General features: G+C 56.4%; 60 protein-coding genes (2 of these 60 only partly in view). 31 read left to right on the top strand and 29 right to left on the bottom strand.

Annotated features, from left to right (window positions below):
* A protein-coding gene (locus tag ACZ5AM_RS04295; RefSeq protein WP_464915639.1) for an ABC transporter ATP-binding protein crosses the window boundary here: on the top strand, positions 1–360 show its 3' end. It extends 1377 nt beyond the left edge of the window; 360 of the gene's 1737 nt are visible here — the last part of the coding sequence; its start codon lies off the left edge, out of view; it ends in the stop codon at positions 358–360.
* A complete protein-coding gene (locus ACZ5AM_RS04290; protein WP_464915638.1) occupies positions 353–2095 on the top strand; it encodes an ABC transporter ATP-binding protein in 1743 nt (580 codons plus the stop codon). Before ACZ5AM_RS04295 ends, ACZ5AM_RS04290 begins: the two co-directional genes overlap by 8 nt.
* A 38-nt stretch (positions 2096–2133) precedes the next feature.
* On the opposite strand, the gene ACZ5AM_RS04285 is transcribed toward ACZ5AM_RS04290, so the two are convergent.
* The 5 genes from ACZ5AM_RS04285 to ACZ5AM_RS04265 all read right to left on the bottom strand — a co-directional run bounded on the left by ACZ5AM_RS04285 (position 2134) and on the right by ACZ5AM_RS04265 (position 6291).
* Complete coding sequence (locus ACZ5AM_RS04285; protein WP_464915637.1) at positions 2134–3108, bottom strand: hypothetical protein; 975 nt, start codon at positions 3106–3108, stop codon at positions 2134–2136.
* 163 nt (positions 3109–3271) lie between these two features.
* Positions 3272–4435, bottom strand: a complete 1164-nt coding sequence (locus tag ACZ5AM_RS04280) for an MFS transporter (protein ID WP_464915636.1) — start codon at positions 4433–4435, stop codon at positions 3272–3274.
* Positions 4436–4566: 131 nt separating this feature from the next.
* Positions 4567–5094: a hypothetical protein gene (locus tag ACZ5AM_RS04275; protein ID WP_464915635.1), complete on the bottom strand. Its 528-nt coding sequence runs from the start codon at positions 5092–5094 to the stop codon at positions 4567–4569.
* Entirely contained in the window at positions 5091–5567 is a 477-nt protein-coding gene (locus tag ACZ5AM_RS04270; RefSeq protein ID WP_464915634.1) for a hypothetical protein, read from the bottom strand. The genes ACZ5AM_RS04275 and ACZ5AM_RS04270 overlap by 4 nt, the downstream gene beginning before the upstream one ends.
* Before the next feature lies 1 nt (position 5568).
* Positions 5569–6291 (bottom strand): class I SAM-dependent methyltransferase, encoded by a 723-nt coding sequence (locus ACZ5AM_RS04265; RefSeq protein ID WP_464915960.1) that lies wholly within the window; start codon positions 6289–6291, stop codon positions 5569–5571.
* A gap of 65 nt (positions 6292–6356) precedes the next feature.
* On the opposite strand from ACZ5AM_RS04265, the gene ACZ5AM_RS04260 reads away from it, so the two are divergent.
* Genes ACZ5AM_RS04260 through ACZ5AM_RS04240 form a run of 5 tightly spaced genes read left to right on the top strand, consistent with a single transcriptional unit; the run spans position 6357 to position 10095 of the window.
* Positions 6357–6668, top strand: coding sequence for a PmbA/TldA family metallopeptidase (locus tag ACZ5AM_RS04260; RefSeq protein ID WP_464915633.1), 312 nt, complete (start codon positions 6357–6359; stop codon positions 6666–6668).
* Positions 6665–7699 (top strand): metallopeptidase TldD-related protein, encoded by a 1035-nt coding sequence (locus ACZ5AM_RS04255; RefSeq protein WP_464915632.1) that lies wholly within the window; start codon positions 6665–6667, stop codon positions 7697–7699. Before ACZ5AM_RS04260 ends, ACZ5AM_RS04255 begins: the two co-directional genes overlap by 4 nt.
* Positions 7696–8925, top strand: coding sequence for a metallopeptidase TldD-related protein (locus ACZ5AM_RS04250; protein ID WP_464915631.1), 1230 nt, complete (start codon positions 7696–7698; stop codon positions 8923–8925). The genes ACZ5AM_RS04255 and ACZ5AM_RS04250 overlap by 4 nt, the downstream gene beginning before the upstream one ends.
* 15 nt (positions 8926–8940) lie before the next feature.
* Positions 8941–9609 (top strand): carbon-nitrogen hydrolase family protein, encoded by a 669-nt coding sequence (locus ACZ5AM_RS04245; RefSeq protein WP_464915630.1) that lies wholly within the window; start codon positions 8941–8943, stop codon positions 9607–9609.
* Between the two features lie 33 nt (positions 9610–9642).
* Complete coding sequence (locus tag ACZ5AM_RS04240) at positions 9643–10095, top strand: protein-tyrosine phosphatase family protein (RefSeq protein WP_464915959.1); 453 nt, start codon at positions 9643–9645, stop codon at positions 10093–10095.
* Here ACZ5AM_RS04240 and ACZ5AM_RS04235 read toward each other — a convergent pair.
* Positions 10082–10645 (bottom strand): nitroreductase family protein, encoded by a 564-nt coding sequence (locus tag ACZ5AM_RS04235; protein WP_464915629.1) that lies wholly within the window; start codon positions 10643–10645, stop codon positions 10082–10084. The genes ACZ5AM_RS04240 and ACZ5AM_RS04235 overlap by 14 nt on opposite strands.
* Positions 10646–10711: 66 nt before the next feature.
* On the opposite strand from ACZ5AM_RS04235, the gene ACZ5AM_RS04230 reads away from it, so the two are divergent.
* Positions 10712–11569 (top strand): hypothetical protein, encoded by an 858-nt coding sequence (locus ACZ5AM_RS04230; protein WP_464915628.1) that lies wholly within the window; start codon positions 10712–10714, stop codon positions 11567–11569.
* Between the two features lie 25 nt (positions 11570–11594).
* The gene (locus tag ACZ5AM_RS04225; RefSeq protein ID WP_464915627.1) at positions 11595–12965 is read left to right on the top strand and encodes an ATP-binding protein; all 1371 of its coding nucleotides are present in this window, start codon (positions 11595–11597) and stop codon (positions 12963–12965) included.
* On the opposite strand, the gene ACZ5AM_RS04220 is transcribed toward ACZ5AM_RS04225, so the two are convergent.
* A complete protein-coding gene (locus tag ACZ5AM_RS04220; RefSeq protein WP_464915958.1) occupies positions 12956–13705 on the bottom strand; it encodes an MBL fold metallo-hydrolase in 750 nt (249 codons plus the stop codon). The two genes, ACZ5AM_RS04225 and ACZ5AM_RS04220, sit on opposite strands and share 10 nt — an antisense overlap.
* A 64-nt stretch (positions 13706–13769) precedes the next feature.
* Between ACZ5AM_RS04220 and ACZ5AM_RS04215 the strand changes: the two genes are divergently transcribed.
* Positions 13770–14234, top strand: coding sequence for a Mut7-C RNAse domain-containing protein (locus ACZ5AM_RS04215; protein ID WP_464915626.1), 465 nt, complete (start codon positions 13770–13772; stop codon positions 14232–14234).
* Positions 14231–14944, top strand: coding sequence for a 6-hydroxymethylpterin diphosphokinase MptE-like protein (locus ACZ5AM_RS04210; protein WP_464915625.1), 714 nt, complete (start codon positions 14231–14233; stop codon positions 14942–14944). Before ACZ5AM_RS04215 ends, ACZ5AM_RS04210 begins: the two co-directional genes overlap by 4 nt.
* On the opposite strand, the gene ACZ5AM_RS04205 is transcribed toward ACZ5AM_RS04210, so the two are convergent.
* On the bottom strand, positions 14930–15208 hold the full coding sequence (locus ACZ5AM_RS04205; RefSeq protein ID WP_464915624.1) for a hypothetical protein: 279 nt from the start codon (positions 15206–15208) through the stop codon (positions 14930–14932). The two genes, ACZ5AM_RS04210 and ACZ5AM_RS04205, sit on opposite strands and share 15 nt — an antisense overlap.
* Positions 15209–15340: 132 nt before the next feature.
* Here ACZ5AM_RS04205 and ACZ5AM_RS04200 point away from each other — a divergent pair, with 132 nt between their 5' ends.
* On the top strand, positions 15341–17332 hold the full coding sequence (locus tag ACZ5AM_RS04200) for a 1,4-alpha-glucan branching protein (RefSeq protein ID WP_464915957.1): 1992 nt from the start codon (positions 15341–15343) through the stop codon (positions 17330–17332).
* Positions 17333–17382: 50 nt separating this feature from the next.
* The gene (locus ACZ5AM_RS04195; RefSeq protein WP_464915623.1) at positions 17383–17700 is read left to right on the top strand and encodes a P-II family nitrogen regulator; all 318 of its coding nucleotides are present in this window, start codon (positions 17383–17385) and stop codon (positions 17698–17700) included.
* Between the two features lie 23 nt (positions 17701–17723).
* Here the strand turns inward: ACZ5AM_RS04195 and ACZ5AM_RS04190 are convergent, their stop codons facing one another.
* Both ACZ5AM_RS04190 and ACZ5AM_RS04185 read right to left on the bottom strand, forming a co-directional pair.
* Positions 17724–18452 carry an alpha-glucosidase gene (locus ACZ5AM_RS04190; protein WP_464915622.1) on the bottom strand — a complete coding sequence of 243 codons (729 nt, stop codon included), beginning with the start codon at positions 18450–18452 and terminating at the stop codon, positions 17724–17726.
* Between the two features lie 158 nt (positions 18453–18610).
* Positions 18611–20215 (bottom strand): sodium:neurotransmitter symporter family protein, encoded by a 1605-nt coding sequence (locus tag ACZ5AM_RS04185; RefSeq protein ID WP_464915621.1) that lies wholly within the window; start codon positions 20213–20215, stop codon positions 18611–18613.
* Positions 20216–20527: 312 nt separating this feature from the next.
* Here ACZ5AM_RS04185 and ACZ5AM_RS04180 point away from each other — a divergent pair, with 312 nt between their 5' ends.
* Positions 20528–21673: a thiamine ABC transporter substrate-binding protein gene (locus ACZ5AM_RS04180; RefSeq protein WP_464915620.1), complete on the top strand. Its 1146-nt coding sequence runs from the start codon at positions 20528–20530 to the stop codon at positions 21671–21673.
* Here ACZ5AM_RS04180 and ACZ5AM_RS04175 read toward each other — a convergent pair.
* Together ACZ5AM_RS04175 and ACZ5AM_RS04170 are read right to left on the bottom strand one after the other, a co-directional pair.
* Positions 21659–22660, bottom strand: coding sequence for an ABC transporter ATP-binding protein (locus tag ACZ5AM_RS04175; protein ID WP_464915619.1), 1002 nt, complete (start codon positions 22658–22660; stop codon positions 21659–21661). The two genes, ACZ5AM_RS04180 and ACZ5AM_RS04175, sit on opposite strands and share 15 nt — an antisense overlap.
* Positions 22654–24273 carry an ABC transporter permease gene (locus tag ACZ5AM_RS04170; RefSeq protein WP_464915618.1) on the bottom strand — a complete coding sequence of 540 codons (1620 nt, stop codon included), beginning with the start codon at positions 24271–24273 and terminating at the stop codon, positions 22654–22656. The genes ACZ5AM_RS04175 and ACZ5AM_RS04170 overlap by 7 nt, the downstream gene beginning before the upstream one ends.
* A 105-nt stretch (positions 24274–24378) precedes the next feature.
* On the opposite strand from ACZ5AM_RS04170, the gene ACZ5AM_RS04165 reads away from it, so the two are divergent.
* Complete coding sequence (locus tag ACZ5AM_RS04165) at positions 24379–24663, top strand: hypothetical protein (RefSeq protein WP_464915617.1); 285 nt, start codon at positions 24379–24381, stop codon at positions 24661–24663.
* On the opposite strand, the gene ACZ5AM_RS04160 is transcribed toward ACZ5AM_RS04165, so the two are convergent.
* Complete coding sequence (locus tag ACZ5AM_RS04160; RefSeq protein ID WP_464915616.1) at positions 24655–25332, bottom strand: HAD family hydrolase; 678 nt, start codon at positions 25330–25332, stop codon at positions 24655–24657. The genes ACZ5AM_RS04165 and ACZ5AM_RS04160 overlap by 9 nt on opposite strands.
* Positions 25333–25532: 200 nt before the next feature.
* Here ACZ5AM_RS04160 and gcvPA point away from each other — a divergent pair, with 200 nt between their 5' ends.
* The 4 genes from gcvPA to gcvPB are packed head-to-tail and all read left to right on the top strand — an operon-like array spanning position 25533 to position 29034.
* Complete coding sequence (gcvPA, locus tag ACZ5AM_RS04155; RefSeq protein WP_464915615.1) at positions 25533–26873, top strand: aminomethyl-transferring glycine dehydrogenase subunit GcvPA; 1341 nt, start codon at positions 25533–25535, stop codon at positions 26871–26873.
* A complete protein-coding gene (locus ACZ5AM_RS04150) occupies positions 26873–27073 on the top strand; it encodes an antitoxin family protein (RefSeq protein WP_464915614.1) in 201 nt (66 codons plus the stop codon). The genes gcvPA and ACZ5AM_RS04150 overlap by 1 nt, the downstream gene beginning before the upstream one ends.
* Positions 27039–27524, top strand: coding sequence for a type II toxin-antitoxin system VapC family toxin (locus ACZ5AM_RS04145; protein ID WP_464915613.1), 486 nt, complete (start codon positions 27039–27041; stop codon positions 27522–27524). Before ACZ5AM_RS04150 ends, ACZ5AM_RS04145 begins: the two co-directional genes overlap by 35 nt.
* Position 27525: 1 nt before the next feature.
* On the top strand, positions 27526–29034 hold the full coding sequence (gcvPB, locus tag ACZ5AM_RS04140) for an aminomethyl-transferring glycine dehydrogenase subunit GcvPB (RefSeq protein WP_464915612.1): 1509 nt from the start codon (positions 27526–27528) through the stop codon (positions 29032–29034).
* A gap of 249 nt (positions 29035–29283) precedes the next feature.
* Here gcvPB and ACZ5AM_RS04135 read toward each other — a convergent pair whose 3' ends face one another.
* From ACZ5AM_RS04135 to ACZ5AM_RS04125, 3 genes are all read right to left on the bottom strand, one after another.
* Positions 29284–30147, bottom strand: coding sequence for an alpha/beta hydrolase (locus ACZ5AM_RS04135; protein ID WP_464915611.1), 864 nt, complete (start codon positions 30145–30147; stop codon positions 29284–29286).
* Positions 30148–30162: 15 nt separating this feature from the next.
* Positions 30163–31491 (bottom strand): MFS transporter, encoded by a 1329-nt coding sequence (locus ACZ5AM_RS04130; protein ID WP_464915610.1) that lies wholly within the window; start codon positions 31489–31491, stop codon positions 30163–30165.
* A gap of 80 nt (positions 31492–31571) precedes the next feature.
* The gene (locus ACZ5AM_RS04125; protein ID WP_464915609.1) at positions 31572–32933 is read right to left on the bottom strand and encodes an SLC45 family MFS transporter; all 1362 of its coding nucleotides are present in this window, start codon (positions 32931–32933) and stop codon (positions 31572–31574) included.
* A gap of 91 nt (positions 32934–33024) precedes the next feature.
* Between ACZ5AM_RS04125 and ACZ5AM_RS04120 the strand changes: the two genes are divergently transcribed.
* From ACZ5AM_RS04120 to ACZ5AM_RS04095, 6 genes are all read left to right on the top strand, one after another.
* A complete protein-coding gene (locus ACZ5AM_RS04120) occupies positions 33025–33792 on the top strand; it encodes a glycerophosphodiester phosphodiesterase family protein (RefSeq protein ID WP_464915608.1) in 768 nt (255 codons plus the stop codon).
* Complete coding sequence (locus tag ACZ5AM_RS04115; protein ID WP_464915607.1) at positions 33770–34522, top strand: glycerophosphodiester phosphodiesterase family protein; 753 nt, start codon at positions 33770–33772, stop codon at positions 34520–34522. The genes ACZ5AM_RS04120 and ACZ5AM_RS04115 overlap by 23 nt, the downstream gene beginning before the upstream one ends.
* A 51-nt stretch (positions 34523–34573) precedes the next feature.
* Complete coding sequence (gene glpK, locus ACZ5AM_RS04110) at positions 34574–36055, top strand: glycerol kinase GlpK (protein WP_464915606.1); 1482 nt, start codon at positions 34574–34576, stop codon at positions 36053–36055.
* 165 nt (positions 36056–36220) lie between these two features.
* Entirely contained in the window at positions 36221–37711 is a 1491-nt protein-coding gene (locus tag ACZ5AM_RS04105) for an FAD-dependent oxidoreductase (RefSeq protein ID WP_464915605.1), read from the top strand.
* Positions 37711–38976, top strand: coding sequence for an NAD(P)/FAD-dependent oxidoreductase (locus tag ACZ5AM_RS04100; RefSeq protein WP_464915604.1), 1266 nt, complete (start codon positions 37711–37713; stop codon positions 38974–38976). Before ACZ5AM_RS04105 ends, ACZ5AM_RS04100 begins: the two co-directional genes overlap by 1 nt.
* Positions 38973–39320, top strand: coding sequence for a DUF1667 domain-containing protein (locus ACZ5AM_RS04095; RefSeq protein ID WP_464915603.1), 348 nt, complete (start codon positions 38973–38975; stop codon positions 39318–39320). Before ACZ5AM_RS04100 ends, ACZ5AM_RS04095 begins: the two co-directional genes overlap by 4 nt.
* A 5-nt stretch (positions 39321–39325) precedes the next feature.
* Here ACZ5AM_RS04095 and ACZ5AM_RS04090 read toward each other — a convergent pair whose 3' ends face one another.
* The 4 genes from ACZ5AM_RS04090 to ACZ5AM_RS04075 all read right to left on the bottom strand — a co-directional run bounded on the left by ACZ5AM_RS04090 (position 39326) and on the right by ACZ5AM_RS04075 (position 42020).
* The gene (locus ACZ5AM_RS04090; protein WP_464915602.1) at positions 39326–40132 is read right to left on the bottom strand and encodes a hypothetical protein; all 807 of its coding nucleotides are present in this window, start codon (positions 40130–40132) and stop codon (positions 39326–39328) included.
* A 107-nt stretch (positions 40133–40239) separates the two neighbouring features.
* Complete coding sequence (locus ACZ5AM_RS04085; protein ID WP_464915601.1) at positions 40240–41034, bottom strand: hypothetical protein; 795 nt, start codon at positions 41032–41034, stop codon at positions 40240–40242.
* Between the two features lie 55 nt (positions 41035–41089).
* A complete protein-coding gene (locus ACZ5AM_RS04080; protein WP_464915600.1) occupies positions 41090–41308 on the bottom strand; it encodes a hypothetical protein in 219 nt (72 codons plus the stop codon).
* Positions 41309–41312: 4 nt separating this feature from the next.
* Positions 41313–42020, bottom strand: coding sequence for a PrsW family intramembrane metalloprotease (locus tag ACZ5AM_RS04075; RefSeq protein ID WP_464915599.1), 708 nt, complete (start codon positions 42018–42020; stop codon positions 41313–41315).
* 127 nt (positions 42021–42147) lie between these two features.
* Here ACZ5AM_RS04075 and ACZ5AM_RS04070 point away from each other — a divergent pair, with 127 nt between their 5' ends.
* On the top strand, positions 42148–42717 hold the full coding sequence (locus ACZ5AM_RS04070; protein ID WP_464915598.1) for a hypothetical protein: 570 nt from the start codon (positions 42148–42150) through the stop codon (positions 42715–42717).
* 130 nt (positions 42718–42847) lie between these two features.
* The gene (locus ACZ5AM_RS04065) at positions 42848–43432 is read left to right on the top strand and encodes a 50S ribosomal protein L15e (RefSeq protein WP_464915597.1); all 585 of its coding nucleotides are present in this window, start codon (positions 42848–42850) and stop codon (positions 43430–43432) included.
* A 35-nt stretch (positions 43433–43467) separates the two neighbouring features.
* Here the strand turns inward: ACZ5AM_RS04065 and ACZ5AM_RS04060 are convergent, their stop codons facing one another.
* From ACZ5AM_RS04060 to ACZ5AM_RS04050, 3 genes are read right to left on the bottom strand one after another with little or no spacing between them, the layout of a single operon-like run.
* Positions 43468–44058, bottom strand: coding sequence for an energy-coupling factor transporter transmembrane component T family protein (locus ACZ5AM_RS04060; RefSeq protein WP_464915596.1), 591 nt, complete (start codon positions 44056–44058; stop codon positions 43468–43470).
* Entirely contained in the window at positions 44039–44770 is a 732-nt protein-coding gene (locus ACZ5AM_RS04055; RefSeq protein ID WP_464915595.1) for an energy-coupling factor ABC transporter ATP-binding protein, read from the bottom strand. Before ACZ5AM_RS04055 ends, ACZ5AM_RS04060 begins: the two co-directional genes overlap by 20 nt.
* Entirely contained in the window at positions 44748–45464 is a 717-nt protein-coding gene (locus tag ACZ5AM_RS04050) for an HTH domain-containing protein (protein ID WP_464915594.1), read from the bottom strand. Before ACZ5AM_RS04050 ends, ACZ5AM_RS04055 begins: the two co-directional genes overlap by 23 nt.
* 58 nt (positions 45465–45522) lie before the next feature.
* Here ACZ5AM_RS04050 and ACZ5AM_RS04045 point away from each other — a divergent pair, with 58 nt between their 5' ends.
* Complete coding sequence (locus ACZ5AM_RS04045; RefSeq protein WP_464915593.1) at positions 45523–46032, top strand: biotin transporter BioY; 510 nt, start codon at positions 45523–45525, stop codon at positions 46030–46032.
* Between the two features lie 140 nt (positions 46033–46172).
* On the opposite strand, the gene ACZ5AM_RS04040 is transcribed toward ACZ5AM_RS04045, so the two are convergent.
* Entirely contained in the window at positions 46173–46541 is a 369-nt protein-coding gene (locus tag ACZ5AM_RS04040) for a type II toxin-antitoxin system VapC family toxin (protein WP_464915592.1), read from the bottom strand.
* Positions 46538–46774: an AbrB/MazE/SpoVT family DNA-binding domain-containing protein gene (locus tag ACZ5AM_RS04035; protein WP_464915956.1), complete on the bottom strand. Its 237-nt coding sequence runs from the start codon at positions 46772–46774 to the stop codon at positions 46538–46540. The genes ACZ5AM_RS04040 and ACZ5AM_RS04035 overlap by 4 nt, the downstream gene beginning before the upstream one ends.
* Positions 46775–46875: 101 nt before the next feature.
* On the opposite strand from ACZ5AM_RS04035, the gene ACZ5AM_RS04030 reads away from it, so the two are divergent.
* Positions 46876–47331, top strand: coding sequence for an RNA-binding protein (locus ACZ5AM_RS04030; RefSeq protein WP_464915955.1), 456 nt, complete (start codon positions 46876–46878; stop codon positions 47329–47331).
* Complete coding sequence (locus ACZ5AM_RS04025) at positions 47328–48011, top strand: Ribonuclease P protein component 3 (protein WP_464915591.1); 684 nt, start codon at positions 47328–47330, stop codon at positions 48009–48011. The genes ACZ5AM_RS04030 and ACZ5AM_RS04025 overlap by 4 nt, the downstream gene beginning before the upstream one ends.
* Before the next feature lie 15 nt (positions 48012–48026).
* Here ACZ5AM_RS04025 and ACZ5AM_RS04020 read toward each other — a convergent pair whose 3' ends face one another.
* Positions 48027–49352, bottom strand: a complete 1326-nt coding sequence (locus tag ACZ5AM_RS04020) for a TrpB-like pyridoxal phosphate-dependent enzyme (protein WP_464915590.1) — start codon at positions 49350–49352, stop codon at positions 48027–48029.
* A 405-nt stretch (positions 49353–49757) separates the two neighbouring features.
* Positions 49758–50180 carry a hypothetical protein gene (locus ACZ5AM_RS04015; protein WP_464915589.1) on the bottom strand — a complete coding sequence of 141 codons (423 nt, stop codon included), beginning with the start codon at positions 50178–50180 and terminating at the stop codon, positions 49758–49760.
* Between the two features lie 183 nt (positions 50181–50363).
* Between ACZ5AM_RS04015 and ACZ5AM_RS04010 the strand changes: the two genes are divergently transcribed.
* Positions 50364–50825: a LuxR family transcriptional regulator gene (locus tag ACZ5AM_RS04010; protein ID WP_464915588.1), complete on the top strand. Its 462-nt coding sequence runs from the start codon at positions 50364–50366 to the stop codon at positions 50823–50825.
* A 43-nt stretch (positions 50826–50868) separates the two neighbouring features.
* Here ACZ5AM_RS04010 and ACZ5AM_RS04005 read toward each other — a convergent pair whose 3' ends face one another.
* Positions 50869–52527, bottom strand: a complete 1659-nt coding sequence (locus tag ACZ5AM_RS04005) for a Na+/H+ antiporter NhaC family protein (RefSeq protein ID WP_464915587.1) — start codon at positions 52525–52527, stop codon at positions 50869–50871.
* A 290-nt stretch (positions 52528–52817) separates the two neighbouring features.
* Positions 52818–52821, bottom strand: the 3' end of a protein-coding gene (gene udg / locus ACZ5AM_RS04000; RefSeq protein ID WP_464915954.1) for a type-4 uracil-DNA glycosylase. It continues 584 nt past the right edge of the window; 4 of the gene's 588 nt are visible here — the last part of the coding sequence; its start codon lies beyond the right edge, outside the window; it ends in the stop codon at positions 52818–52820.

Below are 52821 nucleotides of genomic sequence, written 5' to 3'. Positions count from 1 at the left end.
TCCCTGCCCAATGGTTATGAGACGGTCGTCGGCGAGAAGGGGGTAACCCTCTCCGGAGGCCAGAGGCAGAGGATAGCGCTGGCCAGGGCCCTGCTCCTCGATCCGAGGGTAATCCTCCTCGACGATCCCGTCTCGAACCTCGACGCCGAGACCGAAAAGAGGCTCGTGGGGGACCTGGGGGAGATACTGAAGGACAGAACGGCGGTGATAGTATCCCAGAGGCCGTCGCTCGTGAAGCTCGCCGACAGGGTCATCGTGATGGCCGAGGGCAGGATAGTGGAGGACGGAAAGCCGGGGGAGCTGGCCGGGAAAGGTGGAGCCTTCAGCGAGATGCTCAGGGCGGTGGGAGGGGATGAATGAGTCGTCGCTCTCTCTCATAGCGCGCTTCGTGAGGGAGGCCCTCTCCGAGAGGAAGACCCTCGCCGTAGTTGTGGCCGGCATAGTCGGCTCGGCCGTGGCCAACCTGGCCTCCCCCTACCTCCTGAGCGTCGCCATAGACCGCTACATAGTGCCGGGCAGGTACGGCGAGCTGGGCCTCATCGCGGCCCTCTACCTCCTCGCCCTCGTCGGCCAGTGGTTCTTCATGACGCTCCAGACTTACTACACCGAGGTCTTCGGCCAGAAGGTTCTCAAAAACCTCAGGAGCAGGCTCCACGCGAAGATACTCGCCTCGAACCTGGACTTCTTCAAAGATAAGTCAACAGGCGACCTGGTGTCGAGGATAATAAACGACACAAGTATAGTTAACGACGTCCTCGTTTCCGGCCTGCTGGGCGGGCTCGGGAGCCTGCTGAGCCTCGTCGGGATAATGGCCGCGATGCTCCTCCTAGACCTCAGGCTCACCCTCGTGACGCTCACCAGCGTCCCGGTCATGGTGGCGGTGGCCTACTACTTCGGGGGGAAGATGAGGAAGGCCTACCGCGAGACGAGGAGGAAGATAGCGAAGATATCCAGCGTTGTTGAGGAGAGCGTGGCCGGGATAGAGACGATAAGGGCCTTCGGGAGGGAAGGCCAGGTAGAGAGGGAGTTCTCAAAGGCCTCGGAGGAGACGATAAAGGCCTACCTTAAGGTCGCCCTCTACATGGGGGTCTTCTGGCCCCTCATGAACATAGCGAGCCTGCTCTCGGTTGTGGTGGTGATAGCCTACGGCGGCTATCTGGCCTCGCGGGGAGCGGTCAGCATAGGCGTCGTCGTGGCCTTCATCCAGTACGCCCAGCGCTTCCGCGGGCCGATAAACAACGTTGTGAGCATGTACGACAGCCTGCAGTCGGCCCTGGCCGCCCTTGAGAGGATATACGAGGTCCTGGACGACGAAAGCGTGGAGGACTACGGCGGGAAAGCCGTGGAAAAGCTGGGGGGCGAGATAAAGTTCAGGGACGTATGGTTTGAGTACGAGAAGGGCAGACCCGTGCTCAAGGGGATAAACCTCTCGATTCCGGCGGGCTCAAAGGTGGCCCTCGTGGGCAGAACCGGCGCAGGAAAGACCACCATCGCGAACCTGATAATGCGCTTTTACGACCCGACCAGGGGCTCGGTCCTCTACGACGGGACCGACGGCAGGGAGATAAGCAGAAAGAGCCTGCGGAGGAGGATAGGCTACGTCCCGCAGGAGACCTACCTCTTCCCGGGGACGATAATGGAGAACATCCTCATAGCGAACCCCAAAGCGAGCGAGGACGACGTGGTGAGGGTCTGCAAGAGCCTCGGTGTCCACGACTTCATAATGAGGCTCCCCAAAGGTTACGAAACCCAGGCCGGGGAGGCCGGAAAACTGCTCTCCGTCGGGGAGAAACAGCTCATCTCGCTCGCGAGGGCGATGCTTAAGGATCCGGACGTGGTTATTCTCGACGAGGCCCTCTCGAGCGTCGACCCCAAGACGGAGAGGCTCGTACAGGACGCGATGCTGAAGCTCATGGAGGGGAGGACGAGCATAATCATAGCCCACCGCCTGGGCATAACCCGCTTCGTTGACAGGGTTGTCGTGGTCGAGGGCGGCAGGATCGTTGAGGAAGGATCTCCGGAGGCCCTGCTCGGGAGAAAGGGCCACTTCTACAGGCTCTACACCTCCCAGATCGGCGGGGCTGAAGTGAAGTGACGGTCATCCGAATAAGACGGAACGCAAAAAGAGATAGGTCAATCGAAAGTCCCCTCACCCGACCACATGTTCTGGACGGTTGCCTTCACGGCGCTCTCGTTCCCGTAGAGGAGCATTACCCTGTCCATTCCCGGCCCGTCGTACAGCTCGATGTAAACGCTCCCGTTTCCTTCAAAGTACGCCCTCTCGACGACCTTTCCTGCTGGATCCCTCGACTTCAGCGGAGGAAGGGGCTTTTCGACGAAGCCCAGCTTCTCGATCTTCGACTTCAGCTCTCCGTAAACCTCCTGCCCGCATCCTTCCCTGTAAACCGCCACCTCTATCCCGGCACCCTCCGGGGTGAAGCCGCTCTCCGAGAGCAGGTCGCCTGAGAACACACTGCTCCTTCCGGTTTTGTTCACTACCTCCGTGCGCATGAAGAGTCCGAGCATCTTCCCCGGGGAGGGGCCGATCCTCATCACGTGGAACATGACCTTGTTCAGGGCGTACTCCGCTTCGTTAACTCCATCCCCGTTGTAGGGCACCTGGAAGACCACGATGAGGTAAAAGCCCTCGAAATACATGCCAAAAGCCGAGTAGAGAGCGTTCTTACCCTTCCACTTGAGGCCATCGGTGCTGTTCCCGAGGGAGTTGAGCTTTTCTTTGAGCTCTTTCATAGCTTCAGAGGCCGAGTACGAGTCAGGATAGGCAAAAACGCCGACGTAAACCTTCGACGAAACTCCGTTCAACGAAACCTCCAGGGTCTGGCCGGCCAGGCTGCCCTTGGGAACCGGGAACCCGGGCTCGGCGGGGGCGGTCGAGTAGTCCTCCCTAAGCGGGCCGGTAAACTGGGAGACGCTGACGTTTGGATCCATACCGCAGAGGGGGTCAGAGGGAGAGACCTTTCCCAGCTCCCCCAGAAATCCGGTTTCCGAGGGGGTCGTGGAGGTGGGCGTTGCATTGCCGCCAGAGTCCTTTAGGCAGCCGGAAGCTATGACAACGGCGACCAGTATAAAGGCCAGTACCTTCCTCATGGGGCTCCCCCTTTTTACTGGGGCCCAAGGTATAAATAGTTTTTGTGGAACATGTACAAAGTACCTGATTAGAGTTAGGACTCGATTTTTAAGATCGTCCAGTTGTACTCCGTACACAACCGTTTCCCTTGGAAAATAGCCGACCCCCACAATCTAACGGAGCCTACTCCCCAAGGGAAGTTCTCAAGCAGACCTGGAGCAAAATAGTCCCAAGAAACGCCAGCACTGACGCGGTGACCGCGGAAATCAGGACCCCAGCACCGTTTTCAACCCCCCACGCAAAGGCCAACTGCGAGAGTGGGATAGCGAGTGTCGCGAGGGCGTCAAAGATACCCCTAGCAGTTCCGAGGCTTCCGAGGGGAATAACCTTCTGCATCAGACTGTCGAAGGAGACGTTGAGGAGTTCACCACCAAAGCCCACCAGAATGACGGCAGATATGAGAAGGGGGATCAGCGGGAAGCCAACCAGAAGCAACGCGAGGCTCTGCAGGAGCATTCCAACTATAAGCGGCCGTCTCAGCCCGATTTTTCTCCTGCTGGCAAGATAGGTCAGTCCAGCCACCGCTACGAGGCTTCCAGCCGTCGTTAGGGACTGGAGGACGCCGTAGAGGACTTCACCCCTATTGAGGGCCCTCAGCGAGGCGAAGACAAATATCCTGAACGAGCCGAGGGCGAAGTTAAAGAGGAGCACCGATGCGAGGACTCCAAGGATGAGCCGCTTATCCACCTTTATCCGCGTTCCTCCCACTTCCTCCGGCCTTCTTTCCCGCCCCATTTCCACGTTCAAGTACGGAATCAGGGAAAAAGCTCCGAGGAGAAGGAGAACCGCATCGAGGAGCATCGCTTTAATCCCGAAGCGATACGCCAGAAAACCCGCAACTGGAAACGCGACCAGCGAGACAACGTTTCCAACCGTGGCCAGCGTCGCGTTCAGCCTCTGAAGCTCGCTCTCCTCAAAGGTCATGCTTGCTATCAGCGAGAAGCCGTAGTAGCGGTGGAGGATGTCTAGGGCTGAAATACCAGAAACGATGAGGTAGAAGGCCCAGACGTTAGAGGAGAGCGGGATTATGAGAATGGCAAGGGCTGCCTGGAAAATGAGTGCGAGAAAAGCGAGTCTGACTTTCTTGGTCGTCCTGTCGAGCGTCCTGCCGAGGAGAGGCGGGAGAACAACCCAAGGGAGGTGTGTGAAGAGCGCAAACCCTCCGATGCTCACAAGCGAGCCAGTGTTGTTTAGGAGGCTCCAGGGCAGGGCAACGCTCTCGATGGAATCGCCAGCGATCCTGAGTGCGGAGGTGAGGGTATAAACGTTGTAGAGGCGGCGGTTCATGGCGAGGAGTTAGGCGGAAGGGTTAAAAAGATTTGTGAATTTCCTTTCATGGGTAACTTCCTTGGAGTGGGACTTTGATGGCTGGGCCAAAACCTACGACAAGGACGTTAGGAGGGAGGATTAGATTCCGATTACGAAGGGGTTCTGAAGCTCGTGGTGAAGATTTCCTTTCCCAAATCCCTTGAGAATGAAAGCCTCATGGCATCACCCTGAATCCCCTCAACGGCCATCACCGTCTTCCCTTCTTCCTCTTTAACCCCGAGCGCAACGCCCTCTCCTAAAACCTCGACCCAGCCGCGCTCCCAGATTTCCTTCTTCCAGAGGATTTCTCCGTCCTTAGCCTTTATCACCGCCGCTTTCCCCTCGACCTCGCCCCCAACGAGGAGGGAATTAGCGGGCAGGAGTGAAGTCACTGCGCCGTTTGGAAGCGTTGCCTCCCAGTTTTCGCTCCACACCCAGAGGTCTCCCCCCTTATAACCGCCCAGGACTATTTTTCCACCTATTTCGGCGGCCGTTAGGGCTATTCCACCGGCAAGCTCCCTTTTCCCTACCCGCTCCCCGTTCTCGGTGAACTCAAAGGCCTTAACCTTCCACCTCTCCCCCTTCAGGCTCCCAACGAGGAAGAGCCCTCCGTCGAGCTCCACCAGGCCCGAAATCACGGCATCGCCCCAGGGACCGAGGTTTTTGAGCCAGTGGGGTTCACCTTCAAGCGTAATCTTCCCGACGAAAAAGCCCTACCTTCCCCGTCCGAGGTCTCGCCCGCTATTAATGCCCTGCCTTTGATAGGCAGAATCGAGTAAACGGCCTCGTTGCCGGGGATTTTTAACTTCTTCTCCCAGATTACGTTCAGGCCATCGTCCAGCCTCGCGACGTAGGCCTTCCAGCCCTCGCCGCCGTCCTGTGTTGCGACGCCTTCGAGGGCCCCACCGATGAGGTAGCCGTCTTTGAGCTTCGCTATGCTGTGCCCTTCCCAATCCCTCTCGCCTGAGAGGAACCTCAGCTCTTTTATCTCCTCGCCGTCGAGCCTCGCGAGCATTATCTTATAGGCCTTGCCGTCGTGGACGCTTCCAATAGCCAAGTCCCCGGCAAGCGCGGCGGGAACGGTTTCAACGCCGAAGGAGTGGGTTCTCATGTCATCTTCCCCCAGATTTTCTCCCTACGGTTACGACGCTGAAAGTCCCGAGGTAGTGGGTCTCGACATCGAAGCCGGCCTTCCTCAGGATGAACTCCACTATCCACGGCGCCCAGAGGTTGATTTTCACCCTGAAGAAGTAGCCCTTTTCGAGGTTGACGAAAAGCCGCTCCACCTGCCCCCTCACGGTGTCGAGGGAGACGTGGAACTGAACGAAGGGCTCCTCGACGAGCACGCTTTTGTAGTCCTCATGGAGAAGCCTAACCCAGTCGGCGTACTCAAGGAAGAGAACCCCACCGGGCCCAAGCACCCTGAAGGCTTCCCTGGCGATTTCGTCGAAGTCGTAGGGGCTCAGGTGGGGAAGGGGGTTTCCAAGGAGCGCGATGAGGTCAAAGCTTCCGTCCGGGAAGTCGAGCTTTCTTGCGTCCATAACCCGGAACTCCGCCCTATAACCGAGCTCCCTCGCGATTTCCCCCGCCTTCCCGACGAGCTCCTCCTGTATGTCTATCCCGACGACCTCAAAACCCAGCCCTTCGAGGGCAAGGGTCGAGATGCCCATACCGCAGCCGACATCAAGAGCCCTGCCGCTTTTTATGGGGAGAAACCTTTCAAGCAGTTCTCTCTGCCTTTCCATCCTCCTTTTCCCGGCTTCAGTCCTCGGGTCGTACATCCATAACTTCTCCATATAGGTCGGCTCGAAGGTCTCCCCGAGGTTCCGCAGCATCGGGCACACCTTTCTTACAACGGCGAATCGTTTTTAAAGTTTAGCCATGATTTGGAATTCAGGTGGTGGCTGTGGACGAGGAAAAGGCCCTGAGGCTCGCCCTCGCGAGGGGCGCGGAATACGCCGAAATCCGCTTCGAGGAGGTCCTATCAAGGAGCGTAAGCCTGAGGAGTGGAGAACTGAGTGCCTCCTCTAAGGTGGAGCGCGGCTACGGGGTAAGGGTTCTCCTCAACGGTTCATGGGGCTTTTCGTTCACGACGTCTGATGAAGGGCTCGAGCGGGCCCTGGAGAGGGCTTTGAAGTCGGCAACGCTGAGTTCCTCAAACGTCGTCTCGCCGAGGTCAAGCCGGTCAGGGATCGCGTTAAGAGCAACATGAAGGTCAAGCCTTTGGACGTTTCGCCCGAAGAGGTAGCGGAGCTCGTTGAAGGGATTTACGGAGAAGTCGCCGGCGAAAACAGGACCGTGTCGGCAGGGTGCACAGGGAGAAGCGGGGTTAAGAGGCTGATAACCAGCGAAGGAACGGAGATAGAGTGGGAGGTCTCCTCGGTCGAGTTCAATCTCTCGGGTGTGGCGAGGGAGAACGGGAGGAGCGCGCAGGCTTACGACCACTACGGGAGCGTTGAGAGGGGTCTTGAGGCCTTCGAAGACGTGAAGGAGCGCCTCAGAAATGGCATCGAGGGGCAGCTGAAGAGCGCCCTGGAGGGGATTGAGGGGCCCGTGAAGGGTGAAGTCCCTGTGATTTTGGGCCCGCTTTTCTCGGGCCTAATAGCTCACGAAGCGCTCGGCCATCTGGCGGAGGCGGACTTAACGCCCGGGACGCCGTTCAAGGACCTACTCGGAGAAAGAATCGCCCCGGATTTCCTGAGCCTAAGCGACGGGGTTGTGGAAGACGGCTTTGGAAACGACCGCTACGACGACGAAGGCGTTCCCGTCAGGAAGGTCGAGATTCTCAAGGATGGGGTTCTGAACGAGCTCCTCGTGGACAGGGAGCGCGCCTTCGAGTGGGGGTTTGCGCCAAACGGCCGCGCCAGGGCCGAGAGCTACCGCCATCTGCCCCTAATCAGGATGAGGAACACCTACTTCGAGCCCGGCGATGCATCCTTGGAGGAGATGGTGGAGGGGATAAAGCAAGGCTACTACCTCGTCCGCTCCTCCGGTGGGCAGACGGAGTTCAACTCGGCCTTCGTGGTCTCGGCGTCGGAAGCTTACCTCATCGAGAACGGGGAGATAACGAAACCCGTCGCCAACCTCTCAGCGAGCGGGGTGGCCATAGAGGCCCTCAGAGGCGTCTCGATGGTGGGAAAGGAGCTCGGCTTTGAGAACTCCTACTGCGGGAAGGGGCAAATCGCTTTTGTGAGCCTCGGAGGGCCGCACATGCTCTTTGAAAGGGGAATAAGGGTGGGATGAGCATGGAGACCGAGTTCTACACGCTCTGGGAAGCGAAGGAAAAGCTCTCCTACTCCAGCGGAGTTTTGAGGCCAGAATCCGGCGAGAGGGCCTTTACCGTGGCCAGAATTGTCAAGGACGGCAGGATTGGAACGGCCCTCGTCGAGGGTATCGGCGAGACTGCCGGGGAGAGGGCGGAAAAACTAGCCTTGGAGCTCTCAAGGCTCTCGCCCAGGGAGGACTACCACCTGCCGGAGGGAACGAGGATAAGCTGGGGGCGTTCGCTGGAGGATTCGCTCTTTGAGCACGTTGAGGAAATCCGGGAAGCGGTGGCCCTAGTCGAGGGAAGCGGTGTAAACGTGGCGGAGCTGGAAATCGGGCTAATACGGAGGAAGACCAGCGTCTGGAACACGGGAGGTGCAGACGTTTCCGGGCAGTACGGAATCGTGGACTTCGCGTTCTCCCTCACCAGGGGGAAGGCGTTCCTCAGGGAGTGGGTGGCTTTTCCGGAGGTCCCGGACGTGAAGGGGCTGATGCTTGAAAGCGCTGAGATGCTCAAAAAGGCCGAAAGCGTGGAGAAGGCCCGGCCGGAAGAGGCAAGAGTGCCCTTCGCACCCCTCCCCTTCGCCGAGCTGCTCTACTTAGGCATCGTCCGCGAGGCCTCCGGCTCGCTCGTGGCGAGGGGACTTTCAGCCTTGGAAGAGGGCCAGAGGGTCGCTGGAGAGGATTTCACTCTCTACGACGATCCGATGGACGAAACGAGCCTTAAGCCAGCTAAGGCCGACGGTGAGGGGATTCCGACCAAAAGGCGCGCCGTAATCGAGGACGGCGTTTTTACCGGCCACCTGTGGAACAGCTACTGGGCTCACAGGGCAGGGAGGGAGAGCACGGGGAACGCGCTGAGGTACGAAACCGCCCTCTTGGAAGCCCCTCACCACCTGACGCTTAAGGGCGACGCTTCCCTGGACGAGATGCTGGAGGAGCTCGGAGACGGCTATCTGATAGCCGGAATAATGGGGCTCACAGGGGTGGACTCGAAGACGGGAAACTTCTCCGTTCTTGCGAACCCGGCCTTCGTGGTCAGGGGTGGTGATGTGGTGGCCTCGACCAGCTTTACAATCACAGGAAACGTCAGGGACCTCTTCGAGGGAATAGAACTCATCGGGAAGGATAGGAAGGGGATATGGTTCGAGCCCATCTCGATGGCGTTCCCGCACGTCTTGGGCAGGGTGAGGGTGGTGCCGTGAGCTGGGGGTGCCGAAATGAAAACAGCTTTAATCCCGATGCGCGTTGAGGTTGGAAACTTCGAGGCCAACTGGGCCGAGTTCGAGAGGCGCTTTAGGGAGGCTTTGGCATATAACCCGGACTTCCTCCTTTTCCCCGAGTACTGCCTCACCGGCTTCGAGGAGTGGGACTTCTCCGGGGCTGGGCTTTACGATGAGATTGTCGAACGGGTGAGCGGGCTAGCCAAGGAGAACGGCGTTTACGTCGTCTTCGGCCTCTTAGAGCCCTACAAAAACTGCGTTTACAACTCCGCGCTTTTAATCGGCAGAAACGGCGAGGTTCTCCTCAAGCACCGCAAGTTTCAGGAACCGTACAAGTTCTGCACGGGCAACACGGTGAGAACGGCCAAAACTGAGTTCGGGAAGGTCGCGGTAATCATCTGCGGCGACCTCTACAACAAGCGCATCCTGAAGTGGGTGAGGCGGAAAAGGCCGGCTTATCTCTTCGTGCCGATGGAGTACTCGCCGGAATACGGAAAACCGAACGAAGAAGATGTTAAGGCGATGGCGGAACGGGTTAGGCTCCTCGGCGTTAGGGCTTTCATCGTTAACAGCTATCCGCCGGGCGGCGCCTGGGTCTTCGACGAAAACGGAACCCTCCTCGCCTCTTCCGAGGGCGAGAAAACCCTGGTCTGGGAGCAACCTTAAAGTATTCAGAGCCAAAAAATTCGGGGGATGGAGATGTGGCCCTCCGCTAGGTTCGTGGATGAGAACGTCGCCTTCTCGCGGATGCCGACCGGGAGAGAGCTCGACGAGGTGGTGAATGACTTCGATGCAGTTGTGGTCCTTGTCGAGGACTACGAGCTACCCTACTCGCTCGACGAGTGGGAGAAAAGAGGGGTCGAAATCCTCCACAGCCCGATAGAGGACTTCACAGCACCGAGCCTTGAGCAGCTCCTTGAAATCCTTCGTTGGATTGACACTAGGATTCGCGAGGGGAAGAAAGTCTTAATCCACTGCCTTGGAGGTCTCGGGAGGAGCGGGACCGTCGCTACCGCCTGGGTTATGTACTCGAAGGGGCTTCCGCTCAGAGAGGCACTGAGAAAAGTTCGCTCGGTAAGACCCGGCTCGGTGGAGACCTACGAGCAGATGGAAGTCCTGGAAGAACTGGAAAAGCTCCTCAGAAGCCGTTGAAGCTCACGACCTCCTCCAGCTTCCTCCTCTCGTATTTCGGCTTTGGATCGGCTGGATAACCTACCGGGAGTATCGTCTGGAGCTTGTACTCCGGGGGAACCTTCAGCAGCTCCTCGATCGGCTTGGGGTTCGGTGGCGTGTAGGTCACCGTGCCGAGGCCGAGTTCCTCCAGCGCCAGGAGCAGGTAGCCGACGGCTATCCACGTCGACTGGAGCCAGTATGGAGCCTTCGTGTGTCCGAAGACGAGGATTAGGTAGGGCGCCTCGCTCAGGAAGGGCTTCTCCGGCCTGAACCCCTTGGCGTTCAGCCAGGCCATGAGGTCGCCCTTCGTCTTTGAATAGAACTTCTCCTCCTCCGCCTCACAGAGCTCCCTTATTCTACCCTTCAGCCACTCGTCGTCGATTACCACGAACTTCCAGGGCTGGGCGTTCATGCCGCTTGGAGCTTCTTTCGCGGCCTTTATCGCCTTTAGAATATCCTCCTTCGGCGGCCTCTCCGGGAGGAACTGCCTCACGGTCTTCCGTCTCTTAGCCAGCTCGAGAACGCGCATGCCACCACCGTTTTATTTAACGCGCTGAACGAAAAAACTTTACGGCGCCTTGCTTAGCTGGTAACGATGGGAGCGTTGAGACCAGCCACGGTACTGACGATTGGAACCCTTATCATACTGGCCTTCCTTCTTCTCAACGGCCCTAATTGGGGATCCCCAAGTTTCCACCTTAACAAGCCGGCCCTCCGTTCCTTCCTGGAATCACAGTACGTCCCGGAGGCCGGCATGCTTAGGGCGGCCGTTAAAGCCTATCCAGACAACGAGACGATTTACGTTGCCAACGACAACCTCCTGGCATCACGCGCCCTGATGGCTCTCGGTTCGCCGCTGGGAAAACGGATCCGCGAAAACCTTGAGGCGAACTATTCCGGGGGATGGAACGGAAAGGTTGACCCCCTCCTCGGAAGGCCCATCAAAGACTTCTACTGCACCGAAACAAAGAACCTGGGAAGGGTTTATTCCCGGAAGTTCAACGCGGCGTTCGAGATAAAATACGAGGTCATCAACACTTCGTGCGGGATGAGCGACTGGGAGTCCTACGCTGATCTCCTGGTTTACGGGGCTTTGAGCGATCTTTTAAAGGACAATGAAAGCGGCGCCCTTGAGCTCTATTCCAGGCTTCTCGCGATGTGGGACGGAAACGGCTTCAGGGATAGGGCCTTCGATGGAACGTATCAGACCTACAAGTGCGCCCTGTTCATATACCTCCACCGCGCGCTGGGAACCCCTGCTGAAGGCGGGGAGGTCTATTCACGCTGTCTTAACGTGATCTCTTCCCTCCAAGCAGAGAACGGCGGAATAATCACGGGCTATCAGGTTGAGAACGGAGAAATCACCCCGGTTGGCGATACCAACACGGAAACGACCTCCATCGTTGTACTGGCCATCTACTCGGACTATCCCGAGAGAATCGGAAAGGTTTAAATAACATGATGATGAATATATACTCATGATAATGCAAAAGTTCGTGAACAGGAAGGATGAGCTTTCAAGACTAAGGGAGGCGTTTGAGAGAAACTCGCTCATAGTAGTCTACGGTAGGAGGAGGGTTGGAAAGACACGGCTGTTGGTAGAGGCCGTCAAGGACAGACCGCACGTCTACCATCTCTGCAAGGAGGAGGAAGTCAGCGAGACCCTGAAGGCCCTGAGTATCAAGCTCTTTCGCCTTACCGGAAATGAAGACTTCATTAGAAAACCCCTTTCCTCCTTTGGGGAATTCCTGGAGGTGTTACCCCCAGGAACTGTGCTCATCCTCGATGAGTTCCAAGTACTCGTCCGCAACTACCCTCGAATCCTTGGAATTCTTCAGGAGTACCTAGATTTCCATGCCAAAACCCCCATAGTGCTCTGCGGCTCAAGCGTTTCAATGATGGAGGAGCTGACACAATACGGGAGCCCGATTTACGGGAGAAGATCCCTGGCACTTAAGATCGAACCACTGAAGTTCTTTCACATTGGAGAATTTTTCCCTTCCTACTCAACGGAAGAGCTCGTGGAGGCGTACTCCATACTGGGCGGCGTCCCGGAGTACCTCCTGAGATTCAATCCGTCCGTGAGCGTTGAAGAAAACGTGAGAAGGGAGTTCTTTGGGAGGGGATTCCTGTACAGTGAGGCGGAGTTCCTGCTGAGATACGAGCTTCGAGACCTGAGCGTCTACAACACAATCCTCGAGGCTATAAACTATGGTCACAGATCGTTCAACGACCTGAGGAACGCAACGGGAATAGACGGTTCAAAGCTCCCCCGCTATCTAGGAGTTCTCATCGAGCTGGGAATTGTGAGGAGGGAAACCCCCGTAACCCTCAAAGAGCGCGATAGGTCAAAGAGGCGGAACTCGAGGTACGCCATAGCCGACAACTACTTCGCCTTTTATTACTCATTCGTCCATCCGTTCAAGGAGGAGATAGAGCTCGAACTTCCTGACGTCCCGCTGGAGAACTTCAGGCGGAACTTCAACCGCTACGTCGGCTTCGCCTTTGAGGGTATAACCAGACAGTTTCTAGTCGAGCTCAACAGGGCAGGAAAACTTCCGTTTCGCTTCACAAAAATCGGCCGCTGGTGGCACAAGAACGAGGAGATTGATTTGGTGGCTTTGAACGAGCGGGAGAAGAAAGCCCTCTTCGTTGAAGTCAAGTGGAAAGACCTAAACGAGAGGGAAGCGAGGGGAGTTCTAAAGGGCTTGGAGAGGAAGGCTGAACTTGTCGGCCTGAAGGGCTGGGAGAAAAGCTACGGCCTCGTGGCGAAGGACGTGAGGGGAAAGGAAGAGCTGAGGGAAGAAGGCTACCTCGTCTGGGATTTGGCAGACTTTGCTCAGACGTAAAACACCATCCCGTCGTAGGCAACCAGAACCCTGTTCCCCCACCTCTTCCTCACGTACTCGGTCAGCTCAAGGAACGGCAAGTTCTTGTGCGATATGTGGCTTAAAACAGTCCTCTCAGCCAAGGAGAGGCCCATCTCAGCGGCCTCATCAACGTTGTTGTGATATGGATCGTCGGTTCCCGGCGGGTAGGTGGCGTCAACTATCGCCAGCCTCAGCGGAGCTTTCCTTTCTAGAAACTCCCTCGTCTCCTCGGGGAGCCCCTTCGTGTCGTAGAGGATTGCAACGCTCTTCCCGTCTTCCTCGATCAGGTAACCCAGGGTCTCGACCTGATGGTTGAGCTTTATGGGGGTGATTTTTAGGGTGTCTATCTTCATCTCCTGTCCGGGCTTTACCACGTTCGGCCTCAGGTTCTTGGGCTCCGTGAGGATTAGAGCGTCGGCGTGCCCTTCCGGCGCGTAGAGGGGTGTCTCAAGTGCCATCCAGCGGAGCTTGTAGAGGCCGTATATGTGGTCGTGGTGCCAGTGGGTGAGGAAGATGGCCTCCAGCGGGACGTTGAGGAAGTCCCTTATGTCCGTTCCGACATCGAAGAGGACGGCTCTTTTGTTTTCGGTGATTACGGCGAGCGTTGACGGCCTCCTCTGCGCGAAGCCGAACTTTCTAGCTTCGCTGCAGGTCGAACAGGTGCACAGATGGGCTGGAATCCCCTCGCTGCCGCCCGTGCCGATGAAGTAGACGAGCATGAGCACCACCGTTTTATGACTGTAAAATAGCTTCCCTTATAAGGGTTGCCGCCGAGGTTCAAACATGAAGTTCATCGCCGACATGATGCTCGGCCGTTTGGCCAGATGGCTTCGCCTCTACGGCTACGACACGCTCTATGGGATAGAGGACGACGAGAAGATAGTCCACGTTGCCCTTAGGGAGAACAGGATAATCCTGACGAGGGACTCTGGTTTGGCAGAGCGGGCCGGAAAGCTCGGCGCCAAAGTTTTCTTCCTCTCGTCTAATTCGCTTGAGAGTCAAGTTGAGGAACTTAAACGCATGGGCGTCGAGTTCAGGGAGCTGTTTCCGGCGAACGCCCGCTGCCCCAAGTGCAACGGCCTGATAATGCGCGCCTCAAAGGAAGAGGTCAAGGATAGGGTTCCCCCCACAGTTTACGAGAAGTACGAGGAGTTCTATATCTGCCAGAACTGCGGTCAAATCTACTGGCCGGGCAGGCAGTGGGAGGAGATGACCAAAATCGACAGGAAGCTGAGGGGAGAAAAATGATATGGGAGCAGTGGAAGCCGTTCTACCTCCGCATAGTCCGTGAGATGGGCTACTCGGTAGAGGAGGACAGGAGAGCTGCCCAAGTCCTCCGCGCACTCCTCCTGGAGGGCGACGACTACATCCTGAGGGAGGAGCTAGCCGCGGTCGTCGGGAGAAAGGTTTACGTCTTCGGCGCCGGCCCTAGCCTGGAAGATACCCTAAAGCAGTTCGACTTCTCCGATGGAACGCTGATAGCGGCCGACGGCGCTACCTCGGCGCTCCTCGATGCGGGTCTGGTCCCGGAGGTAATCGTCACCGACCTCGACGGCAGGATTCCCGACCTCAAGCTCGCCAACGACAGGGGAGCGTTCATGGTCGTCCACGCCCACGGGGACAACATCGACAAACTGACAGTTTACGTACCCCTCTTTTCCAGAATCCTTGGCACCTGTCAGACGGAGCCGCTCGACATCGTGTACAACTTCGGGGGGTTCACCGACGGGGACAGGGCGGCCTTTCTAGCGGAAGCCCTCGGCGCGGGGGAGATAATCCTGGTGGGCTTTGACTTCGGCGACGTTGTCGGGAAGTGGAGCAAGCCTTCCCTGAGGAGGCACTCGCCGGTGTGGGAGAGCAAGAGGAAGAAGTTCACCTTCGCCCAAGAGCTCCTGGAATGGCTTGAAAAGAATGGGGGAGCAAAGATAAAGTGGTTGAAGGCCTCAGAGGCCCGCTAACAGCTTAAAGCCAAAGGTCACCAGCAGGGCCGCCGAGATCGCAAAAGCTATCCTTAGGTTGTCGGAGTTGGACTCGTCGAAGGCCTGATCGAGGAAGATCCACGAAAGGCCCGCGATGCCTATGTCGTAGATTATCCAGCCCAGCTTCGTCAGGTTTCCGACCGAGCCTGAAAGAACCGCTATTATCGCCCCCAAAAGGATCACGCCGACCGCCCCTGAAAGCATACCGCTCTTTGTCTCCTCGGGGATCACCGTTACCACCACCCCTCGAATTCGCCCTTCGAACTAAATAACTTTCGGTGGGCAACGCCTGGATGTATGCATTCTAGCAGGACGCCATGGCTGGTCACACTAACGTTAAATACCGGAAGCCTATAAACACCAGCGGTGATACACGTGAGGGGCTACTTCACATTCGTCCTTCACACCCACCTGCCCTACGTCAGGAAGCACGGGAAATGGCCCTTCGGGGAGGAGTGGGTATACGAGGCCATCAGCGAAACCTACCTGCCCCTCCTCATGGAGTTCGAGAGGCTGAGGGAGAGCGGGGTGAGGTTCAACCTCGTGATCAACATAACGCCGGTTCTGGCCGAGCAGCTGGCGGACGAGTACATCAAAGGGGAGTTCGAGCGCTACATAAGGAGGAAGATAGAGGCTACGGAGAAAGACCTCCTGTCGGGGAAGTACGACGAGAAGGCCGTGAAGGCCAGCTTGGACCACTTCAGAAGGGTCTACGACTACTGGAGGGCCCTAAACGGCGACATCCTCGGGAAGTTCCGCGAGTTCCAGGAGAACGGCTACATCGAGATAATAACCTCCGCGGCGACGCACGGCTACCTGCCTCTTCTCGGACGGGACGAGGCGATAAGGGCCCAGATAGCGAACGGTATAGCAACCTACGAGAAGCACTTCGGGAGGAGGCCGAGGGGGATATGGCTGCCTGAGTGTGCCTACAGGCCCGCTGGCGAATGGGAGCTGCCGGGCGGGAGGAAGGTAAAGCGGAAGGGTATCGAGAAGTTCCTTGAGGAGTTCGGCATAGAGTACTTCTTCGTGGAGAGCAAGCTCATAGACGAGGGGCCGGCGAGCAAGGTCTACGGGGAGGTTCTCCTGGCGGAAACGGAGAAAACAACGCTGAGGCCCTACTGGATAAAAGGCTCAAACGTTGCCGTCTTCGCGAGGAACCGCGAGACGGGCCACCAGGTCTGGAGCGCTCATCTCGGTTATCCGGGCGACTTCTGGTACAGGGAGTTCCACAAAAAAGCTCCAGAGAGCGGGGGCCAGTACTGGAGGATAACTAGCAAGGACGTCGACATCGGCGAGAAGGACTTCTACGATCCGGACAAGGCTATGGAGCGCGTTGAGGAGCACGCAAGGCACTTCGTTTCTCTGGTCGAGAAGCTTCTGGAGGAGCACGAGGAGAAGACAGGTGAGAAAGGCATAATCGTCTCGCCCTACGACACCGAGCTCTTCGGCCACTGGTGGTTTGAAGGTGTTAAGTGGCTCGGAAGGGTCCTGGAGCTGATGTCGCTTAGGGGCATAAAGACCACAACGCTCTCAAGGTTCCTTGAGAACTACTCCAACGAGAGGCACAAGATAGAGCTCCCCGAGGGCTCGTGGGGGGCAAACGCCGACCACTCGACCTGGTGGAACGAAGAGACGGAGTGGACCTGGGAGCACGTTTACAGGGCCGAGGACAGGATGGTGGCCATAGCGAGCCGCTTTTATGGGAGGGACGAACTGACGAACCGGGCCATCGAGCAGCTGGCGAGGGAACTGCTGATTCTCGAAGCCAGCGACTGGCAGTTCCTGATAACGACGGGCCAGGCAAAGGAGTACGGGAAGAGGAGGGTTTTGATCCACAGCAGGGACTTCCACAGGCTGGCGAACGAGCTTGTGAGGTACGTTAAGACCGGTGAGTTTGATATAAAGCTTCTCGAAGGGCTCGAGGAGCGCGACAACGCCTTCAGGCCGGTGGTGGTTGAGCATTACGTAAGTGATAATCCGCCGGAGCTTGAGGAGTACGTCGAGCCGCCGGAGGTTCCACCTGAGAGGGTAAAAGCCGAGAAGCCTGTTGAGGAGAGGGCGTACTCGACGGCCATAGCCGAGGCTGTGAAGTCGAAAAGGGAGAAGAGGAGGGCCGTTAAGTCATCGAAAAAGAAAAAGAAGGTCTCTAGAAAGCGGCCCTCAAAAAAGGCCGAGCAAAGAAGGGAGAGCAGCACGGGAGACCTCCTCTCAATAAAGGGCATCGGGCCGAAAACGCTGGCAAAGCTCAGAAAAGCGGGCGTTGAAAGCGTTGACGATCTGAGGAAAGCGGATCCGGAGGAGCTGGCCAAGAAAACCGGGATCTCCGCGAAGAGGATCCGGAAGTTCATCGAGCAGGTCAGGTGATTTCTCCGAAACCCTTTTCGGAACTTTGCCCTATTTATTCCGGTGGTACCATGAAGAAGGTAGAGGCTATTCTACGGCCGGAGGATTTTGAGAACGTGAAGAAGGCCCTCAAAAGTGCGGGCTTCGTGCCCCTGACGGTTTCCTCGGTTCAGGGGAGGGGAGTTCAGGGCGGCGTTCCGCCCTACGATCTCCTGCCAAAGGTGAAGGTGGAGATCGTTGTGAAGGACAGCGACCTTGAGCACGTTCTCGACATAATAGTCAGAAACGCTAGGCGAGGCATTCCCGGGGACGGAAAGATCTTTGTCCTGCCTGTTTATGATGCGGTCAGGATAAGAACGGGAGAAAGGGGAGAGGAGGCCCTCTACTGAGGGCGCCGAATTTTTTGAATTTCTCAGAGGAAGGCGTGGCGGTGTTTGTAGAGCATGTAGCTAGCGTAACTCAGGAGTATTAAGCTAGCTGCACCCAGAATCCCAATTAAAGCAACTATCCCCTGAGCGAATAATGTCCCCCGGTGGAACGCCTCGGCTATCCTTGCCAACTCATCGGGATTTCCAAAAGCGTAAATGGAATACCTAATTGAAAAGGCACCCATAACCATTGGTATGGGCATCACGGAGAATGCAAGCATTAGACCCAAGCTACCTCTTTTCCTCAGGCTTAGTATTGAGAGCAGGGTTGGGATAACCAGTATAAGGGCAGTTATGGCATAGACGGGGCCGAATATACCAGATATGAGGTAGAACGGTATCATCCCAAACAGAAAAGCCCGGTATGCCTTTTGAAGGTCCTTAACTTTCCCGGAGAAGTCATAGGGTGCAACTTTAGAATAGCGGTTCAGGGTTTTGATTTGATTCATGTATTCCTTCTGGCCTGCTTTCTCTATAAACTTGTCAGTTGTACTGTTCTTGAGCTTCACAGCTCTCTTGAGAAAGAAGTTTGCAAGATCCTCGTTATCGTAAACCACGTTATCTGCAACATACAGGAAGTTTTTCTTTGTCTCCTCCAACAGGATTAAGGCTTTTTTCTTGTTGTTATCAGAGAGGCTCCTCAGAGAGTCCAGTCTTTTTTTAATTTCATCAATGGTCCCAGCTACATCCCTTAAAATCTCAGAGCTCTTCATAACAGCACCTCCCAAATGTAAAAGAAAAAGAAGGACTTTAAGCCTTTCCTTCCTTCTCGGCTTTCAGGAGCTTTGTAATGCTCCAGTACATCATTATGAAGATGGTGCCCCACGCAAAGGTGAGGAATGCTAGGGCTCCTGCGTCCATTTCCATCACCTCAGACCCTTATGATGACCTCGTTTCTCTCTAGTTCTTCACCGTACTTCTTCTTGATGGCCATGTATGCTTCAATGGCTCCGATGATTATGACTACTAGTATCATTGCCCTGGAGATCGTAACGGCGTGCTTTGCATACTGAACAGTAGTTGAAACAAGGGCCTGTTCTTTGACAAGGTATTTTAGATACCCTGGGGTCAGTGTTATGACACCGCCCTTTATGTAATCCCATGTGTTGCCTCCCAGGAGTATAAGCATGTAGAGTGGTGCAATGTAGATCATTATTGGTTTGAACCATCCCGGCACTTTGATATAAGCACCCTTGTGGAGCTCCTCCCAGAACCTGTCGATGCCAAAGATCCAGAGCCCAACTATGACGTCGAAGAATCCAAGTATCACTAGGAAGTAGCTACCAACCCACATATCCATGTCCGTTAGCACTAGGAGAGTCTTATCAAGAGCTATTGGAAGTCCAAGGATGAAGAGCCAGACAAACACTAGCCACGTTCCCTTCTTCCTCTCTATGTGTATGTCCTCCTCGAGCATCGCTACGAGGTAGTTGTAAGTAGCTATTGCTGAAGTGAATCCTGCAAACCACAGGAGCAGGAACCAGAAGGCGCCGAATATCTGTCCAGCGGGCATGTTCATAAAGACGTTGGGCAACGACATGTACGCAAGTCCAACGCCGCTCTTAATAGCCTTCTCTGGACCGAGGTAGGCAAATGCTATAGGGATGGCGAGGGAACCACCGAGGATTACCTCCGCGAACTCGTTGAGTGAAACTGTGGCAAGGCCAGAGAGTGCGACGTCGTCTTCCGGACCAAGGTAGCTAGCATAGTTGTGAATGATGCCCATACCCAGTGAGAGCGTGAAGAATATCTGACCAGCCGCTGCGAGGCTTATCTTGAAGAAGTTCTTGCTAAGTGCCTGGAAGTTCGGCTTCCAGATGTACTCAAGACCACGTATTGCACTCCACTCTGGCTTGACTGGAGATCCAAGGGTTAGAGCCCTGATAACAAGTATGATGGCAAACACGTAGAGGGTCGGCATCATAACCTTGACCCATCTCTCTATTCCCTTGCTGACACCCTGAGACACTGCTATACCTAGGATGACCATCGTCAGACCCCAGAAGAACAACACTGCGCCGGTATTACTTATATAGCCAACGAAGAACTGGTAGGTGTCCTTCCCAAAGTAAGCCCCAGTTAGGCTGTACCATGTGTAAGCCGCTGACCAGCCGATGATCTGGTAGTAGTAGGAGCTAAGCAGGGAAGCTACCGAGAAGCCCAGGAGTCCGCCTATAACACCCATCCACAGTGCCCCGCGAGGTTTCAGCCTGTCCCTTGACATGAGGTAAAACATCGGACCGAGGGTACCGTGGCCATACTTGCCACCGTAGCGACCAATGGTCCACTCAATCCACATCACTGGAATACCAAGGAAGAACAATGCTATGAAGTACGGTATCATGAAGGCTCCGCCACCGTTACTGGCAAGCTGGTACGGGAAGCGCCAGAAGTTGCCGAGACCAATGGCGTTACCTGCCATGGCCAAGATCAAACCGAGTTTAGTTGCCCATTGATCCCTCTGCTCCAATTCCATTCACCCCCTTATTTGGGTTCCCCAGGGAAACAAAGAGATAGCTGGGGACAAGACAGGACACTAGATCCCTATGACGGACATCTTTAAAATCCTTTCGGACACTCATCACAATTTCCGCTCAAATTTCGACAGGAAACTACAACGTGTGGATATTTTCGCGAACAAGAGCCAATTGCAATCAGGACAATACTGGGCTAGATAACGCCCTCTACCAGATTATAACCAGGATACTCATCCCTGCCCAGCAAAGTTTATTAATCCCTTCAAGGAGCCGGTTATGACCGACAAAAACCGAGTTTTAGGGGTGGGAGCATGAACTCAAAGGCCATCGGAATCATGCTGGTGTTGCTCGTCGTGTTTTCCCTCGGGTGCATAGGGTCAGAGGGCGAAAAAACAACCAACACCGGGACCAGTGGAACAGCGCAGAGCACCACAAGCTCAACGGGCGAAAAGACCACCACTAGCCACAAGCCCGAAACCCTGGTGGTGTACTCCTACGAGAGCTTCGAATACGTTGCCAAGGCAGCGTTTCCAAAGTTCGAGAAGAAGTACGGAGTCAAGGTCAAGCTCATCACAGTTGGCGACGCCGGGCAGCTTTTAAACAGGCTGATACTGGAAAAGGACAACCCCCAGGCGGACGTGGTCATAGGAATAGACAACAGCCTGGCGGCAAAGGCCATAAAGGCGGGGATCCTTGAGCCGTACAAACCGAAGAACATAGACCTCGTCCCCAAGTGGCTCATCGAGAAGCTCGATCCCACCTACCACCTCATCCCCTACGACTACGGATACATGGCCATAAACTACAGGCTCGACAAGGTGAGCCAGCCGCCGAAGAGCCTCGAAGATCTGACCAAGCCGGAGTGGAAGGACAAACTCGTCATCGAGGACCCGAGGACAAGCTCACCCGGCGCGGCTTTTCTCCTCTGGACGATAGCAGTTTACGGCGACGACGGCTACCTCGACTACTGGGAGAAGCTCAAGGAGAACGGCGTTGTCATAACCGAGGGCTGGAGCGACGCGTGGTACGGAAAGTTCATGAAGGAGGGCTACCCGCTGGTCCTTAGCTACTCAACTTCACCGGCGGCCACGGTTTACTACGACAACAACACGAACGTCAAGGCCGTGGCCTTCAGGGAGGGCAACTACCTCCAGGTTGAGGGAGCGGGCATAATCAAGGGCACCAAGAAGAAAGCCCTCGCCCAAAAGTTCATAGAGTGGCTCCTGACAGAGGACTTCCAGAGCGAAGTGCCCACCAACCAGTGGATGTACCCCGTCAATCCAAACGTTAAGCTCCCGGACGTCTACAAGTACGCCGTTCCGCTCGATGAGATCAAACCGGTCAGCCTCGACCCAGAGTACGTCAGGGAGAACTTCGACCGCTGGATTAGGGAGTGGGTCCAGCTCATGGTTCAGGGCAAGAGTCCAGAAGAGATAAAGGCCTCAAGGAAGGGTTGAGTAAGCTCTAACCTTTACCCCCACTTTTTTTGGGATTTCCCTCGGGTCGAAGGGCAGCTCGGGTATGGGCGTCTCGGCCGTTATCTCTTTCCCTCCGACCTCAAGGATCATCCTCACCCTTCCGGGAAGGATCTCGTATTCCAGAACCTCGGCCTCGTTTCCTTCAGTTATGACAACGCTCTCCGGCCTGAAGAACACCTTAACGGGCCCGTTCCTGCCAACTTCAAAGCAAAGCCTATCGAGGCAGGCCCTTCCATTCTTGCCCTCGAGCTCGAGGAGGTTGGCCTTCCCGAGAAACCTGGCCACGAACTCGCTCCTTGGACGATAGTAGAGCTCCAGCGGTTCACCAACCTGGAGGATTCTGCCGGCGTTCATGACCGCTATCCTGTCGCTTATGGCCATGGCCTCCTCCTGGTCGTGGGTGACGTAGATGGTCGTGGTTCCGGTTTCCCTCTGGATCCTCCTTATCTCCCTCCTGAGCCTCTCCCTTATCTTGGCATCCAAGTTGCTGAGCGGTTCGTCGAGGAGGAGGACGAGGGGTTCTATGACGAGGGCCCTGGCCAAGGCCACTCGCTGCTGCTGGCCGCCACTGAGCTGCTCGGGGTAGCGTTTTTCCATTCCTTCCAAGCCCACAAGCTCGAGGACCTCTTTCACCCTACGCTCGATTTCAGTCTTTGACAGCTTCCTCAGCTTTAGCCCAAAGGCCACGTTGTCAAAAACAGTCATGTGCGGGAAGAGCGCGTAGTCCTGAAAGACGATTCCGATGTTCCTCTCGTAGGGCTCCCTTTCGGTAACTTCCTTCCCGCCAAAGAACACTCTCCCTTCGGCCTTTTCCAGGCCCGCTATTATCCTCAGCGTCGTGGTCTTTCCGCAGCCGCTGGGTCCTAGGAGGGTGAGAAGCTCACCATCCCTGACCTCGAGTTCCTGGATGCTAAGGGTAAACCCTTCCCTGACGAGCTTTATGCCCTCGAGCCTTACCCCTACCATACTTCCTCACCGGTTCTCTCGATTATCAGGAAACCCGCGAGACTCACGAGGATTAACACAACTCCCATGGCCGAGGCAGGGCCGAACTGTCTGGTTCCTAGGTACTTGTAGATGGCTATCGTAACTGTGGTGTACTCCGGCCGGTAGATCATGTAGGTCGCCCCGAGTTCAGCGACGCTCATGGCGAAGGCGAATATGGCCCCAACGAGAAGCCCGCCGAAGGCCAGGGGTAACTCCACCTTCAGAAAAGCCGTTAGGTCCCTGGCACCCAGGGTCAGGGCAGCCTCGCGGAGGTTCCGCTTTATCTTGCCCAGGGAAGCCAGCAGGGCCCTGAGGACGAAGGGGTAAGCTATCACCGTGTGGGCGAAGACTATGAGGTACGGACTCCCGAGCAGGAGGAGTGGCTCCTTGTGAAATGCCTTTATGTAGCCGAGGCCTATGATTATCGCCGAAGAACCTAGGGGGAGCATCACTGCGGTATCAAAGAGCCTCTTCCCTGGGAAGCTCCACCTCCTCAGGGCGTAGGCTATAGGGAGGGCTATGAGCAAGCTTAAGAAAACCGTTGAGAAGCCGAAGAGAAAGGTGTAGCCTATCGCGTGCAGGCTGTCGGAGGCAAAGAGGGGGTTGTACTCCGACTGAAAGAGGCGCCTGTACCAGAGGAGCGTTGGCTTGCCCCCGTAGGTGAAGGACTCGTAGACGACCGCCAGGAGCGGGGCAACTATGAAGAGCGTAACCACGGCGGAATAGAGGAGGATTAGAAGGCCCCTAAAGCCGAGAAGCTCCCCAAAGGTTAACCTCTCGGCCCTTCTGAAGACCCTCTGCTCCTCGGCCCGGGAGTAGAGCTCTAGACTCTTGAGGTAGGCGTACATGAAGGTAAAGCTCAGGGCCAGCTGGATTACAGCCAGGGCAGAACCCCTCCTGAAGTCCAGGAGGGTCATGATCTCTGTGAAGATGGCCACCTCCAGGGTGGCGTACTTGTAGCCTCCTATTATCAGGGGTATCGAGAAGCTGAGGAAGGAGAAGATGAACGTTAGCATGGCCGATGCCAGTATTCCCGGGTAGAGCATGGGCAGGGTAACCTTTCTGAAGAGAGTAAAGCCTTTGGCTCCGAGGCTCATGGCCGCTTCCTCGTAGTGGGGGTTTATGCGCTGCCACAGAGAAGACACCATTCTGACGACGACTGGGAAGTTGTAGAAGGCGTGGGCCAGGATTATGCCCCTCCAGGAGTAGATTATCCCGGGATCCCTGCCGATCAAGTTGGTAACAACCCCGTTCCTTCCGAAGAGGACTATGAAGCCCATTGCCACCATTATGCTCGGCATGACGAAGGGAACCGTGAGCAGAGCCTTCAGAAAGCGCTTTCCTGGAAAGTCGTACTTGGCGAATAGGTAGGCCCCGGGAAGACCGAGGGCCAGGGTGAGGAGGGTTGAGGCGATCGCCTGCTCGAAGGTGAAGAGGATGACCTTCCTGTAGTAAGAATCCCCCAGAACCTCGCCCAAGGCCTTTGGAGACAGGCCGTCCTTTAGAATCAGGAATATCGGGTAGTAGAAGAACAGCAGGAGAAAGGCCAGTGAAGGCAGGAGCAGGAGGTGCTGGATTCCCTTCCGCTTCATCGAACCATCTACCCGTCTCGGCATTAAAACGTTGCCCTTTAAAAAATGTTAGGGGAACCGAAAAGATTTTAAGCTCTGCCCACAATTACCCAGTGGTGGGTAAGAATGTATTACATCGGGAAGGCCAGGAGTCCGTACGGGCCCCACAAGACCCACGAGGTCATCCTGGAGGAGCTCAAGAGGAGGGGCTTCGACGTTGAGTTCACCAAACACCACTGGGCCGGCGATCTGCCCTTCGGACTGGTTTTGATCGAGGGAAAGAAGGGCTACGTGGCGGTTAGATGGTCACTCGGCAATGAATTCACCCTTGAGCTCGAAGAGACGGACAAGGAAACCTACGACGAGTTCATCGAGGACACGATAGAGTACACGAACGCCGATTCAGGATGAGCGCTCCTGCCTAATCCTCTCGATGACGTCGAAGATGCTCCACAGGTCATGGATGACGTGGAGGTGTGGGATTAAGGCCAGTCTTTCCTTGTTCTTCTCCACAAACTTAGCGGTAAACGGGAAGTAGTACCAGACGTATTCCGTGTTCTCATCCCCGTGGCCGATGAAGCGCCAGGGCTTGTCGTCCACCCAGACGAAGGTATCATCCCCGTATTTCTCGCGGACGAGCCTGAAAGCCTCGTCTATCGTCAGCTCTCTGCCAAAGACTATCACGTCGTCGAAGAGGTCGTAGATCCCCATCTCCTTCAGCCTTCTGACCTTCATGCCGTCGATGAAGTCCTCCGCCGAGAACGAGATGACGGTATGGCCGGCTTCCTTGAGCTTCCTCAGCAGTTCCGGGGAGTCGTCTATCGGCTTGGTTAACTTTGCCCTCTCCTCGAACCATGTTTCAAAGAACTTCGTTCTGAGGAAGAACGGCGGCTTTGACTTCTTCTTGTGCTTCCCGAATGCGGGCCTCTCGAACTGGAGTTCTATCTTGGTGAGCAACTTCGCCCAGAAGACCTTTCCCGGGAGCCAGCGATAGCGCCTCTCCAAGGTTCTTCTAAAGGCCTCCTCGATGCACGAGTAAGTGTCCGCTAAAGTTCCGTCGAAGTCGAAGGCTATGATCATACCCCTCACCGGCATTTTTGATGGCTGTCCTTCAGAACCCTCCCGAACTAAAGCCCTGACGATTTAAGCTTTCCGCCCGTTGGGTGCCAATCACCGGTCATCAACGACCACCTCAGAGGAGGATTGGAGCCAGAGCACAAAGCATATATTCCCCCCGCCCAAATTTCAACGAGCATCTTAAAGCTCAGAAGGTGATAGGTATGGGCAAACACTACATACCCAACTCGGCCCACAAGGACGAGATGATTAAGGAAATCGGGTTCACATCGATTGAGGATCTCTTCTCCGACGTCCCCAAGGGGATGGTCAAGGAGTTCAACCTTCCCGACGGAAAGAGCGAGTACGAGGTCTTCACCGAGCTCAACGAAGTTCTGAGCAATAACAAGACGGTTCTCGAGATGCCGAGCTTCCTCGGCGCCGGGACGTACTTCCACTACGTTCCGGCCCACGTGAAGTACCTCATCGAGAGGAGCGAGTTTCTCACAGCTTACACCCCCTACCAGCCGGAGGTAAGCCAGGGCATGCTCCAGGCCCTATTCGAGTACCAGAGCCTCATCGCTGAACTCGTTGGACTGCCAATAGTTAACTCCTCGATGTACGACTGGGGAACGGCAATGGCAGAAGCGGCCCTCATGAGCGCCCGCGTGACGAAGAGGAGGAAATTCGTCGTCCCCAAGCACCTGAGCCCCGAGAAGAAGAAAGTTTTGGAAACCTACACCGCCGGCCCGGGCCTCGAGATAGTCGAGGTTCCTTGGGACGAGAGGGGCCAGCTCGACATTGAGAAGCTCAAAGAGGCCGTTGAAGGCGCCGCAGGAGTTTACATCGAGATGCCCAACTTCTTCGGCCTCCTGGAGGAGAACATCACGGAGATAGGAGAGGTAGCCCACGAGGCTGGAGCGCTCTTCGTCGTTGGAGTTGACCCGACCATACTGGGAATCGTCGAGGCTCCGGGCGAGCTTGGAGCGGACGTAGTAGTCGGCGAGGCGGCCTACTTCGGGAACCCGATGAACTTCGGCGGCCCGAGGGCCGGAATCTTCGCTGTGAGGAACGATAGGAAGCTGGTAAGGCAGATGCCCGGCAGGATAATCGGAATGACGAAAACGGAAGACGGGAAGAGGGCCTTCGTGATGACCCTCCAGACGAGGGAGCAGCACATCAGAAGGGCAAAGGCCACCTCGAACATCTGCTCAAACGAGGCGCTTGTGGCGGTGGCCGCTGCGATACACCTCGCCAGCCTCGGGCCCAAAGGCTTGAAGGAGCTCGGCGAAACCATCCTGAAAAACACCGCCTACCTGAAGAAGCGCCTCGGCGAGGTCGGCGAGGTGGCCTTCGAGGGAGTCAACTTCAAGGACGTTCCCGTTAAGTTCGAGGTGCCCTACGGCGTTATCCACGAGAGGCTCCTGGAGAGGGGCATACACGGCGGTTACTACCTCGGAAAGCACTTCCCGGAGCTTGGAGAGGCAGCGCTCTTCGCGGCAACGGAGACGACGAGGAAGGAGTGGATTGATAAGCTGATTGAGGTCCTCAAGGAGGTGGCCTGATGCCCGTTGAGGCCGTCTACGAGGGCGGTGTTATAAAGCCTCTGAGACCCCTGAAGCTGAAGGACGGCCAGAGGGTCAGGATTGAGATTGAGGAGGACTTCATAGAGGCGAGCTTTGGAATTGTGAAGTCCAAGGTAACCCTAAAAGAGCTGGAGGAGGCCTACCATGAGTACCTCCTTGAGAGAGCGAGTGCTCGTTGACAGCAACGTGATAGTGGAGCTCCTCAGGGGCAACGAGGCCGTCAAAAAAGCACTAACCGAACTCAAGGCGGAGTATCGGCTGGTGATAAACCCGATAGTCTTCAGTGAGGTTGCATATCAGCTTATAGTGACCAAATACATAGAGAAGAAGGGTAGATACTCCTCGTACGACGTGAAGAGGGAGTTAAAACGGGATGAAAGCCTGCTGGAGTATTACCGGGCGTTTTACATTAATTTCGTCGAAAAGGGCCTTGAACAGGGTCTCAGAATACTAGAGGTTGATGATGAGACAGTGGAAATCGCCAACAAAATCATTGAGGGGAAGAAGCTTCTTCCAAACGACGCCCTAATCCTCGCGACGGCTTTGAAGTTTGGGATAAGAAAGATCGTTACACTCAACGGAGATTTTGATGTTGGTCTGGTTGATGTTGTGAAACCCGGAGGTGAATGATATGTTCCGCCAAGCGAAATGGGACGAACCCACTATCTTTGAGCTCTCACGCCCCGGAAGGATTGGTTACACCCTCCCCAAACCGATTGAGGACGTTGAGGTTGAAATCCCTGAGAAGCTCAGAAGGAAGAGCCCGCTCAACCTCCCGGAGCTGAGCGAGCCTGAGGTGGTCAAGCACTACACGAGGCTAAGCGAGATGAACTACGGCGTTGACTCCGGGATATACCCACTCGGCTCGTGCACCATGAAGTACAACCCCAAGATAAACGAGGAGATTGCTTCCCATCCGGGAGTGGCTTACATCCACCCATACCAGGACGAGAGAACCGTTCAGGGTGCGCTCAGGATAATGTGGGAGCTGGAGCAGTGGCTGAAGGAGATAACCGGAATGGACCGCTTTACCCTCCAACCCGCTGCCGGAGCGAACGGCGAGTTCACGGGAGTCATGGTGATCCGCGCCTACCACCTCGACCGCGGGGACACGCAGAGGACGGAAATGCTCGTTCCAGATTCAGCGCACGGAACGAACCCGGCCAGTGCAGCCATGGCGGGATTCAGGGTCGTCGAGATACCCTCCAACGAGAACGGAACCGTTGACCTTGAGGCCCTTGAGAACGCCGTAAGCGATAGAACCGCGGGTTTGATGCTCACGAACCCCAACACCCTCGGCATCTTCGAGGACGAGATACTGGAGATAGCGAAGATAGTCCACAGGGCCGGTGGACTGCTCTACTACGACGGCGCTAACCTCAACGCTGTCCTTGGGAAGGTCAGGCCCGGCGATATGGGCTTTGATGTCGTCCACCTCAACCTCCACAAGACCTTCTCGACGCCGCACGGAGGCGGCGGCCCCGGAAGCGGGCCCGTTGGTGTGAAGGACTTCCTCAAGGACTACCTGCCGGTTCCGCTCGTGGGCTACGACGAAGAAAACGACCGCTACTATCTCGACTACGACGTGCCGAAGAGCATAGGAAAGGTAAAGGAGCTCTACGGCAACTTCGCGGTCATGGTGAGGGCCCTAACCTACCTCAAGATAATGGGCAGGGAGGGCCTCAGGGAGGCCAGCGAGGTAGCGGTGCTCAATGCAAACTACCTCACCCAGAAGCTGAAGGGAACCAAGGGCTACGAGCTGCCGCACAAGGAGCTCAGGAAGCACGAGGTGGTCTTCTCGGCGGAGCCCATGAAAAAGGAAACCGGGGTCAAGGCCCTCGACGTTGCGAAGAGGCTCCTCGACTTCGGATTGCACGCCCCGACGATCTACTTCCCGCTGATAGTCCACGAGGCTCTCATGATAGAGCCGACCGAGACGGTGAGCAAGGAAGAGCTCGACGCCTACGTCGAGGCCCTCAAGAGGATAAGCGACGAAGCCTACAGCAACCCGGAAATCGTCAAGAGCGCTCCGCACAACACCGCCGTCAAGAGGGTCGACGACGTTCTCGCCGCCAAGAGGCCCGTGATAACCTGGCGCATGTACCGCGAGCTCAAGGAGAAGGGCGAGATCGACCTATGATCTTTTTTCTCCCTTTTATTGGGGTCGGCCAGTGCCAGTCTCTTCATCCGGTAGCGATCAGACCGGTAAACGCTCTTCATCCCCCTCCTCCCCTTGGCGGTTGCTTTTTAAAAGGTTCGCCCAACTCAGAGGGGCCGATGACGAGCGTTAGCCACGCTGAGCGGTGAGGAGAAGAGGGTTAGCCGAGGCCAAACGTTTTTTAACTTATAGAGCTCGACCATCAAAAGGCTAACTTAAAGAGAGAAAGGGTCAGAGGTGCCTCCTAAGGAATTCTCCGACTTTTTTCCTCCACTCCTCAGGGTGGAGTTTGAGTGTTCTGACGTGAGGGGCATCGGTGACCCAGAGCTCGACTTCCGGGTTGATCTTCCTGTTCTCCTCGTGGAACTCCTCGACCTCCTCAACCGCCACCAGGGGATCCCTCTTCCCAGCGATAAGCAACAGGGGCTTCCTGACTCTGCCCGCGTACTCAAGCATGTTCAGTTCCCTGGCACCGCTGAAGAGCTTCGTGAAGGGCTTGACGAGATGGTAGAGTCCCTCCGGAAGGCCCGCGAAGTACCTCAAGCCGCGCGCCCCCGTCCTGTCGAGGTATATCGGCGGCGAATCGGCGACGCCGCAGGCAACCCTTTCGTCCTCGGCCAGGGCCCTTATCGTCACCACCGCACCCATTGAAAAGCCCACCAGACATATCTTTCCGGCCTTCTCCGGATGGTTCCTCTCGAGCCAGTCCACCGCCGAGAGGACGTCCATCAGCTCCTTCTCACCCACCGTCGTGTACTTCCCCTCGCTCTTTCCATGTGCCCTGAAGTCGAAGGCAAGGACGTTGTAACCCTCCCTAAGCAAGAACTCGATGGTTTGCCTTATGTAGACCTCGTCCCACCTGCTCCTCGTGTAGCCGTGGAGGGGGATGACCGTTTTATCGCTCCCGTTCGGGATCCACCAGGCGCTCAGCTTCAAGCCGTCCCTGGTTTCGATGGTCACGTCCTCGTAGTCAAAGCCGAGATCCTTGGGTGTCCACTTGCCCACGAAGCGCGGCGGCTTTACCATCTTGTAGGCTACGAAGGCCGAGAAGGAAACCAGAGAGAAAACCAAGATTAAAACAAAGAGCCAAGTCATACTCACACCTCCCGTTCATAGATCGTTTTTAACCTCAGAGCCATCGCCGGACGTCTCATCGAGGTTCTTCATGAGCCATATCATGGGCATCGCGAGAAGGACCAAGAAAGCCCCTATCGGGAAGAGCACGCGGTAGTTCTCCCCGGCGAGGTCAACGATAGCCCCGCCGATAATGCCAGCCAGCAGCACTGGGAGGGAACGAGTGGCCTCGAAGAAGCCGTAGTAGCGGCCGGTGAAGGCTTCCCTCTCGAACTTGGTGAGCAGATCTCCGATGACCGGGTACGAGGCCGCCATGAGGATGCCCCAGCCGATTCCCGCTATGCCCAAGGCTATTGTTATCTCCGCCTTGGTGCTTATGAACCAGCCCCAGATCTGGGGGATCGCGAAGATTACCCCGCCGAGGATTATGCTCAGCCTCCTCCCTATGCGGTCGTATATGATCCCCCCAGGAACGGCACCGAGGAGGACGGTGACGTTGAAGAGGGCCATGAGGAACAGGCCAAGCGAAGTAACCGCCTTTACGTTCTCCTCGTTGGCCGATCCGTAGAGGATATACGCCAGGATCCCGTAGAGGAATATCGCTATGAACTCGAAGCTCATCCACCAGAGGGTTTGAGCGGTGTAGAACTTGAGGAAGTCACGGTTCTCAACTATGCTCTTTAGGTAGCCCGTTAGGCTCTCGTTCTCCTCTATCTCGGGCGCCTCTGGCTCCCTGACGATGAAGTAGACGAAAAGAGCGGCGCCAATGAGGAAGAGGGCAGTTACGATGAAGGGTATCTTGAGGTAGGGCGTCTGGGCAAGTGCCTTTATGCCCTCGCTCTCACCGGTTTCCGCGACGGCTTTGGCTATGAGGAAACCTGCTAGGCCAAAGAGGAAGAGGTTTCCAGCCCACTCGAAGAGCGTGATAACCCCGCTGGCCTTACCCCTCTCGCCGCTCTCAATGGTGTCGGGCATCAAAGCGCGGTATTGGGCCGTGTAGGTGTGCATGGCGAAGTAGAAGAAGGCCAGAGCTAATGCGAAGCCCCAGAGGGGGACGTTCATCGCGTAGGAAGTGTAGACGAGCAGCGCGGCTGTTCCTGCCATGAGGCCGCCGGCCATTATGAAAGGCCTCCTCCTGCCGTGCCTTGAGCGGAGGGTATCGCTGTAATAGCCGAAGAGGACGGGAATAAACAGACCGATGAGACCCTCGATGGCCAGTATGGTTCCCTTAACGAATGCGGAACCGGTGTAACTCGAAAGCAGGGGGAAGGACAGACCTTTGTTCAGCGCCCAGCCGACGCTCCTGCTGAAGCCGAGCAAAGCGAGACCGAGCACGACCCCCCAACTGAACCCCCTTCGCTCCATACGCTTCACCTCCATTGCCATGAATTTGTCAAAAAGCTGTTTTCACGTTTTCGGCACGGACGGTTAAAGAAAGGAAAGGGTCAGTCCATGTCCGGAACGTAGTCGAGCGCGTCCCCCCTCGTCCTGACAACGTCGCCCCTCCTGACGAACTGAACCGTTACCGCCGCCAGGATGAAGAACACCGTCGCAAACGGGAGCAGAGTCCAGTAGCCCATGAGGTCAAGGAAGACCCCCGCGAGTGGCGGGGCAACGAGGTTGGCGGCCTGGCTGAAGAAGTAGTAGAGGCCGGTGTAGCCGCCGAGCTTCTCCTCGGTCGTCATGTCGACGACCATGGGGAGGGAGTTGACGTTAACCATGGCCCACCCTATCCCGGCAACGAAGAACAGGACCATGAACTCCATGACAACCGGGTCGGAGAGGGACGGACTCTGGGGCCTGTGGGTCTGCCCTAGCAGGTACGCGGTCAGAACCATGAGGGCGACGATGATCAGGCCGATGGTTATGGTCTTCCTCCTCCCGATCCTAGCCCCGAGGAAGCCCGCTGGAATGGCCGAGATCATGAAGCTGAGGGAAACCGCCCCCAGCATGAAAGCCCCTGTGCTCTCTATCCTCCTCGTCAGCTCGGTCTCGGGGGCACCGACGGGGATGCCGAAGAGGTGGTACTTGAAGTAGCTTGTGAAGAAGGTCTCGAGGGAGTTGAAGGCCACGAACCAGAGGAATATGGCGAGGAGTATGGCGAGCAGGCTTCTCTCGTGGCTTGCGAAGACGTCCCTGAGGTTCTCCTTGAGCTCGCCGAAGCTCTTGTGCGATGTTTCGGCCAGGAGCTTTCTCAGGCTCACCTTCTTCCCGGGAACGCGGTACTCTTCGGGCTCGGGAACGAAGAAGACCACGAAGAGGTTGGCCAGGAGCATTATTGCGGCGCCGAAGTAGAAAGGATAGGCGTAGTTGATGTCGTACAGCACCTTGCCGCCGAAGTAAGCGAGTAAAGCCCCAAGACCACCCATGAAGTTGATTATCCCGTTGGCCTGGCTCCTCTTCTCGCTCGGCGTGATGTCGGGCATGAAGGCCACAACGGGGGAGCGGAAGAGCGCCATGAAGAAGTTCATCAGGATTATCGTCCCCATGAAGAGCGCTAGGTTACCGTGCTCCCTCGCTATCGGGATGAGGGCGAACATAAGTGCCGCGGATGGTGCACCGAGGAGGATGTAGGGCTTTCTTCTCCCGATCCTAGTCCGAGTCATGTCGCTCAAAGCCCCGAGGAACGGGAGCAGCAGGACCGCGAAGAGGTTGTCGATGGTCATGATGAATCCCGTAACGGTCTTGCCCATCCCGAACGTGTCCTGGAGGAATATCGGGATGTAGGCGTTGTAGAGGGCCCATATTATGCTTATACCGAAGAAACCGAAGCCCAGCAGGAATATCCTGGAGTATTTGAACTCCACCCCTTTCACCCCCGATTTCATTATACGAATCAAAGGATACCTGAATTTAAGAAGCGGAAACTTTTAAGGGTTGCCAGCCCATTTCTGGACGATGAAAACCGGAACAGATGTGGACAGTGAAGGCACTTTCATCCTGGGTCACAGGGGCTTTAGAGGGCCCCTAGAAAACACGCTCCCGGCCTTTCGCAGGGCCCTAATGTACGCCGACGGTGTGGAGTTTGACGTCAGGGTGACGGGCGACGGAAGGCTCGTGGCCCACCACGACCCGGGCTTCAAAACCGACGGCTCCCTCCATCTCGTCAGGGAGCTCAGCCTCCGTGAGCTGAGAAGGCTTCACCCGATGGGGAAGCTGATCCCCACCGTGGAGAGGGTTTTCAGAGAGTTTAGGGGCGCGATCTTCAACGCGGACGTCAAGGAACCCCAAGCCGTGGATCCGCTCCTCAGGATAACCGAGCGTAATGAAAGCTTAGACAGGACGGTTTTCTCCTCGGAAGATCTCCGGGTCATCAGGGTTCTCCTCCAAGAATGCCCAGACTGCAGGGTTGGGTTTTCCATAGTCGGCTACGGCTCGGTTTTCTGGATACCCCGGTTGAGAAACATCTACTCGGTTCACGTCCCGATAGACGTTGTCTCCTACATTGGGTACAGGCCCTTCACGATCTTCCTCCGGGCCATCAGGCGGCGCGGGCTCAGGATTTACCTCTGGAACTACAGGATGGACGAGCTACTCTGGGTTCCCAGGCTGGTTCACCTAGTAGATGCCCTCATCTCGGACGACCCGGCCAGGGTGAAGAAAAGTTTTTACGGGAGGGACGTATTCTTCCGGGGCGATACCAATGGCAGGCTGGGAATCAGATAGAGTGCTCGTTTTGGGCCACAGGGGCTACTCTTCAAAATACCCCGAAAACAGCCTTATGGCCTTCAAAAAGGCCGTTGAAGCCGGTGCGGATGGAATCGAGCTCGACGTCTGGTTAAGCAGGGATGGAAGGGCCGTGATAATGCACGACGAGACTATAGACAGGACGAGCAACATGAGCGGAAGGCAGAAGGACATGACGCTGGAGGAGTTAAAGCGGGCAGACATAGGGCTGGGGGAGAGGATCCCAACGCTTGAGGAGGTCTTTGATGCCATCCCCGAGGATGCTCTGATAAACATCGAGCTCAAAGACGTCGATGCGGCAAAGGAAGTGGCTAGAATCGTCGCAGAGAACAGCCCGGAGAGGGTTATGATCTCGTCCTTCGAGATCGACGCCCTCCGCGAGTACCGGAAGCACGATGGGGAAACAACCATGGGGCTCCTGATAGACAGGGAGGAGGTCGTTCCACTCATCCCGAGGCTGAAGGAGGAGCTCAACCTGTGGTCGATAAACATCCCCATGGAGGCAATACCAGTTCTGGGCCTCGAAAAGACCCTCCAAGCTGTGCAATGGGCCCGTTCCCTCGGCCTAAACGTGGTTCTCTGGACGGAAAACGACGAGCTCTTCTACCTCAACGACAACCTCGCGAAGCTCAAGGGACTCTTCGAGGTCGTCATAGCTAACGACGTCGAAAGGATGATGGGACACCTTAAAAAGCTGGGACTCCGGTGAACCGAACCCTAATATACCCCTTTGAACTTTCCTTCCCTTTGGTGGGCGACGATGGACGAGTTCATCCTTTCCCTAGATGAGGGAACCACCTCGGCGAGGGCTATAGTCTTCGACAGGGAAAGCAACATCCTCGGAATCGGCCAGTACGAGTTCCCCCAGCACTATCCACGGCCCGGCTGGGTAGAGCATAACCCCGAGGAAATCTGGGAGGCACAGTTCAGGGCAATAAAGACGGCCATAGAGCGCGCTAAAATCGAGCCGAACAGGATAGCCGCTATCGGAGTCACCAACCAGCGCGAGACGACGATAGTCTGGGACAAAAGCGGAAGACCGCTTTACAACGCGATAGTCTGGCAGTGCAGGAGAACGGCGGAGATGGTCGAGGAGATAAAGCGGGAGTACGGGGATCTAATAAGACAAAAAACCGGCCTCGTGCCGGATGCCTACTTCTCGGCCTCAAAGCTCAAGTGGCTCCTCGACAACGTTCCTGGCTTAAGGGAGAAGGCCGAAAAAGGAGAGGTTCTCTTCGGGACGGTGGATACCTTCCTCATCTACCGCCTAACAGGAGAACACGTTACGGACTACTCAAACGCTTCAAGGACAATGCTCTTCAACATCAAGAAACTCGACTGGGACGATGAGCTCCTTGAGATATTTGGGATTCCCAGGGGCATCCTGCCCGAGGTCAGGGAGTCGAGCGAGGTTTACGGCTACACGAAGAGAGAACTATTGGGTGCCGAGATACCGGTCAGCGGTGACGCCGGCGACCAGCAGGCCGCTTTATTCGGTCAGGCGGCATTCGAGGCCGGAATGGTAAAGACAACCTATGGAACCGGGAGCTTCATCCTGGCAAACACAGGCAAGACCGTCCGCTATTCAAACAACCTGCTCACGACGATAGCCTGGGGGCTGGACGGAAGGGTCACCTACGCCCTCGAGGGGAGCATATTCGTAACGGGGGCGGCGGTCCAGTGGCTCCGCGACGGGATAAAGATAATCAAGCATGCCGCCGAAACTGAGGAGCTCGCGACTAAGCTGGAGAGTAACGAGGGGGTTTACTTCGTTCCGGCCTTCGTTGGCCTCGGTGCTCCTTACTGGGACCAGTTCGCCCGCGGGCTGATAATCGGCATAACGCGCGGAACCGGCAGAGAACACCTCGCGAGGGCAACGCTGGAGGCGATAGCCTACCTCACGCGCGATGTCATAGAGGAGATGGAGAAGCTCGTCGGCATAAAGGAGCTCCGCGTCGATGGGGGAGCAACGGCGAACGACTTCCTGATGCAATTCCAGGCGGACATACTCAACAGGCGCGTCGTCAGGCCGGTGGTGAAGGAAACTACGGCCCTTGGAGCGGCCTATCTTGCCGGACTGGCTGTCGACTACTGGGAGAGCCTCGACGAGATAAAGAGCCTCTGGAGGGCGGAAAAGGTCTTTGAGCCGACCATGGATGAGGAAACGAGGGAGAGGCTCTACCGCGGCTGGAAGGAGGCTGTGAAGAGGGCGATGGGCTGGGCGAAGGTCGTTGGCCACTGACCCCAACTTTTTAAAGCCCAGCCCTGTACATCCATTTAACGCCCACTAATGTCCTCCCTTTTTATGCCCAGAACCGTTCTCTCGTTTCCCTCCAGCCGAACTAAAGGTTAGAGAAAGCTTTAAAATGGAGAAGAACGTTTCTAAGCTTAAATCGGAGGGAGGAACATGAAGACCAAGGTGGCGATCATAGGCGCCGGAATAAGCGGCGCTAGCATAGCGCGCGTCCTGAGCAGATATGGGAACCTGGAGGTTCACCTCATCGAGAAGGCCCCCGATGTGGGCTGGGGCGTGAGCAAGGCCAACACCGCTTTGATTCACGGGGGCTACGACGACGACCCTGAGAAGTACCCGATGAGGGCAAAGCTCTGCATAAGGGGCAACCGGCTCTGGCACCAGTGGGTCAAAGAACTGGAGATTCCACACGTCTGGAACGGGGCCCTGATAGTTGCAACCAAGGATGAGGACTTCGACGAGCTTGAGAGGCTTTTGGAGCGCGGAAGGAAAAACGGCGTCCCCGAGATGAGGATAGTTGACAGGAACGAGCTCTTCCACCTCGAGCCGAACCTCACGAGAGAAGCAATAGGTGCCCTCTGGGTCCCGATAGTCGGTCAGATAGGCCCGATTCCGGCTGTGATAGCGCTCGTTGAGAACGCCGTTGCCAACGGCGTTAAGACGCACCTCGAAACCGAGGTCAGGGGCATAAAGGTCGAGAACGGCGAGGTCAGGGGGGTTGAGACCAGCAACGGTTTCATCGAGGCCGATATAGTCATAAACGCCGCCGGCCTCCACGCCGACGAGATAGCGCGGATGGCCGGGATAGACTACTTCGAGATACACCCGCGGAAAGGTGAGTACTGGCTCTTCGACGAGGGCGTTCCCGGACCGAGAAGGGTTCTCTTCCCGACGCCGACGCCGATAAGCAAGGGGATTGTAGTGACCACCGAGATTTCTGGGCACTTGATGATAGGACCAAACGCCCAGGATCTGCCGCCCGAAGAGAAGGAGGACTTCGCCACGACCAAAGAAGGGCTTGAGCAGGTCTGGGAAGGCGCCAAAAAGCTCTGGCCCCAGCTCCCACCGAGGAGCAAGGTAATAAGGACCTTCGCCGGGCTGAGACCTGAGCCAACCGGAGGGGACTTCATAATTAAAGCCGAGGAAGAGGTTCAGGGCTTCATAAACGTCGCGGGAATACGCTCTCCGGGACTCACGAGTGCCCCCGCGATAGCGTATGAGGTTGCGGAGATAATCCAGCGCGACCTCGGGATAAAGCTGGTCGAGAAGGGTAAGTGGAACCCCTACAGGAAGGAGATAACCCACTTCTTCATGCTCAGGCCCGAGCAGGTCAACGAGATGGTGAAGAGAAACCCCGCCTACGGGAAGATAGTCTGCCGCTGCAACAACGTGAGCGAGGGGGACGTACTCGAGGCCATAGAGAGAATGAAGTTCATAGGAGTTAAAACGCCGAGCGTTGATTCCGTCAAGTTCAGAACGAAGGCAACGACCGGAACCTGCCAGGGGAGCTTCTGCAGGCCGAGGATAGTTCAGCTTTTGGCCAAAGAATACGGCGTCGAGCCCTGGAAGGTGACGCTGAAGGGTAAGGGGAGCGAGATTGGTATTGGGGACGTCAAGGCCCTCCTCAGGGGGGATGAGGCATGATGGAGCCGATGCCACAGATTCCGGTGCTCAACTACGACGTTGTCGTCATCGGCGGGGGGCCGGCAGGGATGGCCGCGGCCGCCAGGGCCAAGGAGCTCGGTTTGAGCGTTCTCCTCCTCGACGAGAACGACTACCTCGGCGGAATACTGCCGCAGTGCATCCACCCAGGCTTCGGGATACACTACTTCAGGGAGGAGCTCACCGGCCCGGAGTTCGCGGCGAGGCTAGCGGAGAGGCTGGTTGAGCTGGGCGTTGAGTACAGGACGGCCGCCCGTGTGCTCGAAATCAGGAACTACTCCGACCTCGAGAAGGTCGTGGTCTTCACCTCCCCGAGCGGTGCCTTCCAGGTCTGGACGAAGGCCATAATTTATGCGGCAGGCGCAAGAGAGAGGCACGCCTTCGAGATTGGAATCGTTGGGGATCGTGTTTCCGGCATCTACACAGCGGGAGAGGCCCAGACGCTCATGGACATCTATGGAATCCTGCCCGGAAAGGAGATCGTCATAGTCGGCTCCGGTGACGTTGGCCTCATCATGGCGCGCCGCTTTGCCCTCGAGGGGGCGAAGGTGAAGGCAGTGGTGGAACTCATGCCCTACCCGGGCGGATTAGCGAGGAACGTCATGATCCTCAGGGACTTCAACATTCCGCTCTACCTGGGCCACAAGGTCGTCGAAGTGCGCGGAAGGGGAAGGGTCGAGAGGGTAAAGGTCGTAAAGGTGGACGAGAACCTCAGGGAAATCCCAGGGAGCGAGTTCTGGATTGAGGCCGACACTCTGGTGATTTCGGCGGGCCTCATTCCAGCGGCTAAGCCCCTGAAGAGGATAGGAGTTGAGATAGACCACTCAACCGGTGGTCCGGTGGTGAACGACCGCCTCGAGACGAGCGTTCCGGGGATATTCGCTGCCGGAAACGCCCTCCTCATCAACGATCTCGTGGATTACGTCGCGGAACAGGGTGAACTTGCCGCCGAAGGAGCCAGGGAGTTCATCGACAACGGCGGAATCGAGAGCAGGAAGTGGATTAAGGTGGAGAAAGGCGAGAACGTCCGTCTGGTTGTCCCGCACTACCTCAGCGACGGCCGCGACGTCTACCTCTACCTCCGCGTTGCAAGGCCGATGGAGGACGTTGAGCTCAGGGTTCCGGAGATAGGCAAGAAGATAAAGCTCCCGGTCGTCAAGCCGGCCGAGATGCTCAGGATAAAACTGAAGGCCGAGGAAATCAAGAGGGCAGGGGAGAAGCTCACCGTGGAGGTGGTTGGGGCATGACAACCTATCGCTTCACCTGCATCGTCTGTCCCCTCGGCTGTGCAGTTGAGGTGAAGGTGGAGGACGGCAGGGTAATTGGAGTTACCGGTCACACCTGTCCTAGAGGCAAGGAGTGGGCGATCCAGGAGATCACCAACCCCAAGAGGGTCGTCATGAGCGTCGTCCCGGTCAAGGGGGGTGCCCTGCCAACGGTGAGCGTCAAGACCGCCGAGCCGGTGCCGAAGGAGAAGATACCGGAACTGATGAAGTTCCTCGCAAAGCTGAGGCTCAAAGCCCCGGTGAAAATCGGCGACGTTGTGGCCGAGTGGGCGGGGATAAAAATAGTGGCGACGAGGGGGGCTTAGCCCCCTCACCCGAATATTTCCTCGAAGTCCCCAGCGTTCTCGAGCCCCTGGGGCGCCCTGATTTCAACGGGTTCGTTGATGTTGGAGAGGCTAAACGTGTCGTGAACGGTTAAGTAGGCCTCCACCTTCTCGTCATCGAAGACGTTTATCGTCAGGACGAGATCCATGTACGTCTCGATGAAGGTCGGCGTTCCGTCCTTACGGAGGTGAACCTCCACCCAGCCCGATTTCGTGGTGACGTTTACAGCCCTCTCGCCGTTGATGCTCCAGAGCTCGTTGAGGTAACCGGTCTGGTTGGTGGCGTTCACGAACTCCCAGAAGGTGACGTTCACCCTGAAGGCGTAGCCGCCCGGGAGCTTTTCTAGGGTGACGTTCTTCTCGTTGAGGAGGTTCCTGATGTAGTCCACGTTGAGGGAGCCTTTAGCCTGGGAGTAGAGATCGTCGTCGGGAGGAACGAGGTACCACTTGCCATCAACGTTGAAGTAGACGCTGGTGTTGTTGGCGAAGTAGGGCCAGTCCATGTTGACGTCCATCCCCATCAGGTGCATGCTAACGCTCATGTTGCCTTTCTCCAGTCCGGCGGTCTTGTTGAAGACCCCCACGACATGGCCGGACATCGTGATGTTTATCGTCTTGTTGGTGTTCGGGTCGGTGAAGTGCATGCCCATAGAAAAGCTTTCTTCGTAGCTGGCGGTTTCTATGTTCTGGATGGCCTCGAGGACCTTCTCCTCGGTGAGGCCTGCTTGATCCCCTATGCAGCCGCTTGCCAGCACCACAAAACCTATCAGGAAAAGCGCCATCAGCCGCTTCATGGTACTACCCTCCGTTGTGTGCGAGAGAATATGGCCAGACTACTTTAAATACGTTTCCTATGCAAATTTCGCACACTATTGGCAAAAGTTTGCAAAAAGTGAAAACGTCACCAGGGTTCCCCTTCCCAGGGCTTGGGGTAGGGTATCTCCCCGAGCTGGCTGCGTAGGTACCACTTCAAGAGGGGCTTCAACCAGCCTATAAGAACCTGCCAGCAGCGGGTCCCCTCGAGTTCGTAGGTCTCGTAGGTGTCGACGTAGTCCACTAGAACGGAGCTGTTTCTCGGGTCGTAGTTAAGGGAATGGGTAGTGTTAAAGGAGACCCACCTCAGAGCGTCACCCTCATACAAGGCCTTAAGCCTGTAGTGGGTATTTAACGGCCATCCCTCCTCGTCCTTTGATAGCACCAGAATTGAGTGCTCTCCTTTATGGGTTAATCGCTTCGAGCTGGCCTTTTTCTCGAATTCCTCTATTATCACATGTGGGTCGTTGAACTTCGTGGAGTCCTCCTTCGAGGGAAAATATGAACTAACGAACTTCACATTCCACTCGTAGTCCACCTCATAGTAGGCCCTGAATATGCCCGGACACGCCACCCCGTAGCCCATCTTAGAGAAGGACATGAAACCCGCGCTCCTAAGCGTGTAACGGTAGGTATAACCCTTCAGGGGCATAAGGATTAGGCTTTCCCACAGGGGTCTCCCGTCCGCATCCACGAGGAGGGGCAGCCCCAAGGTATGAGTCGCTGTGAACTGGCTACCGTTCTCGGTTGTTCCAACGGAGTAGCTATCCCTCGATGGTGGGCTGGCCTTGTCCTGAGAATTACCCAACAGGGGGTAGTAGGCCGCCCCGACGATCAGGATTACCATGGTCACCGCAACAAGAAGTCGTCTCGTTGGAACCACCCCTAACAATCTGGACATTCATGGTTATAAAAGTTACCCCTGCACTAAGGAAAAATCAGAGGGCCTCGAACTTCTGAATGAATATCCTGAGGTCTGTCCTGAAGGGCTCCTCCGCCCTTTTGAGCTCCTTGTCCAGAAGGCGAAGGAAGTCCCGCTCGTCCTTTGACTTTTCCCAGAGCTGCCTCACGAGGTTTTCCAGCCTGTCGTAGTACTCCACGTAGGGCCTCGCCTCGAAGAGCGCATCATCTATGAGTTTTTCAGCATTGCCGGCCATGTCATCACCTCCACATGCCCCTCAAAACGTAGTACCATCTCTTCTGCTCGTCCTCGGCACGGCCCATTATCAGGAGATACCTAAGGATGGCGACGTTGACGAAGAGCAGGAGGATCAGCATTATGTCGTATGCCGGGATCGTCGTGCTCAGGAAGGCGAAGTAGTCCCACAGGAAGTGGAGGAGCATCGCGGTAGCCAAGAACCCCCCAACGGACTTGGCCTTTCCCTCCGAAACCAGGCCGTAGCCAACGCCCACTATGGCACTCCAGGTTCCGTGGGCAAAGGGCGTTAAGAACGCCCTGAAGATCGTGACGTGGAGGCCGTAGCCGAGCCCGTAGAGGAAGTTCTCAGTTGCCGCGAAACCGAGGCCAGCCGCCACACCGTAGACAACACCGTCCATTATGCCGTCCATCTGGCCGGCCCTGAAGGGGAAGAGTATCGCCAGGGCCTTGGCGGGCTCTTCAACGACTCCAGCGACGAGGGCCATGTAGAACGCCCCGGCCGGCAGAAGGTATCCGCTGTAGCCCCAGCGAGGTGTTAACAGGGCCTCAACAACGAAGGCGAAGCCAACGGAGACCGTGGCCCCGAGCAGGAAGGTCATCACAACGTACCTCTTCGGTTCGGGCTCCAGTTTATCCTCGTGATAAAAGTACCACAGAAGGATGAGGGCGGGCACGTAGGCAAAGAAAATCAGCCATCCGAGTACGTCCATGGTACCACCTCCAGTTCATTGGATCTCCTGTTTTTAAAGTTTGCACGGGATCGATTACTCCACAAGTTAGTCACCACCTGCACAAAAGCTATATCAAAACGAACTTCGAAATAGAATGGGTGGTGAGATGGGGAGGAAAGTCATCGTCATCGCGCTGGCCTTCTTCGCGGCGGTGCTCATCGTGGGCGTATTCTGGGGGAGCATCATGGAAAAGGCCAACCCCTCTCCCCCCAAGCTCATATCCGTAAAGCTCCAGAGGGGTAACCCGAGACATAGTGGGGGGGAAGGGACGTATTACATCCAAGGGGAGATCCTCTCGAACTGCTCCGTGGCCTTCACTTACCAGACCCCCCAAGTTGGAGAAGTCACGGTATACGAACTCGACGACAAGATGTACAGCTTCCTAACCGGGAAGAGCGAAGGAAAGACGGCGTGCTCCAGGGAGAGGGTCGACGGAACCCTGGCCCTTCAGTTCGACCAGAAGCTGGACGGGCTCTCGGTTGAGATCTGGGTGGGGGAAACCGCCAACGACGGGCAACACGTGTACTTCCGGCTGATAGGGACGTGGCAGTTCATGGGGAACTCCACAGCGCCAATTTATATAGCTCCCTCCCCGGAGAAGGATTACAAACTGATGAAGCTCGAGGAGCTCAAAACTTTGGTGAAGGAGAACGGGATCCACGTGATAGTGGGATAAGTCCCCAATGTCCTCTTTTCACCCATCGTAACCCTTAAAAACTCAACCTCCAACCTCGACCGACTGGGCGGGCCAAGCCCGCGGGATGTTCCCGCAAGGGAGAACCACAAGCACGGAAGAGGTGAACGAGATGGGAATGTACAAGTACATTAGGGAAGCCTGGAAAAGCCCGAAGAAGAGCTACGTTGGCGACCTTCTCAAGGTCAGGATGATAAAGTGGAGGAGAGAGCCCGTAGTTACTCGCGTCGAGAGGCCGACCAGGCTCGACCGCGCTCGCTCTCTCGGCTACCAGGCCAAGCAGGGCTACGTGGTCGTCCGCGTCCGCGTGAGGAAGGGGGGCAGGAAGAGGCCCAGGTGGAAGGGCGGTAGGAAGCCCTCCAAGATGGGTATGGTGAAATACAGTCCGAAGAAGAGCCTCCAGTGGATAGCCGAGGAGAAGGCGGCAAGAAAGTACCCGAACCTCGAGGTCCTCAACAGCTACTGGGTCGGCGAGGACGGTATGTACAAGTGGTTTGAGGTCATCCTCGTTGATCCGCACCACCCGGTCATCAAGGCCGACCCGAAGATCAACTGGATAGCCGGAAAGGCCCACAAGGGTAGGGTCTTTAGAGGCCTCACCTCAGCTGGAAGGAAGAGCCGCGGCCTGAGGAACAAGGGCAAAGGAGCTGAAAAGGTCAGGCCCAGCATAAGGGCCAACAGGGGCAGGGGCAAGTGAGGCCCCTTTTCAACACCTCTTTTGCTGATGCCGAGTTACAGAGCAAGCGAGATTGCCAGAAGGGTTAAGGAGGCCCCCAAGATCAGGATCTCAGTTGGGCCGATTCTATACTGATAGGGCATTCTCAGCATGCCGGAGTAACCCCTGGCTTCAATGGAGTCCCCCATGTCATCAGCAAATAAAATGGAGCGGACTATCAGAGGAACCACAACGGCCTTAACGGCACTAAGACCCCCTTTCATACCCCTCGCCCTCTGGGCGTCGTGTATCTCGGACGAAAACCTCCCCAGGGCCTCAATTTGGCCGAGGGCTATTCCAACGGCGAGGGCAAAATCTGACGGTAGGTAAAGCCTTCGGAGGGCCAGCACCACCTCCCAGCTCCCAGTTGTCGAGGCCAGAAGCGTGGCCAGGAGGAGAAGGGCTAGAACCTTGAGAAAGTAACCCAGACCCATCGGAAGCGACAGCAGGGCAATCGGGAGGCCGGCTAGGGACTTTCGATTCCTTGGGAGGATCAGTGCCGAGAACAAGGCCACTACCATGGGAACCTCCGGGCGGGAAGAGGCTATCACACCAGAGCTCAGGATTATCGTTGAGACGATTTTAGCCCTAGGATCCAGCCTTCCCATAACAATCCCCAAACAGAGGCGTTCTCAAACCATAACCTGAAAGGTCAATGTCGAGGAGCTCACTTGCGTAGCCCTCCGCCGAGACCGTCCCATCGAAGAGAATTGCGAACCTATCCGCCACCAGATAGGCCAGCTCAACGTCGTGGGTTATGAGCAGCACGCCCTTTCCCGCCCTTTTCAGGCCCCTTACAGCCTCAACAACCGCTTTGATCCCGCGGCCATCAAGGTTGCTGAAGGGCTCGTCCAGTATCACGTAGTCCGTCCCCATGGCCAGAACGCACGCCACAGCGAGCTTTCTCTTTTCACCGCCGCTGAGGCTCAGCGGCTTCCTGCCCTGATAGCCCCACAGACCTACCTCCCGGAGCGCCCTCTCCACCCGTTTCTCAACGTCCGGAAGGCCCAAGTTCGAGGGGCCGAAGGCCACCTCGTCAAAAACCCTCCCAGTGAAGAACATCCTCTCGGGTTCCTGAAAGACGTAGCCGACCTTCCTGCTGAGATCACTCGTCTTGGCCTTCCTCGTGTCGATTCCGTCCACGAGGATCGTTCCCTCCTCAGGCTTCACGAGACCGATTATCATCTTTGCCAGCGTGGTCTTCCCGCTTCCGTTCGGCCCCAGGAGGGCGAGGATCTCACCCCTTTCGAGGATAAGGCTGACTCCCCTGAAAAGCTCCCTCCCGCCAACGGTGTGCCTAACGTTCTTCACCTCTATCATGGATCTCCCCCGCTATGGCCCCCGTTATCATCCTCGCCACCGCGACGAGGCTGGCGTTTCCGCCAAGTTCAATCGAGATGGAAGTGGCACCCTCCGGAACGGGGTTTCTGACGTTCAGCCCGACCCCAACAACCACCTTTGGCCTCTCTGGCTCGCCCAGCACCTCAACGAGAACCCCACCTATCCTCTTCCTCCTCACGAAGAGCCCGTTTTCAACGGCTTCAACCTCCAAAAGGCCTGAAAGGGACCCGGCCACGACTTCAACCATTTTCTCCCTAAGGGTTAAGGGATCCCTATCCCTCGCCACGACCGACAGGTACAGCCCACCCGGGGGCGAGAACCACGTCCTCCCGAACCTGCCCCTCCCTGAAACCTGCTCACCGGCCAGTACGAAGACACCGTACACCCCTTTCCAGGCCAGTTTAAGGGCCTCGTCCATCGTGCTCCCGATCTTCGGGAAGTAAATGCTCTCCACACTCAGTTCCCATGGATAGGGCACGTCGGGCTCTTTCAAAAGCCGATAGCCTCTCTCTGCCCTTATCACGTAACCCAGGGAGTTGAGTTCCTTAATGTGCTTCCACACTCCGACCCGGGACATCCCCAGCTCCCTGGCAAGGGCCTCCCCGCTCACCTTCCCCTCTCTAAGCCGGGAGAGAATGTGTCTCTTCGCCGGGCTGTCCTTTATGGGCCTCATCGGATCTCGTTAACCAAAAGAATTTTAAGGTTTACGCAATCGCCCTCAGGGTGATCCCATGAAGCCGAAGGACATCGCGATGATCTCGCTCTTTGCGGCCCTAACGGCGGTTGGCGCTATGACGAGCGTCCCGATAGGTCCGGTGCCCATAACCCTGCAGGTTCTCTTCGTGCTCCTTTCGGGACTCCTGATGGGGCCGAGGCTCGGTTTTTTAAGCCAAGTCCTTTACCTCGCCGTCGGGGCCATAGGGTTCCCCGTATTCTCTCGCTTTGCGGGAGGGATTGCAGTTCTCTACGGGCCAACGGCTGGCTACCTCTGGGCGTTTCCCCTGGCGGCTTTAGTTGCCGGCCTCTCCAGAAGGAGGACGGTCCCGGCCCTAGCCGGCTCTCTCCTCGGCGTCGGAATAATCTACCTCCTGGGATGGCTTAGGCTGAGCCTTCTAGTTGGAGGGGTTAGAGCCTTTGAGGTCGGTGTTTTACCCTTCGTCCCCTTCGATGCCCTCAAGGCCATCGTTGCAGTCGGGATAGCGCGCGAGGTTAGGGCCCTCCTCCCAGACGATATTCTCTAATCCCCCAGACCATTTCGGGAATCCCCAATTTGAAGCGCTGGAGGACTGCTGGATCAAGTTGCCAGCGAGGGTGTTTATTTCCCAGGGACATTCTACCCATAACCCCACTGCGGAAAAAGCCGTGACAACATCCCCGTTACCTACTCTTCCGGATTTTCGAGCCTTATCCTCTTGATTCCAACCTTCTCGTAGACACTGTCCGAGCTTATTATGACTCCCCCGCATTTCGCCGCGTGGAAGGCGTCGAAGGCGTTTAGCCCGTGCTCCTTCATATAATACGCCGCCCTCAGGTAAACGTCATTCTCTATTCCAGTCAGCGCCATGACCGCCGAGGTTAGCCTTACGGGATCGAGGTCGTACTTTTTCGCCACGATCAGCAGTTCGAGAAACGTTGTTTCAGAGGTTGCTATCTGGTCTTCGTATCGCTTGAGGATTTTCTTCGCGTTCTCATTGAGCCAGTCGTTCGGTTTCATGATTGCGAGGAAGAAATCCGTGTCCGCGTATATCATTCCGCGCCCTCCGTTTCTTTCGTGGCTTCTTCCAGTATTTCCTTCCTGAGTTCGCGAAGGGACCTGTCCGGGAGCTTCCTCCCGAGTTCCTCAAGTTCTTTGAGCGGATCCAGGGGCTTTGGCACTATCAGTATTCCCTCATCGAGCTTAACGAGGTAGACCTCATCCAAAAGACCTTCCCTCATGGCCTTCGGGATGTACAACCGTCCCTTTTGATCGACCCTGGTCAGCATCTTTTCCACTGAAGAACCTTGGTGGGAAAACTATTTAAGAGTTCCCACAAGCGTGGGGTTACCTTTTAAAGCCGCCTCCCCAATTCACTCCGGTGAGAAAGATGGTGAAGCTTCGAGCACACCACGTCAGGCTTACCACCTTCATCCAGGCGACGGAAGATGAGGACAAGGTTCTCGACGCGATAGCGACCTTTATCCCAGAGGAGATAGACGAGGAGGACGTAATCTTCGACGTCGATGAGACAACGGGCTTCTTCGGCAACCCTATCAAGGTCGTCAACGTCGAGATAAAGAGGAGCAAAGCTGTCAGACAGTTCCTGGAGCACTTCAAGGAACTTCTGAGCAAGGACGATAAGCGCTACATCATCGAGAACCTCGACGAGAAGGTCGACGAGGAGGGGACCCTCTACGTCCGCTTCAACAAGCAAAAGGCATACCTTGGCGACGTTGAGATAGACGAGGGAGCGGATGTTATCCAGGTCAGGATAAAGGTCAAGGCATTTCCGATGAGGAAGGAAGCGGTAGTTAAAGCCGTCAGGGAGTGGCTGGAGGAATGAGCACGGGGCCGAAAATAGTTGAGGAAGAAATCTCCTTCTCGCGGGACTACTTCGTCGAGATGGACGTGAGGAGTGAAGATGCCTATGAACTCGCGAGTGAGTGGTTCAACGAGGTGGTGTTCACAAAAAAGCTCGTCCTCGAGGGTTCCCCCGATTGGAGCGCTCTTAAGGAAGAGCTGAAGGCCCTCCGCGAGGCCTACGGTAAAGTTGCCCTCCTCATCGTCACAAAGAAACCAAGTCTCATCCGTGAGGTCAAGAACCGCAGTCCTAGGGCTTTAATCTACGTCCAGGGCGGCGACATGAGGGTGAACCGTGCCGCCCTCGAGGCCGGAGTTGATGCCCTGATAAGCCCCTGGTTCGGGAGGAAGGACCCCGGCTTCGACCACATTCTGGCTGGAATAGCCGCGAGGAGGGGGGTTGCCGTAGGCTTTTCCCTGTCCCCGCTCCTGAGGGCCAGTTCCTACGAGAGGGTTCAGCTCCTCCGCTTCATGACCAAGACCTGGCAGTTGGTTAAGAAGTACGACGTTCCGCGTTTTATAACGAGTTCCGCCGAGAGCAGGTGGGAGGTTCGTTCTCCGAGGGACCTGATGAGCCTCGGGATAAACCTGGGAATGGAGATCCCGGAAGCGAGGGCCAGCCTGAACTTCCATCCGCGGAGGATTCTGAGAAAGCTGGGGTGAGGGAAAAAGTAAAGCTCACCCCTCCAGGGCCGGGAAATGCTCGGGCTCGTAATCTTCAAGCTTTCCGTCGAGGTAGTCCTCGTAGCCCCCTAAATCAAGGAAGCCGTGGCCGCTGAGGTTGAAGAGTATGACCTCTTCCTTTCCCTCTTCCTTGGCCTTCAGCGCCCTGTCTATCGCACCCTTTATCGCGTGGGCGCTCTCCGGGGCCGGAATTATGCCCTCGGTCTTCGCGAACAGCTCGGCCGCCTGGAAGACCTCGTTCTGATGATAGGCAACGGGTTTGACAATTCCATGGTTAATGAGGACGCTCAGCGTTGGCGCTAATCCGTGGTAGCGAAGTCCTCCAGCGTGTATCGGCGGGACGTAGTATGTGTGGCCCAAGGTGTGCATCTTCATCTTCGGTGTGTAGCCGCCTGAATCTCCGAAATCGTACTTGTAAACTCCCCTTGTCATCGAGGGAGCGGCTCTCGGCTCAACCGCTATGAACTCGTAGTCTGCTTTGCCGTCCAGAACGTCCTTCACAAAGGGATAAGCCAGGCCCGCGAAGTTACTCCCGCCGCCGACGCAGCCGATTATAACGTCCGGCTCTTCAAATTCCTTCATCTGCTCCTTTGCCTCGAGGCCTATGACCGTCTGGTGCATGAGAACGTGGTTGAGAACGCTTCCAAGGGCGTAGCGGGCCTTTTCATCCCTTAGGACGTCCTCTATGGCCTCGCTTATCGCTATGCCCAGTCCGCCGGGATGGTTCGGGTCTTGAGCTAAAAACTTCCGTCCGATTTCGGTTCTGTCGCTCGGGCTCGGGTATATTTCCGCCCCGTAGAGGCGCATTATGGTCTTCCTGTAGGGTTTTTGCTGGTAGCTGGCGCGCGCCATATAAACGCGAACCTTAAGTCCGAGTAAGGCCCCTGCGAGGCTCAATGCCGTTCCCCACTGGCCGGCACCGGTTTCGGTGACGAGCCTTTCAATCCCCTGCTCCTTGGCGTAGTAGGCCTGAGCTAAAGCCGTGTTTATCTTGTGGCTTCCCGTTACGGTCGCTCCTTCGTACTTGAAGTATATCCTCGCCGGCGTTCCAAGGGCCTTTTCGAGATTCGTTGCCCTGAAGAGGGGCGTCGGCCTTCCAATCTTGGCGTAAAGTTCGCGGACTTTCTTCGGAATCTCTATGTAGCGCTCGTTGCTCATCTCCTGCTTCACCAGTTCCTCCGCGAAAATCCTCAACAGCTTCTCCGGCTCTATCGGCTCATCCGTCTCGGGGTCGAGGGGCGGTGCCAACGGCTCCGGAAGGTCGGGCAGTATGTTGTACCACCTCTTCGGTATCTTCGAATCCGGCAGAACGGCTTTCATTCTACCACCTCCTTTTTTTTAGAGTAAGCACTAACCGTATCAACAAATCCCAAAAGCGAGGGAATAATGAGCGTGATGACTAAACCGAAGTGCTCATGTCTCAGGATGGGTTGGCCAAAAACACTCCCTCCTTAGCTCAGTGCCAAAAGCAATCCCGCCCTTTGAACTCTAAACTAACGCGGGAGCTCAGAAGGGAACCTTCAAAGCCAAAAACAATCACTCCTGCCAATCATGGTGCATCAGGGCATAGGACACCGGAGGGTTTAAGTGCTTTTTGGCCCAGTTATTGGAGATTTTTCAGAAAATCCCTGCGGGGTTCATGGTGTTTTGGACTTTAGCCAAAAACACCTCCGCCTGAGAACAAAACGTCAAAGCCCCAAGGGGAGAGAGGAATAGACCCCCCCTTCAGGCGGCCTCGGTCTGGTCGTAGACGGACTTGCCGGAGAGGTGCCTCAGTAGGACTTCGTAGAGGAACTCCTTTAGCTCGGGGCTCATCTCGTCGTAAACTATCCTTGGTTCCAGAAGGCCCTCGTCCTTCACCGCCCGAATGAGGCCTCTAACCCCCGGCAGGGCCCTCTTTATGAGCTCCTCAACGAGTTCCGGGTACTCGTCCTCGTCGATCTCCTCCTCGCCCTCGAACGCTAGGTAAACCACCATGTCGCCCAGCTGGAGCATCAGAACTACCTCGTTCTCCGTCACGTCGAAGAGGGAGAAGTTGTACGCGGACTTGTTTTCGCGGGCCACCAGTAACCCAACCAGTTTGAGGCCCGTTTCCTCGGGGTTCATGGTGGACAGAAGGCCCAAGAGCGCCTCCCGGACTTTTTTCATGGGTTCACCAGTAGGGAATGAAAATGCAGGCCAATAAAAGTGTTTTGGATGGAGAACACGCCCTTCGTGTATCGATCAGAACTCTGGGCGTTAGTATTGCTCATAACGACAGAACAAGTAACGATCCGGCCGAAAAGCTCATAAACAGCCCGCTGAATTACGATCCAGCGAAGAGGTGATAGCATGAAACCAGTGCCATTCCTAGCGGCGCTCTTGGTCATCGTGGCCATGACGATGCCGTGGTTCACCCAGGGGGCAAGTAACCCCGAGGTGCGGATGTTCGGGATAACCTCGCTGGATAGGGGACCCCACGAGGGGATCAGCCAGGGCCTGAGCTTTGTCGACGTCGCCAGGGACATCTACCTCAAAAAGGACGTCCTCAAGCAGGATCTCGTACTCGAGAAGAACCGGGAGGTTCTGGGGATAGTCCTCCCACTGATAGCGTTCCCCCTCATAATCCTGGGGGCCTTTATAGGCCTGTTCAAGGGCAAATTCGGGCACGCGATAGGGCTGGTGGGCATGGTAGTCCTGACGCTCTCAATGGTGTACGGTAGCGGCGACGGGAGCCTGAGAATAGGGTCTGGCTACCTGCTCGCGTGGGTTGGCTTTTCGGTGGGGCTTGTCTCAGCGGTGTTCTCAAAATAGCCCCCAAATCCAGCTTTTTTGAATTAAAAAGAAAAGGAGTGGCTCACTCCTCGACCACGTATACCGGCACCTTGCCGTGCGGGATGCCGTACTTCTTGCCGTACCACTCACTGAGGACGTACCAGGCGGCCACTAGGAGCACTATTCCCAGCGGTAGGAGGACGGCCCAGCTCCTGATACCAAGTCCGAAGAGCAGGTAGAGGACAGCGCCTATGGACGCCACCGTGAAGGCGTAGGGTATCTGGGTGGTAACGTGGTCTATGTGGTCTGAACCGCTGAACATCGAGCTCATAATCGTTGTATCGCTTATCGGCGAGCAGTGGTCGCCGAAGATCGAGCCCGTGAAGGTCGCACCGATGGTGGCGAACACTATCTCGTTGACCTGCCCGTTGGTGAAGGCGAGGCTGAGCTGGACGCCGAGGGGGACCATTATGGCGAAGGTTCCCCAGCTGGTTCCCGTGGTGAAGGCCACGAACATTGCCGCCAGGAACATTATCAGCGGCATCCACGGGCCGAGGTTGGCGCCGGAGCCGGTGGCGAGGTTGATTATGTAGGTACCGGTTCCGACGGTATCTGCTGCAGTGCCGAGGCTCCACGCAAGAACCAGGATGGTGTTGGCGAAGAGCATCTGCTTCATTCCCCTGATAACGGTGTCCTCCCACTCCTCAACGGTCATCTTTTTCCTGCCGAGGAGCATTATGCTGGCGACGAGGACCATCGTGAAGCTTCCCCACAGCAGGGCAGTTGCCGCGTCGGCCTCGCGGAAGGAGTCCACGAAGCTGTATTTGAGGAAGTTAACGCCGAACGGGTTCTCTAGATCAGTCCACCAGTCAAGGTTTTGGCTGTAGGCGTAGAGGTTCGCCGCACCGGTGTACCAGAGTCCCAGCAGGGATACAAAGACCAAAGCCAGGATCGGTATGACGAAGTCCCAGAGGCTTCCACCCTCTTTCGGCATGCCGAGGTCGACCTCGGTCGTCATGAGGGGCTTTGCCCCGTCGCGGAGGACCTTTCCGGTGGTCCTGGCGCGGTACTCGGCCTTGAGCATCGAGCCGTAGTGCCTGTGGGTGTAGGCAACGATAAAGACCAGGAGTATCGCCAAGATCGAGTAGAACCTGAAGGGAACGCTCGAGAGCCACGCGTCGTAGGAGTTGTAGGCCACTTTAGCGCCGTCAAAGCCCTTCCCTATCATCGCCAGCTCGTAGCCGATCCAGGTCGAGATGAGGGCCAGTCCCGCGACGGGCGCTGCAGTTGAGTCGTCTATGTAAGCCAGCATCTCCCTCGAAACCCTGGTCCTGTCGGTTATGGGCCTCATCGTGTTCCCGACTATGATGGTGTTGGTGTAGTCGTCGAAGAACACCAGGACTCCCATGAGCCATCCGAGAACCGAGGCTCCCCTGCTCGTCTTCACCCGCTTCGAGAGAGCCCTGGCGAGGGCATGGACTCCTCCGGACTTATAGATCAGGCCGACTCCCGCACCTATGAGGAAGTCGAATATAAGTATCCTGGCGTTCCAGTCACTGGTGACGCTCCCGACCACCCACTCCAGGCTCTGAGTGGTTCCGGTTATTGGATTCCATCCCTCCACCATTAAGCCTCCAATCCAGACACCTGCAAACAGGGCCAGGACGACTCTTTTGGTCCATATCGCAAGTATAATTGCCACCAGCGGCGGCAGCAGGGACAGCACTCCAAAGTCAGACACACTTTCACCTCCGCAGGGGTTTCATCAAACAACAATCGGCGGAATATAAAGTTTTCTGAAGGTCGTTCCGTACTTCCCCGAACACACCGAAAATCCTGCCACCCTGCCACGAACGCTCGTGGTGTGTTTTTATGCCCCGCTGCATTAATGGATACTCTCAAGTACATTAATGCTCACACCATCCATAAAAACCTTTCCCAGAAAAGCTTCAGGGCAGACTTCAGGCCACCATGAAAAACGCCAAGGAGGCGCGATTCACTCGGAAGAGTAATTAGAAAAACGAGACAAAATCAT

This window comes from Thermococcus fumicolans (assembly GCF_055386755.1).
Note: the sequence above shows the minus strand (reverse complement) of the source record. Positions and strands in the feature narration are given on the sequence as shown.

Excerpts from the sequence above, each read along its gene's own strand:
- ACZ5AM_RS04290 (WP_464915638.1), top strand. The coding sequence starts at position 353 with ATGAATGAGTCGTCGCTCTCTCTCATAGCGCGCTTCGTGAGGGAGGCC.
- ACZ5AM_RS04285 (WP_464915637.1), bottom strand. The coding sequence starts at position 3,108 with ATGAGGAAGGTACTGGCCTTTATACTGGTCGCCGTTGTCATAGCTTCC.
- ACZ5AM_RS04280 (WP_464915636.1), bottom strand. The coding sequence starts at position 4,435 with ATGAACCGCCGCCTCTACAACGTTTATACCCTCACCTCCGCACTCAGG.
- ACZ5AM_RS04270 (WP_464915634.1), bottom strand. The coding sequence starts at position 5,567 with ATGAGAACCCACTCCTTCGGCGTTGAAACCGTTCCCGCCGCGCTTGCC.
- ACZ5AM_RS04265 (WP_464915960.1), bottom strand. The coding sequence starts at position 6,291 with ATGCTGCGGAACCTCGGGGAGACCTTCGAGCCGACCTATATGGAGAAG.
- ACZ5AM_RS04255 (WP_464915632.1), top strand. The coding sequence starts at position 6,665 with ATGAAGGTCAAGCCTTTGGACGTTTCGCCCGAAGAGGTAGCGGAGCTC.
- ACZ5AM_RS04250 (WP_464915631.1), top strand. The coding sequence starts at position 7,696 with ATGAGCATGGAGACCGAGTTCTACACGCTCTGGGAAGCGAAGGAAAAG.
- ACZ5AM_RS04245 (WP_464915630.1), top strand. The coding sequence starts at position 8,941 with ATGAAAACAGCTTTAATCCCGATGCGCGTTGAGGTTGGAAACTTCGAG.
- ACZ5AM_RS04240 (WP_464915959.1), top strand. The coding sequence starts at position 9,643 with ATGTGGCCCTCCGCTAGGTTCGTGGATGAGAACGTCGCCTTCTCGCGG.
- ACZ5AM_RS04235 (WP_464915629.1), bottom strand. The coding sequence starts at position 10,645 with ATGCGCGTTCTCGAGCTGGCTAAGAGACGGAAGACCGTGAGGCAGTTC.
- ACZ5AM_RS04230 (WP_464915628.1), top strand. The coding sequence starts at position 10,712 with ATGGGAGCGTTGAGACCAGCCACGGTACTGACGATTGGAACCCTTATC.
- ACZ5AM_RS04225 (WP_464915627.1), top strand. The coding sequence starts at position 11,595 with ATGATAATGCAAAAGTTCGTGAACAGGAAGGATGAGCTTTCAAGACTA.
- ACZ5AM_RS04220 (WP_464915958.1), bottom strand. The coding sequence starts at position 13,705 with ATGCTCGTCTACTTCATCGGCACGGGCGGCAGCGAGGGGATTCCAGCC.
- ACZ5AM_RS04215 (WP_464915626.1), top strand. The coding sequence starts at position 13,770 with ATGAAGTTCATCGCCGACATGATGCTCGGCCGTTTGGCCAGATGGCTT.
- ACZ5AM_RS04210 (WP_464915625.1), top strand. The coding sequence starts at position 14,231 with ATGATATGGGAGCAGTGGAAGCCGTTCTACCTCCGCATAGTCCGTGAG.
- ACZ5AM_RS04195 (WP_464915623.1), top strand. The coding sequence starts at position 17,383 with ATGAAGAAGGTAGAGGCTATTCTACGGCCGGAGGATTTTGAGAACGTG.
- ACZ5AM_RS04190 (WP_464915622.1), bottom strand. The coding sequence starts at position 18,452 with ATGAAGAGCTCTGAGATTTTAAGGGATGTAGCTGGGACCATTGATGAA.
- ACZ5AM_RS04185 (WP_464915621.1), bottom strand. The coding sequence starts at position 20,215 with ATGGAATTGGAGCAGAGGGATCAATGGGCAACTAAACTCGGTTTGATC.
- ACZ5AM_RS04180 (WP_464915620.1), top strand. The coding sequence starts at position 20,528 with ATGAACTCAAAGGCCATCGGAATCATGCTGGTGTTGCTCGTCGTGTTT.
- ACZ5AM_RS04175 (WP_464915619.1), bottom strand. The coding sequence starts at position 22,660 with ATGGTAGGGGTAAGGCTCGAGGGCATAAAGCTCGTCAGGGAAGGGTTT.
- ACZ5AM_RS04170 (WP_464915618.1), bottom strand. The coding sequence starts at position 24,273 with ATGAAGCGGAAGGGAATCCAGCACCTCCTGCTCCTGCCTTCACTGGCC.
- ACZ5AM_RS04165 (WP_464915617.1), top strand. The coding sequence starts at position 24,379 with ATGTATTACATCGGGAAGGCCAGGAGTCCGTACGGGCCCCACAAGACC.
- ACZ5AM_RS04160 (WP_464915616.1), bottom strand. The coding sequence starts at position 25,332 with ATGATCATAGCCTTCGACTTCGACGGAACTTTAGCGGACACTTACTCG.
- gcvPA (WP_464915615.1), top strand. The coding sequence starts at position 25,533 with ATGGGCAAACACTACATACCCAACTCGGCCCACAAGGACGAGATGATT.
- ACZ5AM_RS04150 (WP_464915614.1), top strand. The coding sequence starts at position 26,873 with ATGCCCGTTGAGGCCGTCTACGAGGGCGGTGTTATAAAGCCTCTGAGA.
- ACZ5AM_RS04145 (WP_464915613.1), top strand. The coding sequence starts at position 27,039 with ATGAGTACCTCCTTGAGAGAGCGAGTGCTCGTTGACAGCAACGTGATA.
- gcvPB (WP_464915612.1), top strand. The coding sequence starts at position 27,526 with ATGTTCCGCCAAGCGAAATGGGACGAACCCACTATCTTTGAGCTCTCA.
- ACZ5AM_RS04135 (WP_464915611.1), bottom strand. The coding sequence starts at position 30,147 with ATGACTTGGCTCTTTGTTTTAATCTTGGTTTTCTCTCTGGTTTCCTTC.
- ACZ5AM_RS04130 (WP_464915610.1), bottom strand. The coding sequence starts at position 31,491 with ATGGAGCGAAGGGGGTTCAGTTGGGGGGTCGTGCTCGGTCTCGCTTTG.
- ACZ5AM_RS04120 (WP_464915608.1), top strand. The coding sequence starts at position 33,025 with ATGAAAACCGGAACAGATGTGGACAGTGAAGGCACTTTCATCCTGGGT.
- ACZ5AM_RS04115 (WP_464915607.1), top strand. The coding sequence starts at position 33,770 with ATGGCAGGCTGGGAATCAGATAGAGTGCTCGTTTTGGGCCACAGGGGC.
- glpK (WP_464915606.1), top strand. The coding sequence starts at position 34,574 with ATGGACGAGTTCATCCTTTCCCTAGATGAGGGAACCACCTCGGCGAGG.
- ACZ5AM_RS04105 (WP_464915605.1), top strand. The coding sequence starts at position 36,221 with ATGAAGACCAAGGTGGCGATCATAGGCGCCGGAATAAGCGGCGCTAGC.
- ACZ5AM_RS04100 (WP_464915604.1), top strand. The coding sequence starts at position 37,711 with ATGGAGCCGATGCCACAGATTCCGGTGCTCAACTACGACGTTGTCGTC.
- ACZ5AM_RS04095 (WP_464915603.1), top strand. The coding sequence starts at position 38,973 with ATGACAACCTATCGCTTCACCTGCATCGTCTGTCCCCTCGGCTGTGCA.
- ACZ5AM_RS04090 (WP_464915602.1), bottom strand. The coding sequence starts at position 40,132 with ATGAAGCGGCTGATGGCGCTTTTCCTGATAGGTTTTGTGGTGCTGGCA.
- ACZ5AM_RS04080 (WP_464915600.1), bottom strand. The coding sequence starts at position 41,308 with ATGGCCGGCAATGCTGAAAAACTCATAGATGATGCGCTCTTCGAGGCG.
- ACZ5AM_RS04075 (WP_464915599.1), bottom strand. The coding sequence starts at position 42,020 with ATGGACGTACTCGGATGGCTGATTTTCTTTGCCTACGTGCCCGCCCTC.
- ACZ5AM_RS04070 (WP_464915598.1), top strand. The coding sequence starts at position 42,148 with ATGGGGAGGAAAGTCATCGTCATCGCGCTGGCCTTCTTCGCGGCGGTG.
- ACZ5AM_RS04065 (WP_464915597.1), top strand. The coding sequence starts at position 42,848 with ATGGGAATGTACAAGTACATTAGGGAAGCCTGGAAAAGCCCGAAGAAG.
- ACZ5AM_RS04060 (WP_464915596.1), bottom strand. The coding sequence starts at position 44,058 with ATGGGAAGGCTGGATCCTAGGGCTAAAATCGTCTCAACGATAATCCTG.
- ACZ5AM_RS04055 (WP_464915595.1), bottom strand. The coding sequence starts at position 44,770 with ATGATAGAGGTGAAGAACGTTAGGCACACCGTTGGCGGGAGGGAGCTT.
- ACZ5AM_RS04050 (WP_464915594.1), bottom strand. The coding sequence starts at position 45,464 with ATGAGGCCCATAAAGGACAGCCCGGCGAAGAGACACATTCTCTCCCGG.
- ACZ5AM_RS04045 (WP_464915593.1), top strand. The coding sequence starts at position 45,523 with ATGAAGCCGAAGGACATCGCGATGATCTCGCTCTTTGCGGCCCTAACG.
- ACZ5AM_RS04040 (WP_464915592.1), bottom strand. The coding sequence starts at position 46,541 with ATGATATACGCGGACACGGATTTCTTCCTCGCAATCATGAAACCGAAC.
- ACZ5AM_RS04035 (WP_464915956.1), bottom strand. The coding sequence starts at position 46,774 with ATGCTGACCAGGGTCGATCAAAAGGGACGGTTGTACATCCCGAAGGCC.
- ACZ5AM_RS04030 (WP_464915955.1), top strand. The coding sequence starts at position 46,876 with ATGGTGAAGCTTCGAGCACACCACGTCAGGCTTACCACCTTCATCCAG.
- ACZ5AM_RS04025 (WP_464915591.1), top strand. The coding sequence starts at position 47,328 with ATGAGCACGGGGCCGAAAATAGTTGAGGAAGAAATCTCCTTCTCGCGG.
- ACZ5AM_RS04020 (WP_464915590.1), bottom strand. The coding sequence starts at position 49,352 with ATGAAAGCCGTTCTGCCGGATTCGAAGATACCGAAGAGGTGGTACAAC.
- ACZ5AM_RS04015 (WP_464915589.1), bottom strand. The coding sequence starts at position 50,180 with ATGAAAAAAGTCCGGGAGGCGCTCTTGGGCCTTCTGTCCACCATGAAC.
- ACZ5AM_RS04010 (WP_464915588.1), top strand. The coding sequence starts at position 50,364 with ATGAAACCAGTGCCATTCCTAGCGGCGCTCTTGGTCATCGTGGCCATG.